This is a genomic window from Pantoea sp. ICBG 985, from assembly GCF_002928365.1.
In the GTDB taxonomy this organism is placed as follows: Bacteria; Pseudomonadota; Gammaproteobacteria; order Enterobacterales; family Enterobacteriaceae; genus Pantoea; species Pantoea dispersa.
In genome coordinates this window covers 281,230-338,900 of the sequence record NZ_POWM01000001.1, presented here as the reverse complement: position 1 = coordinate 338,900, position 57,671 = coordinate 281,230, and the positions used below count along the sequence as shown (strand labels likewise).

Genomic DNA, 57,671 nt, shown 5'->3' with positions numbered 1-57,671 from the left:
GCTTTGGCTTCTGCCTCCGCTTTGGCTTTCGCTTCAGCTGCGGCTTTCGCCTGCTGTGCGGCTTTCTCTTTCGCCGCTTCAGCCGCTGCCGCTTTGGCCTGCTCTTCCGCTTTCTTCTTCGCGTCGGCTGCGGCCTGCTTCGCCTGCTCTTCCGCTTTGGCTTTCGCGTCCGCTGCGGCCTTCGCCTGAGCATCGGCCTGCGCTTTGGCATCGGCTTTGGCTTTCGCTGCGGCCGCTTCTGCGGCTTTCTGCTGCTCCTGCGCCTGCTTCGCTGCTGCTTCAGCCGCCTTCTGCTGCTCAGCCTGCTGCTTCGCCTGCTCTTTGGCTTCCTGCTGCGCCTGCAGACGCTCTTTTTCCAGCTCTTTCAGCCGCTGCTGTTCAGCGGCCTGCTTCTGCTGCAACTCTTCCGCCTGCTGCTGTGCCTGCTTCTGGCGCTGCTGCTCGGCGCGCTGACTGTCACTCTGCTGATTCTGCTGACGGTTATACTGCTCAACCACCGCGCCAGGATCGACCATCACCGCGTCGATATCACTGCCGCCACCGCCGCCGCTGGCTTCGATATGTTCGTTAAACGAGCTCCAAATCAGCAGGGCGATCAGCACGATGTGCAGAATCACCGAAATGATTATCGCGCGTTTTAACTTCTCGTTCTGCTCGGTTGCCTTCGACACTCTCGGTTCCCAAAAACGGTTCGCGTTAAATCGGCTGCGTCATCAAACCGACGGATTTCACGCCAGCCTGATGCAACAGGTTCAGCGCCTTGATGATTTCGTCGTAAGGCACATCTTTCGCCCCACCAATCAGGAAGACCGTCTTCGGATTGGCTTCAATACGGCGCTGCGCTTCGCTCACCACCTGCTCCGGCGGCAGCTGCGTCATACGATCGTGATCCACCACCAGGCTGTACTGCCCTACCCCGGCCACTTCCACGATCACCGGCGGATTATCGTCGCTGGAAACGGTTTTCGAATCGGTTGCGTCCGGCAGGTCCACTTCCACGCTCTGCGTAATAATCGGCGCGGTTGCCATAAAGATGAGCAGCAACACCAGCAGCACGTCCAGCAGCGGAACAATGTTGATTTCCGACTTAAGATCGCGACGCCCGCGACCACGGGTTCTGGCCATCGTTAACCTCGACTTACTTGCTGTTGTCGGTAGAGAAAGCCTGACGATGCAGGATGGCGGTGAACTCTTCCATAAAGTTGTCGTAGCCCTGCTCCAGCTTGTTCACGCGCTGGTTCAGACGGTTATACGCCATAACGGCAGGAATAGCCGCGAACAGACCGATTGCGGTGGCGATCAGCGCTTCGGCGATACCGGGCGCAACCATTTGCAGTGTGGCCTGTTTCACCGCACCCAGTGCGATAAAGGCATGCATGATCCCCCACACCGTACCAAACAGACCGATATACGGGCTGATGGAACCGACGGTGCCAAGGAATGGGATATGATTTTCCAGCGCTTCCAGTTCACGGTTCATCGAGATGCGCATGGCGCGACCGGCCCCTTCGACCACCGCTTCCGGCGCATGGCTGTTGGCGCGGTGCAGGCGGGCAAACTCTTTGAAGCCAGAGTAGAAAATCTGTTCGGACCCGCTCAGCTCGTCACGGCGCGCCTGGCTCTCCTGATAGAGACGCGACAGCTCGATACCGGACCAGAACTTGTCCTCGAACGCCTCGGCCTCACGCCCCGCCGCGTTAAGAATGCGGGTGCGCTGAATGATGATTGCCCAGGAGGCAATAGAAAAGCCGATCAAAATCAACATGATAAGTTTGACCAGAAGGCTTGCCTTCAGGAACAAATCAAGAACGTTCATGTCAGTCACTGCTTGAACTCCGCGACAATAGACTTGGGAAGCGCAATCGGCTTCATTAGATGTGGGTTGATGCAGGCAATCAGGACGTCTGCTTCATTGAGCACTTTGCCTTGAGCATTCACGATACGCTGCGAGAACGTCATGGTTGCGCGCGTCATTGCTGTCACTTCGCTCTGGATCTCCAGAAGGTCGTCGAGACGTGCCGCGGCAATAAAGTCCACCGTCATGCGCCGTACCACAAAAGCCACCTGCTCTTCCAACAGGGCCTGTTGATTGAAATGGTGCTGGCGCAACATCTCGGTACGTGCTCGTTCATAAAAAGCAAGATAGCTGGCGTGGTAAACCACACCACCGGCGTCAGTGTCTTCGTAATAGACCCGAACCGGCCAGCGAAACAGCGTTGTACTCACTCTACATCCCGGTCTCATTTTAAACGTTGCTACTATACGCAAGTGAGATCGGCTTGGGAATGGTCCGCCAGAGCCAGGAGAAAATAATTATCAGACGTTAACAACTGGAAGGATTTTCGGGAGATTTCCTGACCAACCGCTGACAAAAACTCACGTCAGCAGCGGAAAAACAGCCCTCGCGGGCTGAGACAGAACTTAATGGTAGAACCAGTAAATTCCCAGCGCCAGCACGATCAGCGCCGGCAGCGGGGCAAACAGCGCCTGCCAGCGGGCACGCTGTGGCCGGAAACCCGTGCCGTGAATCACGCCGCTGCACACCGCCCAGATTAACAATAATCCGTGCCAGATAGCGAGCTCACTGGAGCGTGCGGCAAAGCGCGCCGGCTGCCAGATGACGCATCCGGCCAGCCACAGCGCCAGAATCAGTGAAAGGGCCCGCAGCGGGCCCTTATCCATCAGACGATACAGCGTCTGTATCAGGCTGCGCATCAGAGCTTGTCGTCCTGCGCACCGCCCTCTTCCACATGCTCGATCGCCAGTGCCGTGACCACGCCAAACGCACAGGCCAGCAAGGTGCCAAGAATCCAGGCAAAATACCACATGCTTAATCTCCTCAATCAGTACAGGGAGTGCGTATTGCGCTCAATGTGTTCTTTGGTGATGCGGCCATACATCTTGTAGTAACACCAGCTGGTGTAAGCCAGTATGATCGGCACAAAGATGATGGCAGCCACGGTCATGATCTGCAGCGTCAGCAGGCTGGAGGTCGCGTCCCACATGGTCAGGCTGGTGCCCGGCACGGTGCTGGATGGCATGATGAACGGGAACAGCGCAATGCCCGCCGTCATAATGACGCACGCCAGCGTCAGCGAAGAGAAGATAAACGCCCATGCGCCCTTCTCCATGCGCGAACACAGGATCGTCAGCAGCGGCAGCAGCGCGCCGAGCAGCGGGAACAACCACAGCACCGGCATCTGTTCAAAATTGACCAGCCAGGCACCAGCTTCACGCACCACGTCTTTACCCAGCGGGTTAGACGCCGCGTGATGATCGATTGCGCTTTTCAGCACATAGCCATCAATGCCGTACTTCACCCACACGCCGGCCAGTACAAAGCCCACCAGCATCACCAGCGCGCTGATTTGCGCCGCGGTGCGGGAACGCAGGTGTAGTTCGCCGCTGGTGCGCATCTGCAGGTAAGTCGCGCCCTGGGCCAAAATCATCGCGACGCTGATCACGCCAGCCAGCAGGCCAAACGGATTAAGCAGCTGGAAGAAATTACCGGTGTAGAACAGGCGCAGGTACTCATCAGCATGGAACGGCACACCCTGCAGCAGGTTACCGAACGCCACGCCAATCACCAGCGGCGGCACAAAGCTGCCAATGAAGATGCCCCAGTCCCAGGCACCGCGCCAGCGCATATCTTCAATCTTCGACCGGTAATCAAAGCCGACCGGACGGAAGAACAGCGAGGCCAGCACCAGAATCATCGCCACGTAGAAACCGGAGAACGCGGCGGCATAAACCATTGGCCAGGCGGCGAACAGCGCCCCGCCGGCAGTGATCAGCCAGACCTGGTTACCGTCCCAGTGCGGCGCGATGCTGTTAATCATGATGCGACGCTCGGTATCGGTGCGACCGAGGATGCGGGTCAGCATTCCCACGCCCATATCGAAGCCGTCGGTGACGGCAAAACCGATCAGCAGAATGCCAATCAGCAGCCACCAGACAAAACGCAACACTTCATAGTCAAACATGGTCGCTCTCCTTATCCGCGCGCCGGTTGAGTCACAGCCTGCACTGTTTCATGGTGATAGCGGCCGGTTTTCAGGCTGCTTGGACCAAGGCGGGCAAATTTGAACATCAGATACATTTCCGCCACCAGGAACACGGTATACAGGCCGCAGATCAGGATCATCGAGAACAGCAGATCGCCGACGGTCAGCGACGAGTTGGCCACGGCGGTTGGCAGCACCTCACCAATCGCCCACGGCTGGCGGCCATATTCAGCGACAAACCAGCCAGCTTCGACGGCAATCCACGGCAGTGGAATACCGTACAGCGCCGCTTTCAGCAGCCAGCGATTCTTACCGATGCGGTTACGAATCACGCTCCAGAACGACAGCGCAATGATGCCCAGCAGTAGCACGCCACACAGCACCATGATGCGGAAGGCAAAATAGAGCGGTGCCACGCGCGGAATGGAATCCTGCGTTGCCTGCTGGATTTGCGCTTCCGTAGCGTTCGCCACGTCCGGGGTATAACGCTTGAGCAGCAGACCGTAGCCGAGATCCTGTTTATGCGTCTCAAACTCACTGCGCACCGCCGGATCTTTACTGCCGGCACGCAGCTCGTTTAGCAGCGCATAGGCTTTCATACCGTTACGGATGCGCACTTCATGCTGCGCCAGCAGATCTTTCAGGCCGGTGACCGGCGTATCGACAGAACGGGTGGCGATCAGGCCGAGCAGATACGGGATCTGGATGGCGTACTTGTTCTCTTGCGTCGCCTGATCCGGCACGCCAAACAGCGTAAAGGCCGCTGGCGCCGGCTGGGTTTCCCATTCGGCTTCGATAGCGGCCAGCTTGGTTTTCTGCACGTCGCCCATTTCATAGCCGGATTCGTCACCCAGCACGATGACCGATAGCACGGCAGCCATACCGAAGCTGGCAGCGATCGCAAAGGAGCGTTTAGCAAACGCGATGTCGCGCCCTTTCAGCAGATACCAGGCGCTGATGCCCAGAATGAACATCGCACCGGTGGTGTAACCCGCGGCCACGGTATGCACAAATTTCACCTGCGCCACCGGGTTCAGCACCAGCTCGGAGAAGCTCACCATCTCCATACGCATGGTTTCGAAATTGAATTCGGAGGCGATCGGGTTCTGCATCCAGCCGTTCGCCACCAGGATCCACAGCGCGGACATATTCGAGCCGAGCGCCACCAGCCAGGTCACCGCCAGGTGCTGCACTTTACCGAGGCGATCCCAGCCGAAGAAGAACAGGCCGACAAAGGTGGATTCAAGGAAGAACGCCATCAGGCCTTCGATGGCCAGCGGCGCACCGAAGATATCGCCGACGTAGTGGGAGTAATAAGACCAGTTGGTACCGAACTGAAATTCCATGGTCAGGCCGGTGGCCACACCCAGCGCAAAGTTGATACCAAACAACTTGCCCCAGAATTTGGTCATATCTTTATAAATCTGTTTTCCCGACAGGACATAGACCGTTTCCATGATCGCCAGTAAAAACGCCATACCGAGCGTTAAGGGCACGAACAGGAAATGGTACATCGCCGTCAGGGCAAACTGTAAACGCGACAGCTCGACAATATCTAACATGATGACTCCTTGCTCCTCGCATGAACTCATCCTGCGAATAACAACCACAAACAGCGGGCAGTGCGATGCAGAATAAGGTCAGGAACGACTGATTATTGATTCCAGTTTTGTTACCGACAGCACAATGCGTACTGCGGCCCGAAGTGAGCGAGTAACAGTGGTGAAAATTCCCCGAAAAACCGATCGCTTCAGCCTGTTTCGAGCAGGAGTAAGATGAGGAGGCGACAGAATTGATATGACAACGCCTGGCACAAACTCCTGAAAAATGATGAAAAAGACTGAATTGATGCAGCGCAATTTATACCGGTTGGGTTGCTTTTAGCCAGCGGTAAAGTTTGCTATATATCGCCTTTTATTGATCTGGATTAAGACAATAATTTTCCAGATATGTAGTGTTAGAGTTGTTGTTAATTAGTTGTCATAAATCGATAGCGCAATTAAGAAAACAATTACCTTTCCCGTAATTATTTAACCTCTGTGCCAGCCAGATGCCTGGACGCTGACGGGAAAAAGCACGCCTCTTTGCCCTTCTTTACTCAACGACAAAGTAAGCATAGCCGCAGAAAATGTTGCCGTTACGTTTTTACTGCAAATGTGTGAGGACGGCTAATGGCCGTGCATGACAGCCATAAAAAAAGCCACCCGCAGGTGGCTTTGTTCTTTCAGCAGCAAAATGTTATTTCGCTGGCAGTACCGCTTTCACCGCGTCGCCGATGTCGGCCAGGCTGCGAACGGTTTTCACACCGGCCGCTTCCAGCGCAGCAAATTTCTCATCGGCGGTGCCTTTACCACCGGCAATGATGGCGCCGGCGTGACCCATACGCTTGCCTTTCGGCGCCGTTACGCCGGCGATATAGCCGACGACAGGCTTGGTCACGTGCTCTTTGATGAATGCCGCGGCCTCTTCTTCAGCGCTGCCGCCGATCTCACCGATCATCACGATCGCTTCGGTCTGCGGATCGTCCTGGAACATTTTCAGGATGTCGATGAAGTTGGAGCCTGGGATCGGGTCACCGCCGATGCCCACACAGGTGGACTGGCCGTAGCCGATGTCGGTGGTCTGCTTAACCGCTTCATAGGTCAGCGTACCGGAACGTGACACGATACCCACGCGGCCTGGCTGGTGAATGTGGCCCGGCATGATACCGATCTTACATTCGCCTGGGGTGATCACACCCGGGCAGTTCGGGCCGATCATGCGCACGCCTGCTTCGTCCAGCTTCACTTTCACCGTCAGCATATCCAGCGTCGGGATACCTTCGGTGATGGTGATGATCAGTTTGATGCCCGCGTCGATCGCTTCCAGGATACCGTCTTTGCAGAACGGTGCCGGCACGTAGATCACGGTAGCGGTGGCGCCCGTGGCTTCTACTGCTTCGCGCACGGTGTTAAACACCGGCAGACCGAGATGGGTGGTGCCGCCTTTACCTGGCGTCACACCGCCAACCAGCTGCGTACCATAGGCCAGCGCCTGCTCAGAGTGGAACGTTCCCTGGCCACCGGTGAAACCCTGGCAAATGACTTTGGTGTTTTTGTCGATCAGAATGGACATTATTTACCCTCCGCAGCAGCGACAACACGCTGTGCTGCGTCTGTCAGGCTGGTTGCTGCAATGATGTTAAGACCGCTGTCCGCCAGTTTCTTCGCGCCCAGCTCGGCGTTGTTACCTTCCAGACGTACCACGACCGGTACGTTGACACCCACTTCAGCCACAGCACCGATGATGCCGTCTGCGATCAGGTCGCAGCGCACGATGCCGCCGAAGATGTTAACGAATACCGCTTTCACAGCATCGTCAGACAGGATGATTTTGAAGGCTTCGGTAACGCGCTCTTTGGTTGCGCCGCCGCCAACATCAAGGAAGTTTGCAGGCTGACCACCGTGGTGTTTCACGATGTCCATGGTGCCCATCGCCAGACCAGCGCCGTTGACCATACAGCCAATGTTGCCTTCCAGCGCGACGTAGTTCAGTTCCCACTGCGTCGCGTGGGCTTCACGTGGGTCTTCCTGGCTTGGGTCGCGCATTTCACGCAGCTCTGGCTGACGGAACAGGGCATTGCCATCGGCACCCAGTTTGCCATCCAGACAGATCAGGTCGCCCTGTTTGGTGATCACCAGCGGGTTGATCTCAACCATCGCCAGGTCGCGCTCCAGGAACATGGTCGCCAGACCCATGAAGATTTTGGTGAACTGGCTGACCTGCTTGCCGGTCAGGCCCAGTTTGAATGCCAGCTCGCGGCCCTGGTATGGCTGCGGGCCGGTCAGCGGATCCAGCGCCATTTTATGGATCAGGTGCGGGGTTTCTTCCGCCACTTTCTCGATTTCCACGCCGCCTTCGGTTGACGCCATGAAGATCACGCGACGGGTAGCACGGTCAACCACCGCACCCAGATACAGCTCCTGATCGATGTCGGTCGCCGCTTCAACCAGGATCTGGTTTACCGGCTGGCCATTGGCGTCAGTCTGGTAGGTCACCAGACGTTTGCCCAGCCAGTTTTCAGCGAAAGCACGAATGTCTTCTTTACTGTTAACCACCTTCACACCGCCCGCTTTACCGCGGCCACCGGCATGAACCTGACATTTCACCACCCACGGACCCGCGCCAATTTTCGAGGCGGCTTCTTCGGCTTCACGTGGCGTGGTGCAGGCGTAGCCAGTCGGTGCTGGCATACCATACCGTGCAAACAGCTGCTTCGCCTGGTATTCGTGTAAGTTCATGATGTTCTATCCATTCAGATCTAAACAGGGTTAATTTGGGCGCGCCTCGTGCCAGCGCGCCCGGCGAAAATCAGACATCCAGCAGCAGACGCGCCGGATCTTCCAGCAGCTCTTTCACCGCGACCAGATAGCCGACAGATTCACGACCATCGATCAGACGGTGATCGTAGGAGAGCGCCAGATACATCATTGGCAGCACCACCACCTGACCATTCACCGCCATTGGGCGATCTTTGATGGCGTGCATCCCCAGGATCGCGCTCTGCGGCGGGTTGATGATCGGCGTAGACATCAGCGAACCGAACACACCACCGTTGGTGATGGTGAAGTTACCGCCGGTCAGTTCTTCCACCGTCAGCTTGCCGTCACGGCCTTTCACCGCCAGCTCTTTAATTTTCTTCTCGATGTCGGCCATGCTCAGCGCATCAACATCTTTCAGCACTGGCGTCACCAGACCACGCGGCGTCGAGACCGCGATGCTGACATCGAAATAGTTGTGGTACACCACATCATCGCCATCGATCGACGCGTTAACTTCCGGGAAGCGTTTCAGCGCTTCGACCACCGCTTTGATGTAGAAGGACATAAAGCCCAGACGCACGCCGTGACGCTTCTCGAAGGCATCGCCGTACTGCTTGCGCAGATCCATGATCGGCTTCATGTTGACTTCGTTGAAGGTGGTCAGCATTGCGGTGCTGTTTTTCGCTTCCAGCAGACGCTCGGCCACGCGCTTGCGCAGACGGGTCATTGGCACGCGCTTCTCGCTGCGGTTGGCAACGGCCTGCGGAGCCGCATCGGCTGCCGGTGCCGCTTTCGCGCCGTCGGCTTTCTTCGCCAGATGTTTTTCCACATCTTCGCGCGTCAGACGGCCGCCAACACCGGTGCCTTTAATCTGGCTGGCGTCGAGGTTGTTTTCCGCAATCAGGCGGCGCACGGCCGGGCTGAGCGCGTCATTGCTCTCTTCTTCCAGAGATGCAGTCTGACGCTGTGCAGGCGTAGACTCCTTGCTTTCCACTTTCGCCGTGGTCTCTTTCCCGCCGCTGTTGCCTTCCTTCAGACGGCCCAGGATCTGGCGCGATGTTACGGTGGCGCCTTCGTCTTCCAGCACCGCTTCCAGCACACCGTCAGCGGCGGCAGGCACTTCCAGTACCACTTTGTCAGTTTCGATCTCGACCAGCACTTCGTCGCGGGTCACAGAGTCGCCGGGTTTTTTATGCCAGGTGGCTACCGTGGCGTCCGCTACGGATTCAGGCAAATCGGGAACGAGAATTTCTACGCTACTCATTTTCTTTCCTTTTAATTAACCAAGGTTCAGCGCGTCATTGACCAGGTCTTGCTGCTGTTGTTGATGTACGGACATATAGCCCACGGCCGGTGAAGCAGAAGCCGGACGGCCTGCGTAACGCAGTGACGCACCAAATGGAACCACTTCACGGAAATGATGCTGACTGCAATACCATGCGCCCTGGTTCAGTGGCTCTTCCTGACACCAGACGAAATCCTGAACATGGGCGTAATTCTTCAGCGCTTCCTGCACCGCTTTGTGCGGGAACGGATAGAGCTGTTCGATACGCACGATGGCGACATCGGTCTGCTCGTTCTTACGACGCTGTTCCAGCAGATCGTAATAAACTTTACCGGAGCACAGCACCACGCGTTTCACCTGCTGCGGATCGAGGTCGTCGATCTCACCAATCGCCGGCTGGAAGCTGCCGTTGGCCAGCTCATCAAGGCTGGATACCGCCAGCGGATGACGCAGCAGCGACTTCGGTGACATCACGATCAGCGGACGGCGCATACCGCGCAGCGCCTGACGACGCAGCATGTGGTACACCTGTGCTGGCGTTGATGGCACGCAGACCTGCATGTTCTGCTCAGCACACAGCTGCAGATAGCGCTCAAGGCGCGCGGAGGAGTGCTCCGGACCCTGCCCTTCATAGCCGTGTGGCAGCAGCATCACCAGACCACACATGCGGCCCCATTTCTGCTCGCCGGAGCTGATGAACTGATCGATCACCACCTGAGCGCCGTTGGCGAAGTCACCGAACTGCGCTTCCCAGATGGTCAGCACGCGCGGCTCGGCGGTGGCGTAACCGTATTCGAACGCCAGAACCGCTTCTTCCGACAGCACCGAATCCCACACCTTGAACTGACCCTGACCGTTATGGATGTGGTGCAGCGGAGTGTAAGTCGAACCGTTCTGCTGGTTGTGAATCACCGCGTGACGGTGGAAGAAGGTGCCGCGGCCGGAGTCTTCACCCGACAGGCGCACCGGAATGCCTTCGTCCACCAGCGTGGCGTAAGCGAGGTTTTCCGCCCCGCCCCAGTCGAACAGCTTGTTGCCTTCCGCCATCTCTTTGCGGTCGTTGTAAATCTTGGCAACGCGCGACTGCACTTCCACCGCTTCCGGAATGCTGCTGATGCGGCGCGCCAGCTCCTGCAGACGTTTCATGTCCACGGTTTCCGGGTAGCTCTCATCCCACTCGTGGTTGAGGTACGGAGACCAGGTGAACGAGTGCAGGCTCATCGGACGCCATTCCGGCACCACGCACTCGCCTTCATCCAGCGCATCGCGGTACAGGTTTACCAGCTCGGTGGCATCTTCCTGCGTGGCCACGCCTTCGCTTTCCAGCTGATCGGCGTAGATTTTGCGCGGCGTCGGATGCTTTTTGATTTTCTGATACATCAGCGGCTGGGTTGCGCTTGGCTCGTCGGCTTCGTTATGGCCGTGACGGCGGTAGCACACCAGGTCGATGAACACATCGCGTTTGAAGGTGTTGCGATAATCCAGCGCCAGGCGGGTAACAAACGCCACCGCCTCCGGATCGTCCGCGTTGACGTGGAAGATCGGTGCCAGCACCATTTTGCCGATGTCGGTGCAGTACGGGGTAGAACGCGCATCTTTTGGATTCGAGGTGGTGAAGCCCACCTGGTTGTTAATCACGATGCGTACGGTGCCACCCACTTCGTAACCGCGAGCCTGCGACATGTTCAGGGTTTCCTGCACCACGCCCTGGCCAATAACCGCGGCATCACCGTGAATGGTGATCGGCAGGACTTTGTTGCTGCCCGGCTCCGCCAGACGATCCAGACGCGCACGCACCGAGCCCATGACTACCGGGCTTACAATTTCCAGATGCGACGGGTTGAACGCCAGCGCCAGGTGCACCAGGCCGCCTTCGGTTTCCACGTCTGACGAGAAGCCCATGTGGTACTTCACGTCACCGGTACCGAGGTGCTCTTTGTGCTTGCCGGAGAACTCGTCGAACAGATCCTGCGGTTTTTTACCCAGCACGTTGATCAGCACGTTGAGACGACCGCGGTGTGCCATGCCCAGCACCACTTCACGCGTGCCGCTCTTGCCGGCGTGGCGAATCATTTCGCGCAGCATCGGTACCAGCGCATCGCCGCCTTCCAGCGAGAAGCGTTTGGCACCCGGGAATTTCGCGCCGAGGTATTTTTCCAGGCCCTCTGCCGCCGTCAGCTCTTTCAGGAAACCTTTTTTCTCGTCCGCGCTGAATGACGCATGGCCCACCACCGATTCCAGACGCTGCTGAATCCAGCGCTTCTCTTCGGTGTTGTTGATGTGCATGTACTCTGCACCAATCGAACCACAGTAGGTCTGCTGCAGTGCGGCATAAAGATCGGCCAGCTTCATGGTCTCTTTGCCAATGGCGAAAGAGCCTACGTTAAAGCTTTCCTGAAAATCGGCGTCGGTCAGATCGTGGAAGGCCGGATCGAGATCCGCCACGCGCTCCTGCTTCCACAGGCCGAGCGGATCGAGGTTAGCGTGCTGATGGCCGCGGAAGCGGAACGCATTAATCAGCTGCAGCACTTTAACCTGTTTGGAATTAGCGGCCGGATCGGTGACTGTGGAGGTGTAGCGGGTGGCGTCTTTCGCCAGGCGGCGGAAGTATTCACGCGTCGTGGAGTGAAACTGCTCAGGTTTCACACCGGTGCCCGGCAGCTGCTGGAACATCGAGCGCCACACTTCATCAACAGAGTCAGGATCGGTCAGGAAATCCTCATAGAGTTGCTCTATGTAGGACTGGTTCGCGCCGGCCAGCCAGGAGGAGTCCAGCCAGGGTTTCATCGCGCTGTTCTGCATTGTGATCCCTTAAGCATTAATCTGCTTTTTTGAGGTTTCATTTGTTGCCGCTTACGCGGCTTGCCGTAGTGAGTTCAGCGATACGAACCTGTGCGCAACCGGCGCCTGGCCCGTAAGGGAACCTTTATAAGCGTGGTCAGTACCGCGCTTATAGAGGCTTCCGTAAACGATCGGGAACCTGGGTTCCCGATCGTGACTTCCGTTTGTTACGCCCCGCGCTGCAGCAGCATCGACTTAATATGGCCGATGGCGCGCGTTGGGTTTAAGCCTTTCGGGCACACGCTCACACAGTTCATGATGCTGTGACAGCGGAAAACACTGAAAGCATCATTCAGATTGTCGAGACGCGCATCGGTTTCGGTGTCGCGGCTGTCAATCAGGAAGCGGTACGCCGCCAGCAGGCCGGCCGGACCGATGAACTTGTCCGGATTCCACCAGAACGACGGGCACGACGTGGAGCAGCAGGCACAGAGAATACACTCGTACAGGCCGTCCAGGTGCTCACGCTGCGCAGGCGTTTGCAGATGCTCGCGCGCTGGCGGATTTTCCCCATTATTCAACAGGAAAGGCTTAATCTTCTCATACTGAGCATAGAATTGTCCCATGTCCACCACGAGGTCGCGGATTACCGGCAGACCGGGCAGCGGACGGATAACAATCTTCTTGCTGCCATTGCCCAGTGCGGAGACCGGCGTGATACACGCCAGGCCATTTTTACCGTTCATGTTGAGGCCATCGGAGCCGCACACGCCTTCACGGCAGGAGCGACGGAAGGCCAGCGTAGGATCCTTCTCTTTCAGACGGATCAGCGCGTCCAGCAGCATCATGTCGCGACCATCTTCCGCTTCGAGGGTGTAATCCTGCATGCGCGGTTTGTCATCGACTTCCGGGTTGTAACGATAGATAGAAAATTCGAGTCTCATGATGATCTCCGCAATTAGTAAGTACGCGCTTTCGGCGGGAAGGCCGCACGCAGTTTCGGTTGCATGTTCACCTCACGGCGCGTCATGCTTTCCGTTTGCGGAACATAGAGGCTGTGGCACAGCCAGTTGGCATCATCACGCTCCGGATAGTCGAAGCGGCTGTGAGCGCCACGGCTTTCGGTGCGGAAGTTAGCCGCTACCGCGGTGGCGTAAGCGGTTTCCATCAGGTTATCAAGCTCCAGGCATTCGATACGCTGGGTATTGAAGTCCGGTGAACGGTCATCGAGACGCGCGTTTTTCAGGCGCTCACGAATCTCTTTCAGCTCGGCCAGGCCTTCACGCATCGCATCCCCTTCGCGGAATACCGAGAAGTTGTTCTGCATGCAGCGCTGCAGCGCCTTGCGGATTTCAACCGGATCTTCACCGGTGGTGTTGTTTTCCCAGCGGTTGAAGCGGGCCATCGCCGCGTCGATTTCATCTTCGGTGGCGTCGCGCAGTTCGCCCTGCTCAGCGATGCACTCCATCAGGTGAACACCGGCCGCGCGGCCAAATACCACCAGGTCGAGCAGCGAGTTGCCGCCAAGACGGTTTGCGCCGTGTACCGATACGCAGGCAATTTCGCCTACCGCGAACAGGCCCGGAATCACTTCATCTTCGCCCTGCTCGTTAACGCGCAGCGCCTGACCGGTCACGCGGGTCGGCACGCCGCCCATCATGTAGTGGCAGGTCGGGATAACCGGAATCGGTTCTTTAATCGGGTCAACGTGAGCAAAGGTGCGCGACAGTTCGAGGATGCCCGGCAGACGGGATTCCAGCACTTCAGCGCCCAGATGGTCGAGTTTCAGTTTGATGTGTGGACCCCATGGGCCGTCGCAGCCGCGACCTTCACGAATTTCCACCATCATTGAACGCGCCACCACATCACGGCCCGCCAGGTCTTTAGCGTTTGGTGCGTAGCGCTCCATGAAACGTTCGCCATGCTTGTTCAGCAGATAGCCACCTTCACCACGGCAGCCTTCGGTCACCAGCACACCCGCCCCGGCGATGCCGGTTGGGTGGAACTGCCACATCTCCATATCCTGCATTGGCACGCCGGCACGCAGCGCCATGCCGACGCCGTCGCCGGTGTTGATGTGGGCGTTGGTGGTGGACTGATAGATACGGCCAGCACCGCCGGTCGCGAGGATAGTGGCTTTGGCTTTAAAGTAGACAGTTTCACCGGTTTCGATGCAGATGGCGGTACAGCCGACGATCGCGCCGTCAGCGTTTTTCACCAGATCCAGTGCATACCACTCGGAGAAGATGGTGGTTTTGTTTTTCAGGTTCTGCTGATACAGCGTATGCAGCAGGGCGTGGCCGGTGCGGTCGGCAGCAGCAGCGGTACGCGCCGCCTGCTCACCACCGAAGTTTTTCGACTGGCCACCAAACGGACGCTGATAAACGCGGCCGTCATCAAGACGGGAGAATGGCAGGCCCATGTGCTCCAGCTCCAGAATCGCTTCCGGACCGGTTTTACACATATATTCGATTGCGTCCTGGTCACCGATGTAATCGGAGCCTTTGACGGTATCGTACATGTGCCATTCCCAGTTATCTTCGTGGGAGTTACCCAGTGCCACGGTAATCCCGCCCTGCGCCGATACGGTGTGGGAACGGGTTGGGAACACTTTGGATAACAGAGCACAGCTCTGGCCCGACTGGGAGATTTGCAGCGCGGCGCGCATACCCGCACCACCTGCGCCGATCACCACGGCATCAAATTCTCTGACTGGCAAACTCATTTACACACCCCACACCACAACAGTTCCATAAATTGCATACGACAACAGCGCGACCACAATCACCAGTTGCAACACCAGACGCGTTGCCAGCGGTTTCACGTAGTCGGTCAAAACCTGCCACATGCCAATCCAGCCGTGGACCAGAATCGAGAACAGCGTCAGCAACGTGAACACTTTGGTAAAGGAGGAAGCGAAAAAGCCGCGCCAGACGTCATACGTCAGCGTGCCGGTCATCACGACAAAACCGAGGATGTAGAGAATGTAGAGCGTAATTAAGATTGCAGCAGCACGCAGTAACAGCCAGTCATGGATACCGTTGCGTCCTAATGCAGAAGCATTGCTTACCATACGAGGACTCCAGCCAGAATTGAGAGCACGACAGTGATAACAAAAACCGCTTGCGCGGTACGGGTTCCCACCTGCAGGGTTTCTGCCGTAAAACCGAAGTCGGCCAGCATGTGACGAATGCCGCTTGCTGCGTGATATGCCAGCGCGGTCAGAATGCCCCACATGATGAATTTGGCGAAGAAGCTATCCATGATGGATGCCGCTTGCTGGAAACCTTCCGGAGAAGAGAGGGAGAGACCCAGTAACCAGAGCAGAATTCCGAGAGCGACAAAGGTAATCACGCCGGAGACGCGGTGGAGAATGGACGATATTGCAGTAACGGGAAACCGGATCGTCGAGAGATCCAAGTTAACAGGTCTTTGTTTTTTCACGGTTTTGCCCACACAGCTCTTTTTTATTTTGCTTCCTCCGGTCCTGAGTTACAGAAGAGCACAGTGCGTGTTCGGACTGCAACCGCCACCAAAATAGCAACATCCAGTGTTAAGTGAAGCGGGTAAAACGCTGGGTGGCTCCTGGTGTCAGGGTATTCCGGAGACCTGGCGGCAGTATAGGAGGATCACATTCTGATTACAATTCCCCTACAATCTCTTTGGTCACATTTAAGCTGAACAGTGATCCGCCTCACGTATTTCACAATTTATACATTTTTAATTATCTGATTTGACAATAGATCAACATTTAAGTTACAAACGAACGCACTAAAACCCTATGATGCATAAAAGTTATGGGGATACACTTTCCCCTAAGCTCAAGTTATGTAACATTGCCTTTACGAGCAACACAAACCGTCAGGTTATTGGTTACCAAGAAGTTATGTCGTGACAGGATCTTTAACATCCACGATGTGCAGCGCGTCATGCCCGGACACCACCGATTGGCTTTACACATTTCGCTCCGTAACCTTGCAGCATGAACGTTACCGCTGAGTGATGCTGTGAAGATTCTGTTTTAGCCTAAGTCGTGCGGGTTGCAACAAGGCAGTAAGCGTGCAAATGATGGGCGTTTACGCAAGTAAATGACCGCACTGCGCGCGCGCAGCCAGTGTAGCGGCGGCCCGAAAATACGGCGGGTAAACGCAACATGATGACTGTTCTGGTGTCTAAGATCCTTACCTACTAAGGCGCTATGGAGACGAAAAATGACAGATAAAAAAGTGACGCTAACCCTACAAGATAACAACTCCGTGGAACTGGATGTGATGCAAGGCACGCTGGGACAGGATGTTGTTGATGTCCGCGCCCTTGGCTCAAAAGGCCTGTTCACCTTCGACCCCGGTTTTACCTCTACGGCGTCCTGCGAATCAAAAATTACCTTTATTGATGGTGATGAAGGGATTTTGTTACATCGCGGTTTCCCTATCGATCAGCTGGCTACCCACTCAAACTATCTGGAAGTGTGCTACATCCTGCTGAACGGCGAAGCCCCAACTCAGGCGCAGTACGACGAGTTCCGCACCACCGTAACCCGTCACACCATGATTCACGAGCAGATCACCCGCCTGTTCCACGGCTTCCGTCGTGATTCACACCCGATGGCGGTGATGTGCGGCGTGACCGGCGCGCTGGCTGCCTTCTATCACGATTCATTAGACGTGAATATTGAACGTCACCGTGAAATCGCCGCCTTCCGCCTGCTGTCAAAAATGCCGACCATGGCCGCGATGTGTTACAAATACTCCATCGGCCAGCCGTTTGTGTATCCGCGTAACGACCTCTCCTATGCCGGTAACTTCCTGCACATGATGTTTGCTACACCGTGTGAAGAGTACAAAGTGAACCCGGTGCTGGAACGCGCCATGGACCGTATTCTGATCCTGCACGCTGACCACGAACAGAACGCATCAACTTCTACCGTGCGTACCGCCGGTTCTTCCGGTGCCAACCCGTTTGCCTGTATCGCCGCCGGTATCGCCTCGCTGTGGGGACCTGCGCACGGTGGTGCCAACGAAGCCACGCTGCGTATGCTGGAAGAGATCAGCACTGTGGATCACATCCCGGAATTCGTGCGTCGCGCCAAAGATAAGAACGATTCGTTCCGTCTGATGGGCTTCGGTCACCGTGTGTATAAGAACTATGACCCGCGCGCGACCGTGATGCGTGAAACCTGTCATGAAGTGCTGAACGAGCTGGGCATGAAGGACGACCTGCTGGAAGTGGCGATGGAGCTGGAGCACATCGCGCTGAACGACCCGTACTTTATCGAGCGCAAACTCTATCCGAACGTCGATTTCTATTCCGGCATCATTCTGAAAGCGATGGGCATTCCGTCATCAATGTTTACCGTGATCTTCGCGATGGCGCGTACCGTTGGCTGGATTGCGCACTGGAAAGAGATGCACGACGAAGGCATGAAGATTGCCCGCCCACGTCAGCTCTACACCGGTTACACCGAGCGCGAATTCAGCTCGGCGCTAAAAAAATAACAATCAGGGCGGGTTACCCCGCCCTTTTCTTTTTTAGTATCCCACAGAAGTTCATGCAGTATCGTGCAGAGCCCTGCCTGGCTGAGCCAGTCAGGGCATTAGCTCTGGTGCAGTTTGCCGCAAGACAATGCGGGGATAGCAGGACATGCTGCTTCTGCTTATGCAACGGGCTATCCGCAGCGCTGAGGCTTTTACGGTGCGCCAGGAGATTCCCGCAGGACGCGGGAATCAGGCCGGGCCGGTCAGGATGACCGATACCGGCCGGTCCGTCAGGCGGGCCGTGAACGCCGAGGGCACCGCGCAGCGGCGCGAGGACTGCCCGGCAGAAGCAGATGCAGCGGGTCCCGCGCCTTGTCTGCTCATTAACATCCGCATCTGCACAAAACTCAATGCTGACAGCCCGGACACCAGTAAAACGGTCGTGAGGACAGTACACCCTTCTCAATGACGGTACCGCAGCGCCGGCACTTTTTGCCCTGGCGGTGAAACACCTCGAAACGAAACGCCGCCTCTTCGTGATACTTCTTCATGCTGCCACGCATCTGATAAGACAAACGCGGCACCGCCAGCATGGCGTGGCTCAACGCATCCAGCTGCTGATCGCTCAAATCCTGTGCACGATGCTGCGCCAGCAAACCGGCGTGCCACAAAATCTCGACGCGCAGATAGTTGCCGAGCCCGGCGAGAAATGCCTGATCCAGCAGCAAACCGCTGAACTGGCGGCGACGAAAACGCGGCGACAGCAGTCGCTCGCGCACCTCTTCCACCGTCAGCGTGGCGTCCAGCACGTCCGGTCCGACGCGTTGTAAAAACGGATGCGCGCCGAGCGTATCTGCGTTCAGCAGCTCAATATCCGAAGCGCTATACAGCAAAATTGCCCGGTCAGCATTACCCAGCCGTACGCGCAGCTGGCGCGAAGTATTGGGCTCAGTCCCGCTCGGCACCACACGCCACACGCCGTACAGCTGATTATGGCTGTACAGCGTCAGCCCGTTGGAGAAGTGTGTCAGCAGTGCCTTGCCGCGCGTTTCAAAGGCGTCGATGGTTTCCCCCATCAGCGCCGGTTCGTAGGTCTTCAGCGCCGGAAAAGCAAACCACACCTCGGTCAGAGGTTTGCCCACCATTGCCGCTGCAAGTTGATCCGCCGCGCGGCGGATCTCCGGTCCCTCTGGCATAACCGCTCCTGATTAATGGGTTGCGCCGCCCACTTCGCGAATGTCTTTCTCAGTGCTGAGAATCACCTGCAGCGACGTTTCCAGCGCCTGAATCACACTGGCGGTCGACATACTTGGTGCGCCAGGATGCTGCGCCGCCTGCTGCGGCATATAAGGAATATGCACGAAACCGCCGCGTGCTGCGCTGCCTGTGGTCTGCAGCCAGTGCAGCAGGTGATACATGACGTTATTGCAGGTAAACGTCCCGGCGGTTTGCGACACCGAAGCCGGAATCCCCACTTCGCGCAGTGCCGCGACCATCGCTTTGATCGGCAGCGTAGAGAAATAGGCCGCCGGTCCCCCGGCGACAATCGGCTGATCGACCGGCTGCTGCTGGTCGTTATCCGGAATGCGCGCATCGTTCACATTAATCGCCACGCGCTCTACGCTGATATCGCTGCGCCCGCCAGCCTGGCCGACACACAGCACGCGGTGCGGCTGCAGCTCTTCCAGCGCAGCGGTCAGCACCTGGCCGCAGCGGGCGAATACCACTGGCAGCTGGCGCACCACAATCCGCGCGCCGCCGAACTCCCGACCATCAAAGCTGCGCACTGCTTCCCACGACGGATTAATGCGCTCACCGCCAAACGGCTCGAACGCCGTCATTAACACCGTTTTCATCGCAACCTCACAGGAACATCAGGAAATAAAGCAGGAAAATATTTACCAGTAACAGTAGCACACCGGTTGGCACCTGAGCCTTGATCACCGCGTTACGGTCCGGCAGCTCCAGTAAACGCGCCGGAACAATATTGAAGTTGGCAGCCATCGGCGTCATCAGTGTGCCGCAGTAGCCGCAGAACATGCCGATCGCTGCCATCACCGCCGGATTACCGCCGTGCTGCAGCACCAGAATCGGAATACCGATGCCGGCGGTGACAATCGGGAACGCCGCAAACGCATTGCCCATCACCATAGTCAGCAGCGCCATGCCCAGCGCATATACCGCCACCGCAATCAGCCGGTTATCCACCGCCAGATAGTGTTCGGTCAGATGTGAAATCGCCGTGCCGACGCCAGCGCTGGTAAACAGCAGGCCGAGCGTGGCGAGAATCTGCGGCAGAATAAACGCCCAGCCAACCGCATCCAGCAAACGCCGCGTCTCCTGCATCGACTGCAGCGGCTTCTCGTGGGTAAACTTCAGCGCAATCAGCCAGCCCAGCACGCAGCCAATCATCATCGAAAACAGCGTGACCAGCGTCGAATGATTGCCCGGGCCAAACACTCTTTCCTGCAGACCGGGAATATGATTGAACGCCAGCACGCCAATAACCGTCACCAGCGGAATTGCCAGCGCCGGCAGAAACAACTTATTGCCGAGACGCTGCGCGCTCTGCTGCTTCTGTTCATCGCTGCGCTGATGATAGCGACCGAGGCGCACGCCGCCGAACCCGGCAATCAGCGCATGATCACCACCGCCGCGCCCACCGCAATATGCAACCAGCGACGTCCCAGCTCCGCATCACCGGCCCACTGCCCCATCAGTTGATAAGCACCGTCACCAATCAGGAAAATCACACCGTACAGCGCCCAGAATAAACCGGTGGTAAAACGGCGCGGGTTGGCGCTATCGCGCCATGACAGCAGCGCGACAATCAGCAGGATCGCCCCGGCCAGCCACATCAGATACTGTTGCTGAAACATCACTCACCTCCTTTTGCGCGCAGCGCCTGCTGGTTGAGCGCGCCCAGCTCACGCGACAGCTGACGGTCGAGCCGCACCAGTCGCGCAGCATGAATCAGGAACGCACACAGCGCCGTCGGAATGCCCCACAGCGCGATGTGCAACGGTTCGGTGCTGATGCCCGCCGACTCCTGCATAAAGTTGTGCATAAAAATGATCGCGCCGAAGGCCACGAAAATGTCTTCACCGAAGAACAGCCCGACGTTATCGGTGGCCGCCGACATGGCGCGCAGCCGCTGACGAATCTCCGGTGATACGCTGCCGTAACGGTTTTCAGTGGCACCTTCGGCCATCGGCGCCAGCAGCGGACGTACCATCTGCGGATGGCCGCCCAGGCTGGTCAGCCCCAGCGCCGCAGTCAGCTCACGCACGAACAGATAGACGATCAGTAAACGGCCGGCGGTGGCGGTTTTGATCCGGGCGATCCACGTCTGCGCACGCTCTTTCAAACCGTGGCGCTCCAGCAATCCGATGACCGCCAGCGGTAACAGCAGGATCAGCGGCAGATTACGGGTATTGAGAAAGCCGGAACCGAGCTTCTCCAGAATATCGCCGAGCGGCATATGCGCCGCCAGCCCGGTAACAAAACCGGCAACAATCACCACCAGCACTGGGTTGAAGCGCAGCACAAAGCCAAGCACAATCGCGGCAATGCCGAGTAACGGCCAGAGATTGACCACGTTATCCATGTTTTCCCCTCGTCAGAAATAAAAAGCCCGGCAACAGGCCGGGCTAACAGTCAATGATCAGGCGCTGGTGACAGCAATCTGATTTGTCGCAAAAGCGGCGCGCAGCGTGCGGGCGAATTCCAGCGCATGGGCGCCATCGCCGTGCAGACAGACCGTCTGCGCATTTACCGCCACCCATTCGCCGCTGACGCTGCGCACCTGACGCTGCTGCACCATGGTGAGCGTCTGCGCCAGCGCCTGCTCAGCCTCTTCGATTAACGCCCCCGGCTGGCTGCGCGGCACCAGCGCGCCACTGGCCAGATAGCCGCGGTCAGCAAACACCTCTTCGCGCGTGCGCAGACCATGATGCGCGGCGGCGGCAATTGAAGCGCTGCCCGCCAGGCCAACCAGAATCAGCGCCGGATCGACGGCTTTGACCGCGCGCGCAATCGCATCCGCCAGCACTGCATCTGACGCCGCCTGGTTATACAGCATGCCGTGCGGCTTCACGTGCACCAGCTTCGCCCCTTCACTTTCAGCGAGGCTTTTCAGGGCACCAATCTGGTAAATCACCTGCGCGTACACGGTTTCTGGCGGCAGCTGCATGGCGGTCCGGCCAAAATTTTCCCGGTCGGGAAAGCTCGGATGCGCACCGATCGCCACGCCATTGGCGCTGGCCCAGCGCACCGACTGCAGCATGGTTTCGGCATCGCCGGCATGGAAACCGCAGGCGATGTTGGCCGAGCTCACTAGCTCCAGCAGGGCCCGATCGCTGGCACTGCCTTCACCGAGGTCGGCGTTAAGATCGATCTTCATGAGCAAGCCCCCAGGCTATCTGATCAAGCGAACGTTGCTGCTGCTGTTTGGCCAGCAGCGCCTCCTCCAGCGTGCAGCGGATGAAGTGGATCGGTTCTCCCAGACGAATCTGCGCCAGCTGATAGAGATCGGCTTCGATGACGCAGGCGATACGCGGATAGCCGCCGGTGGTTTGCGCATCGGCCATCAGCACAATCGGCTGGCCGTTCGGCGGCACCTGCACCACACCCGGCACCAGGCCGTGCGACAGCAGTTCACGCGCGACGCTGCGCTGCAGCGGACTGCCCTGCAGCCGGTAGCCCATGCGGTTACTTTGCGGGCTGAGCTGCCACGGGTTACGCCAGAATGCGTCCTGCGCGTCGTGGGTAAATTCGTTGTACTCCGGCCCCGGCAGCGCGCGGATGCGGTTGCCCCACAGCAGCTGCCGAACGCCAGCCTGATGGCTGAAGCGGCGCGTCGGCTTGCCCAGCGGCAGCTGATCGCCATCCTGCAGTTTACGCCCCTGCCAGCCGCCAAAGGCCGCTTTGAGATCGGTGCTGTGTGAGCCCAGCATGGCGTCGATGGCGAAACCGCCGTTCACCGCGAGATAGCTGCGCATACCGCGCGTGGGCATGGACAGACTCAGCACCTGGCCTTTTTTCACCGGCAGACGCCAGCCGGTCCACACCGGCTGGCCATCCAGTTCGGCGCTGCAGCTGGCACCGGTCAGCGCAAACCAGCCGTCGCGACGAAACTCCGCTTTAAACTGACCGAGCACAATTTCCAGCACCGCGCTGTTTTCCGCATTGCCGACCAGCATATTGGCCGTGCGCATTGAAGGCTCATCCAGTGCGCCGCTCAGGCTGATGCCGTATTGCCGCCAGCCGTGGCGGCCGCGATCCTGCACCGAGGTCATTAATCCGGCACGCAAAATGTTTAACATACGCCCTCCCGTTGTGGCACGAAGCGGACGCTGTCGCCGGGACGCAGCAGCGTCGGCGGCTGTTGCTGTGGATCGAACAGGCTAAGCGGCGTGTGACCAATCAACTGCCAGCCACCGGGCGCGGCCAGCGGATAGATACCGGTCTGGCTGCCGCCAATGCCCACCGAACCGCCAGGCACCACCAGCCGGGGCTCGGCGCGACGCGGCGTGTGCAGCCGCTCATCCAGCCCGCCGAGATAAGGGAAACCAGGCTGAAAGCCAATGAAATAGACCACGTAATCCGCGCTGCTGTGCAGCTCCACCACCTGTTGCGAGGTCAGATCCGCCGCACGGGCGACCTCCGCCAGATCCGGACCGCCCGCGCCGCCATACACCACCGGAATCTCAACCTGACGCGGCTCGGCCAGCAGCACCTCGCTCTCTTCCCACCAGCGCTGCAAACGCTCGATAGCATCCAGCGCTTTCAGCTGCGGATCGCGCAGCAGCAGCGTCAGGTTATTCATGCCCGGAATCACTTCCGCGATCTGCTCATTCTGCTGCAGCCGCTGGCACAATCCCCAGATGCGCTGCTGGCTGACGAGCGAAACCGGCGGTTCCAGCTCCAGTACCACCGCCCGCTCACCCAGCAGATAACAACGTGCTCGTTGCAAAACCCACCTCCCGGTCATTAATAAAACGCGCCGTGACCGCAGTGACGGCGCGCCTGAGGGCATTCGCTTATGCGAAAAGTCAATAAGTTATGCGAAAGTGAAGGAGATGTGTCAACTGATTTGCGCCCGGCACGTGTTTTCCGGGCGCATAAGCGAGGCGGTCAGGCGGGGTTGTCGATATCGATAAAAGTCACATCCAGACCATGCTGGCTGGCGAGCCACTCACCGAGCGCTTTAATGCCGCCGCGTTCAGTGGCGTGATGGCCGGCAGCAAAGAAATGCAGTCCCTGTTCACGGGCGCTGTGGATGGTCTGCTCAGAGACTTCACCGCTGATAAAGGCGTCAACGCCAAAGGCGGCGGCCGCATCGATAAAGCCCTGACCGCCACCGCTGCACCATGCCACCCGGCGAATCAGCGCCGGAGCATTATCACCGCAGTGCAGCGGCTGGCGTCCAAGGCGCGCCGCGATTTTTTCCGCCAGCGCCGGACCGCTTAGCGGCTCAGCCAGCTCGCCCCAGGGCACCAGCGGCTGAATTTCACCTTTGACGTCGATATCAAACAGCGTGGCCAGCTGGGCGTTGTTGCCCAACTGTGGGTGAGCATCGAGCGGCAGGTGCCAGCCGTACAGGTTGATGTCATTGGCCAGCAGCGTGCGCAGACGCTGGCGTTTCATCCCTCTAATCACCGGCGCTTCGCTCTTCCAGAAGTAGCCATGATGCACCAGTATCGCATCGGCCTGGCGTTTTACCGCCTCATCCAGCAGCGCCTGACAGGCCGTCACGCCGGTGATTACACGGCGCACCTGCTCACGCCCCTCAACCTGCAAACCGTTGGGCGCATAGTCGCTGAAGGCACTGGTGTTGAGTTGCTGATTGACGATGTGTTCTAACTCGAAATTGTTCATAACGGCTCCGTGACCGCCTCAGGCTGCGCTGCGCGCGCGCTCGAAGGCGTCTAATGTCTTTTTACGTGCCGCCTTATGTTCCACGATTGGCGCCGGATAATCGAGTTTCTTGTTGTTTTTCTCCGCCCAGACGTGTGGCTGATGGATGGCGCTGTCCGGCACGTCTTGCAGTTCCGGCAGCCACCGGCGGATAAACTCGCCCTGCTTATCAAAGCGCTCGCCCTGGGTCGTCGGGTTGAAGATGCGGAAGTAAGGTGCGGCGTCGGTGCCGGTCGACGCGGCCCACTGCCAGCCACCGTTATTGGCCGCCAGATCGCCGTCAATCAGCTGCTGCATGAAATAGCGTTCACCCTCGCGCCAGTCAATCAGCAGATCTTTCACCAGAAAGCTGGCGGTGATCATGCGTAACCGGTTGTGCATCCAGCCCAGCGTATTGAGCTGGCGCATCGCTGCGTCAACAATCGGATAACCGGTTTTGCCCTGCTGCCAGGCGGTAAGGTGTTGCTCATTCTGTTGCCAGCTGACGTTGCGCGTCCAGTCGACAAACGGCTGATGCTTACACAGCGCCGGAAAGGCCACCATCAGGTGACGATAAAATTCGCGCCAGACCAGTTCATTGAGCCACACCAGCGCGCTGCCGTTGTTCAGCGCCTGCGGATGCTCCTTCAGAATGCGATGCAGGCACTGACGCGGCGACAGCACACCAATCGCCAGATATGGCGACAGGCGGCTGGTGCCGTCAATCGCCGGTATGTCGCGCTGCTGGTCATATTTTTCCACCCGCTGCTGGGCAAACTGGCGCAGCTGCTTCAGCGCCGCCTCTTCTCCGGCAGGAAACCAGGTTTCGTCGAATTCTTCCACAGGATAATCGAATGCCGCTATTTTTTTGCCGGCGGCCACGGGTGCCCCGGCGCGCGCTTTCGGTGCGTGATGGCACTCTGGCAGCCCCTGTTGCAGACGCCGGATAAACGCTTTGCTGAACGGCGTGAACACTTTGAACATGCTGTTGCTGCCGGTCTGTACGCTGCCCGGCGGTAACAGCAGGCTGTCATCGAATCCCTGGCACACCACGCCCTGCTGATCGAGCTGCTTCTCAACCGCAGCATCGCGCTGGCGCTCATTGATTTCATACTGATAGTTGTAAAACAGCGCATCCACCTTGTGCTGCTGGCAGAAGGTCGCCAGATAGTCGACCGACGCGGCGAAGTCATCGCACTGATGATAGTGCAGCTTGATACCGCGTTCTGCCAGCGACTGCTGCAGCAGGGACAGGTTTTGATGGATAAAAGCCGCCTGTTTGGGGGCCATGCTGTGTTGCTGCCACTGGCCGGGCGTGGCGATGAACAGCGCCAGTACCTCGGCCTGACTGTCGCGGCAGGCCGCGGCCAGTGCGCTGTTATCATTCATGCGCAAATCGTTACGCAGCCAGACTAAGTGAGTGCTCATAACGCTCCGCGTTTACTGGCCGTAGCGCAGACGCAGCGCTTCCGGGTAGGGATCGAAATAACGCTGCTGCGCCAGCCACGGGTGCGGGAACTCCGCCATATAATGTTTCAGCATGGTGATGGGGGCCAGCAACGGCTGCACACCGCGACGGTAGCGGTCGATCAGCTGCGCCAGCTCCTGACGCTGCGGTGAACTCAGCTTCGGCCGGAAATAGCCCTGTACATGCATCAGCACATTGGTGTGATTACGACGCGACGCCTGGTGCGACATCAGGTGCATCAGACGGTTACGGTATTCGAAGGCGTACGCATCCAGTGACTCCCACTGTTCCATTGCCGCGACAAACCGTCCCATCTCGCGGTACTCATCCTGCGCATGCGACAGCAGCAGTAATTTGTAGCGACTGTGGAAGGCGATCAGCTTGTGACGCGTCAGCCCGCTGCGCCACATTTCGTTGAACTCATGCAGCGCATAGACGCGCCCCATGAAGTTTTCGCGAATCGCATCATCGTGCAGGCGTCCATCCTCTTCCAGCGGCAGCCACGGCAGCTCTTTTTGCAGGAATGAGGTGAACACGCCGGTGCCGGCTTTGCGATTGTTGTTAGTGTCAGGCTCGTAGACGCGCACGCGCTCCAGTCCGCAGCTCGGCGATTTGGCACACAGGATGTAGCCGCACAGATGGTGCAGCGATTTAACGCGCTCCGCAGACCAGCGGGCCATTTCGTCGGTCAGCTCTTCCCCGCCGTCTTTACTGAAACACAGGTGGATCTGATCGTCGCTCTGTTTGACCAGCCGCAGCGCCGGGCGCGGCGTCGGCAGACCGATGGCCATTTCCGGGCAGACAGGTTCGAAGCGCACAAATGGCGCGAGCTCGTCAGTTGCAAAGGCAAAACGCTTGTGGCCGCCATCGAATCGGACGCTATCCCCGAGCAGGCAGGCACTGATACCTACAGGAATTTTCTCGCTCATACTTGTACAACCTCCAAAATCTTGTAGAGGTTTAAGTGTAGCTGAAATGCCGCGAGATAACAGCGGGACAATGCGTTTGTCGCACCACTTTAAGATAAAAAAACCCGGTGCCTCGAGCGAGGTCACCGGGTTATCACCGCGAAGCCGGGCGTTACCAGTAAATACCGCCTGCCGCTTCCGATTGCGCCAGCCAGACCGGTTTGGTGCTGGTTTTGCACCACATGCGGTGCAGATAACTGTAGAAGCGCGCGCGATCCTGGCGGAACAGCATCACTGGCAGCGCCAGTACGCCAATCAATACCACCAGCACACGGCGCAGCACAATTTTGGCGAGTGGATATGCCTGATACATCAATGCCTCCTCGTGGTAAATTTTGCTTTGAAATGTGATCTGCCTCAGATATTACGCCTGGTTGTGTAATTTTACTACTCATCCGACCACTATTTTGATCTTTTTTCAGCCATTTCCTGGCCGGGATGAAAGGAAGTTACATTTTTGTAAAATTTCGGATCACGGCGAGTTACTGAGATCGTGACGGACGCCGTCGCGGTTTATTGTTAAAGTAACGCGTTAACCTTATTTGCCGCAGGAGTCAGCGTGACGACCATCTTGATTGTCGAAGATGAAAAGGAGATTCGCCGTTTCGTGCGCCTGGCGCTGGAGAGCGAAGGCCTGAAGATTGTGGAAGCGGAGCAGTTGCAGCGCGGCCTGATTGAAGCGGCTACGCGCAAACCGGATTTGGTGATTCTCGATCTCGGTTTACCGGACGGCGATGGCAATGCCTTCATCCGCGAAGTGCGGCAGTGGAGCAGCATGCCGGTAATTGTGCTGTCAGCACGCAGTGACGAGCAAGATAAAATAGAGGCGCTGGATGCCGGCGCTGACGACTATCTCACTAAGCCGTTTGGCATCGGCGAACTGCTGGCGCGCGTGCGCGTGGCGCTGCGTCGCCATCAGCGCAGCCAGCCGGAACCGCTGGTGCAGTTTGGCGAAGTGAGCGTCGATCTTGCCGCGCGACGCGTGCTGCGCAGCGGTGAAGAGGTACATCTGACACCGACCGAATTTCGCCTGCTCAGCCTGCTGCTGAATAACGCCGGCAAAGTGCTGACCCAGCGCCAGTTGCTTAACCAGGTGTGGGGGCCCAACGCCGTGGAACACAGCCATTATCTGCGCATCTATATGGGACATCTGCGGCAAAAGCTGGAAGCCAACCCCACCCAGCCGACGCACCTGCTGACAGAAACCGGCATCGGCTATCGCTTCATGCCATAAAAAAAGGCCGCAAACGCGGCCTTCTTCACGCAGGATGCCCTGTCAGGCGTTTTTCAGCACTTCACTGACAATTTCTACCGCTTCTTTCTCGATCTGCTGGCGATGCTCAGCGCCGAGGAAGCTTTCACAATAGATTTTGTAGGCGTCTTCCGTGCCGGACGGACGTGCCGCGAACCAGCCGTTTTCAGTCATCACTTTCAGACCACCAATCGAGGCGCCGTTGCCCGGTGCCGCGGTCAGACGTGCGGTGATCGGGTCGCCCGCCAGCGTATCGGCGCTGACCATTTCAGGTGACAGCTTCGACAGTGCCGCTTTCTGCGCAGAAGTGGCAGGTGCCTGCAGACGGTTGTAGCTTGGCGCACCAAAACGCGCGGCCAGCTCATCATAGTGCTGCTGCGGGTTCTTACCGGTAACCGCAGTGATTTCCGCCGCCAGCAGACACAGGATGATGCCGTCTTTGTCTGTTGACCAGGCGGAGCCGTCGAAACGCAGGAACGAGGCGCCGGCGCTCTCTTCGCCGCCAAAGCCAAAGCTGCCGTCGAACAGACCATCCACGAACCATTTGAAGCCGACCGGGACTTCCACCAGCTTGCGACCAATGTCGTTCACCACGCGGTCAATCATCGCGCTGGAAACCAGCGTTTTACCAACGGCCACCTCTTTGCCCCACTGCGGACGGTGCTGGAACAGGTAGTTGATCGCTACCGCCAGATAGTGGTTCGGGTTCATCAGACCGGCGGGCGTGACGATGCCGTGACGGTCGTAATCCGGATCGTTACCGAAGGCCAGATCGAACTTATCTTTATACGCCAGCAGACCGGCCATCGCGCACTCGGACGAACAGTCCATGCGCACCACGCCATCTTTATCCAGATGCATGAAGCGGAACGTCTGGTCGATGGCATCATTGACGATGGTCAGATCCAGCTGGTAGTGCTCAGCAATGCGCTGCCAGTAGGCCATGCCGGAACCGCCGAGCGGATCGACACCGATTTTCAGGCCGGCTTTCTGGATCGCCGGGAAGTCAATCACCTGCGCCAGACCTTCAACGTATGGCTGGATCAGATCCTGCTCAACGATGTGGCCACTGGCCCACGCCTGATCCAGCGCCAGACGCTTAACCTCTTTCAGCTCACCTTTGATCAACTGATTCGCGCGATCTTCCACCACTTTGGTGACGTTGGTGTCAGCCGGTCCACCGTTCGGCGGATTGTACTTGATACCACCGTCTTCTGGCGGGTTATGCGACGGGGTAATCACGATACCGTCCGCCTGCGCGCCGCCGCGCTTGTTGTGCTCCAGAATGGCGTTGGAGATCGCCGGCGTCGGCGTATAGCCGTTGTCCTGCTGCACAATCACATCAACGCCGTTGGCGGCCAGCACTTCCAGCACTGACAGGATCGCCGGCTCAGACAGCGCATGGGTGTCTTTACCTACGTAGCACGGGCCGGTGATGCCGTTCTTTTTACGCTCTTCAGCGATCGCCTGCGCAATCGCCAGAATGTGTACTTCGTTGAAGCTATGACGTCCCGCGCTGCCGCGGTGGCCGGAGGTGCCAAATTTCACCGCATGGTCCGGGTTCGCCGCATCCGGCTTCAGGACGTAGTACTGCGAGGTTAATTGTGCAACGTTAATCAAATCGCTCTGCTGGGCAGGTTGCCCGGCACGGGGGTGATTGGCCATTGGCGCTTCTCCCTGACGCTTCGGTTTAAATGGTGCCGCAAACTTTCTCTGCCAGTTCCTGCGGGAACTGCATGGCAAGCATGATGTGTTCCACCATGCTGCATTTACGACCTGTATTGGTATTGGTGATCACCCAGTACGGCGTGCCGGGGACGTGCTTCGGCTTAGTATGGGTGCCATTTTGCAGCAGCGTGTGCTCGTCGCCCGCAAAGTAGACGCGGGTGCGGCCCTGCAGCGAGGCAGTGGCATCAGCAAAGGCTGCCGGATCAAGACGATAAAGCGTTGACAGGATCAGCATGAAGCGATTAACCGCCTTCTTCTGCTCCGCATACTCGTCAGACAGCAGCAGCTCGCGTACGGCGCGCACGCGATCCTGGGGTCGCGCTTCGCTGCGTGCAGCCGGTGCTTCTTTTACCGCCGCATTCGCCGCTGGCGCAGCGGATGCGCTCTGACCGGCAGTGAATTTCAGCATACGGCGCAAAATGTCCGAGGCGCTTTCACCAATGTGCTGCGTGTGGCTGGCAATATAACGGTAGAGTTCTTCGTCAACTTCAATCGTTTTCATCTTTTTCCGTGCGATTCTGGCAAATGGCAGAACCACGCTACTTTGCAAAGGCCTTAACAAAATCCGGTCGTGCAAAATGTGAGCGGGCTCTAACATAAGGATTATAAAGTTAAATCCGCGACAGCCGGTAGCGCTGGCATCGTTTACGGGCAAAAGTCGGAATATGCCCTAATGCCTGACCGCCTGGCGCCGGGACAGGTGAATCCATGATACCCTAAGCCCAGGTCTCAACCGAAAGAACTTTAGCCATGATTTTGAACGCCCGTCTGCAAACTGAACAATCTGCCCTTGATGCCCAGCCCATTCTGTTAATTCATGGCCTGTTTGGTAGCCTGGATAACCTCGGCGTACTGGCGCGCGGCGTGCGCGATGCACGGCCCACGCTGCAGGTGGATGTCCGTAACCACGGCCTGTCACCGCGCAGTGAAGAGATGCACTACGCTGCGCTGGCGCAGGATATGGTTGACACGCTGGATGCGCACCACATCGAACGGGTCGATGTTATCGGCCACTCAATGGGCGGCAAAATTGCCATGGCGCTGAGCGCCGTTGCGCCCGAACGAATTGGCAAAATGGTGCTGATCGATATCGCGCCGGTGGATTACCAGACGCGACGCCACGATGAGATCTTCGCGGCAATCCGCGCGGTCAGTGCAGCTGGCGTCACGCGCCGCAGCGCTGCAGCCGACGTGATGCGTGAATACGTGCGCGAAGAAGGCGTGATTCAGTTCATTCTGAAATCCTTCCACGAAGGCGAATGGCGCTTTAACGTACCAGTGTTATGGGACACTTATCCGGTGCTCTCCGGCTGGCAGGAGGTGCCCGCGTGGCCTCATCCGGCGCTGTTTATTCGCGGCGGTGATTCACCCTATCTGGACAATCAGCACCGTGATGCGCTGCTGCGCCAGTTCCCGCAGGCGCAGGCGCACATTATCAGCGGTGCCGGCCACTGGGTGCATGCCGAAAAACCCGATGCCGTACTGCGCGCGGTGCGCCGCTTTTTTAACCTGTAAAAGCAAAAGCTTGCTACGGGCGGTTTAGGGTTGGCGTCGCGCCGGGCGCTGGAGTATGATGTCGCGCTAAAAATTTGCCGCGGATGCTTTTTTCGCCGCGGTCGGGCCGATAAATGTTTAAATCGCGCAGCGCCTTTCCGCCGTTCGCGCCCACGCAGTTTCACAAACCATGGCAAAAGAACAGACAGATCGTACCACGCTCGATCTCTTCGCAGACGAGCGGCGTCCCGGTCGCCCTAAAACCAGTCCGCTGTCGCGTGATGAGCAGCTGCGCATTAATAAGCGCAACCAGCTGAAGCGCGACCGGGTGCGCGGCCTGCGCCGCGTTGAGCTGAAAATGTCCAGCGAAGCGGTCGACGCGCTTAATACGCTGGCCGAGCAGCAGAACATCAGCCGCAGTGAACTGATTGAACAAATGCTGCTGGCGCAGCTCAAACTGGCGTAACGTGCGCAGACCGCACGCTGGAACACAAACTCAGCGCTTTACACATTCCGCGCTTTTCGCCGGTCTGCTATCATTCGCATAACTGTGTCGTCTTCTGACTTACTTTCACAATCAGGATTTAAGAGGTTACTCACTCCATGGCAATCGTAGGCATTTTCTTCGGCAGCGATACCGGCAACACTGAAAACATTGCAAAAATGATCCAGAAACAACTGGGTAAAGATGTCGCCGAAGTGCATGACATTGCTAAGAGCACCAAAGAAGATCTCGAAGCATTCGATATTCTGCTGCTGGGTATTCCGACCTGGTACTACGGTGAAGCCCAGTGCGACTGGGATGACTTCTTCCCGACGCTGGAAGAGATTGATTTCAACGGTAAGCTGGTAGCGCTGTTTGGCTGCGGCGATCAGGAAGATTATGCCGAGTACTTCTGTGACGCGATGGGCACCATTCGCGACATCATTGAGCCAAACGGCGCAGTGATTGTGGGCCACTGGCCAACCGAAGGTTACCACTTCGAAGCCTCTAAAGGTCTGGCAGACGACAAACACTTCCTCGGCCTCGCCATCGATGAAGATCGTCAGCCTGAACTGACTAACGAGCGCGTCGACAAATGGGTTAAGCAGATCTTTGACGAGCTGCAGCTGCAGGCGATCATCGAAGCCTGATGCTTTCCTGTCCGATGTGGGCGCTGGCTCACATCGGGCAATGGAATTACCTATAAAAATAATAGCTACGGTTTTTTAACTTTTTCCCTCAATTCTGTAGAATACCCGCAACGGTCATCTGCTTATTCCTCGGGCATCAGACTGAGACTGCGCGAAAAGGAACATCGATCTGCACGATCCCGCTGAGGTTCACGACATTTCTCCTTACAGCATCCGGGGAATTGTCCGCCGCAGCCGGTTTTCATTTCGCAGGCTGAGCTCTATAATGAGACGCAAATGAGAATGCGCGTTGACCACACATTCAAGGCCTTTGCGCCGTAAGTGACTAGCAAAGTAACAGGACAATATCCGCATGACTGACAACAACTCCGCATTGAAAAAGGCTGGCCTGAAAGTCACGCTGCCCAGACTGAAGATTCTGGAAGTGCTTCAGGGACCCGGACCCGAGTCCCATCATGTCAGTGCGGAAGATTTGTACAAACGCCTGATCGACATGGGCGAAGAGATTGGTCTGGCGACGGTATACCGTGTTCTGAACCAGTTTGACGACGCCGGCATCGTGACGCGTCATAACTTCGAAGGCGGGAAATCCGTGTTCGAACTGACCCAGCAGCATCATCATGATCACCTGATTTGCCTCGACTGCGGCAAAGTGATCGAGTTTAGCGATGAATCTATCGAAACGCGTCAGCGTGAGATTGCAACACGCCACGGTATCAAACTCAGCAACCACAGCCTGTATCTGTACGGCCACTGTGCGCTGGGAGACTGCCGCGAAGACGAGACGCTCCACGATCAGTAATTGAATATGCTATGCAGTATAAAAAAACCGGTGCCAGGCACCGGTTTTTTTATGGCTGCGTTCAGGCGACCAGCGTTTCCTGCAAATAGCGCCAGCGCGGAACCGGCGTGCTGCAGTCCAGCACCGCCAGCGAAATGCGGGTCTGGTTGTTGCCGTTAAGCATTTGCAGTTCGTGATACTGAATGGTCACTTCCTGCTGCTGCTGGGAAATGATGGCATGCTCACTGGTGGCGATTCGCATCCCTTCCCGCTGCCCGTGCAGTTTGCGAAACAGGGTTTCAGTGTCATTGAGATCGAGCTGTTTGCCTTGCGGCGTCACCATTTTGAAGTCGGGATGAAAGTGCGACAGCAGCAGATCCATACTGTCATCGCTGCCTTCGGCCTGATTAAAAATACGTTCGATAAGCTGATGTAAAACCACCACGCTATGTTTGGCTTCCAGAGCGAGACTTGTCATTTTTCTTCCTTCGCTAACCCGCACAGCAACATTTAAGAGCGCATAGCCTACCTGAAAATAACGATTTCACACGGGTAAATTAGTTAATTTTATTAAAGTCAGATTAGTCGTAATCGCGCGTAATTACTGTTTTTTGTCTGGTTCAGCATAATCGATTCCCGTTTGCAGATAACGGGCAATAAAAAAGGGCGATTGCTCGCCCTTTGCTGATCATATCGTGCTATCAAGCAGTAAAATTATTCGCCGATTTTTGCCCAGGTATCACGCAGACCCACGGTGCGGTTGAACACCAGTTTCGACGGCTGCGAGTACACGCTATCAGCGCAGAAGTAACCTTCGCGCTCAAACTGATACGGTGCCAGCGCGCTGGCGGCACGCAGACCCGGCTCAACGAAGCCCTGTTTGATCTCCAGCGAGTTCGGGTTGATGGTGGTGAGGAAATCCTCGGCCGCGCCCGGGTTTGGCACGCTGAACAGACGATCGTACAGGCGGAATTCGGCAGGCAGCGCGTGAATCGCCGACACCCAATGGATAACGCCTTTCACCTTGCGGCCATCGGCCGGATCTTTGCTCAGGGTGTCGACATCGCAGGTTGCGTAGATGCAGGTGATGTTGCCGGCTTCATCTTTCGCCACGCGCTCGGCACGAATGACATAAGCGTTGCGCAGACGAACTTCTTTACCCAGCACCAGACGTTTGTACTGCTTGTTGGCCTCTTCACGGAAGTCGGCACGATCGATCCACACCTCACGGCTGAACGGTACCTCACGCGTGCCCATCTCCGGTTTGTTCGGGTGGTTTGGCATGCTGATGATTTCTTCATGCCCGGCCGGCAGGTTCTCGATCACCACTTTCAGCGGATCCAGCACCGCCATGGCGCGCGGCGCGTTCTCGTTGAGGTCGTCACGAATGCACGACTCCAGCGACGCCATCTCAACAATGTTGTCCTGCTTGGTCACACCGATACGGCGGCAGAATTCGCGGATTGACGCCGCGCTATAGCCACGACGGCGCAGACCGGATACGGTCAGCATGCGCGGATCGTCCCAGCCTTCAACAATCTTCTCGCTCACCAGCTGCGTCAGCTTACGCTTCGACATCACCGCATATTCCAGATTCAGGCGCGAGAACTCATACTGACGCGGATGCACCGGAATGGTGATGTTATCCAGCACCCAGTCGTAGAGACGACGGTTATCCTGGAACTCCAGCGTACACAGGGAATGGGTGATGCCTTCCAGCGCATCGGAGATGCAGTGGGTAAAGTCGTACATCGGATAGATGCACCACTTGTTGCCAGTCTGGTGGTGTTCGGCAAATTTAATGCGGTACAGCACCGGATCGCGCATCACAATAAAGCTGGATGCCATGTCGATTTTGGCACGCAGGCAGGCTTTGCCCTCTTCGAAGCCGCCATCACGCATCTTCTGGAACAGCGCCAGGTTCTCTTCCACGCTGCGATCGCGATACGGGCTGTTTTTGCCCGGCGCGGTTAGCGTGCCGCGGTATTCACGGATCTGCTCTGGCGACAGCTCATCAACGTAGGCCAGGCCTTTGTTGATCAGCTCAACCGCGTAGTTGAACAGTTGGTCAAAGTAGTCAGAGGAGTAACGAATGTTGCCGCTCCACTCAAAGCCCAGCCATTGCACATCATTCTTGATCGATTCAACGAACTCCATATCCTCTTTGACCGGATTGGTGTCGTCGAAACGCAGGTTGCACTGCCCCTGATAATCTTGTGCGATACCAAAGTTCAGGCAGATCGATTTTGCATGGCCAATATGCAGGTAACCATTGGGCTCAGGCGGGAAACGGGTATGCACACTGTTGTGCTTACCGCTCGCCAAATCTTCGTCGATGATCTGACGAATAAAGTTCGTTGGGCGGGCTTCAGCCTCACTCATCTCAAAATCCTCAAAACAATAGCGGGTGATTTGTACCACGAAGTAACGGAGTATGATCCACAAAGCGCTGAAGGGAAACAACCGTTTGTTGGTCGTTTTAAAACAAAAAAGGCAGGAATTGCTTCCTGCCTTCAGTGACGATCAAAACGTGTTAATTTTTGACTTCGTACAGCGGCGTAACGCCTGCTACCACGGTACCGCCTGCCAGCAGATTCAGACCAGCAAAATCATCGCTGTTGCTGACCACCACCGGGCTGATCATCGAACGCGCATTGGCGTTGAGGAAGTCCAGATCCATTTCGAGGATCGGCTGGCCCGCTGTGACGGTTGCGCCCTCTTCCACCAGACGGGTAAACCCTTTACCTTCCAGCGCGACGGTATCGAGACCCATGTGCACGACAATCTCGACGCCATTTTCGGCTTCAAGGCAGAATGCATGGTTGGTGTTGAAGATTTTAACCACGTTACCCGCCACCGGCGCGACGACAGTTTTATCGCTCGGTTTGATCGCCAGACCATCGCCTACCGCTTTGCTGGCGAAGGCTTCATCCGGCACGTTTTCCAGCGCTACCACTTCGCCACTGACCGGTGCCAGCAGCGTTGCAATCACCTTTTTCTCGCTGTTGCGCACGGCCTGGGGCTGAGCAGCAGCAGGCGCAGCGGTTGTTGCCGTAGCAGGTGCCGCTGCGCCGGCTACCGGACCTTTGCTCAGTACGGTTTTCATGGCGGTCGCAATGCTTTCGGCCTGCGTACCAACAATGATCTGCACGCTCTGCTTGTTAAGGCGGATCACGCCAGAAGCACCGAGGCGTTTAGCCACACTCTCATTCACCTGCGCCGAGTCTTTCACATTCAGACGCAGACGGGTGATGCAGGCGTCGATATTGGTCAGGTTGTCAGAACCGCCTATCGCACCGATATAGCGACGCGCCAGTGATTCGGTTTCGCTCTCACCGTTGCTGCTGTGATCAACGTTGACGTCGTAGCCGTCTGTCTCATCACCGGCAGCCAGCTCGCGACCCGGCGTCAGCAGGTTGAATTTCTGAATGGTGAAGCGGAACACCACGTAGTAGATAACGAAGAACACCAGACCCTGCGGGATCAGCATCCACCAGTGCACCGCCAGCGGGTTACGCGTCGACAACACCATGTCCACCAGACCGGCACTGAAACCGAAACCGGCAATCCAGTGCATGCTGGCAGCGATGAAGACCGAAATACCGGTCAGCACGGCGTGGATGACATACAGCACCGGTGCCACAAACATGAAGGAGAATTCCAGTGGCTCGGTGATGCCGGTGAAGAAGGCTGCAAAAGCCGCTGCCAGCATGATACCACCGACTTTCGCGCGGTTTTCCGGGCGTGAGCAGTGATAGATTGCCAGCGCCGCACCCGGCAGACCGAACATCATGATCGGGAAGAAGCCCGCCTGATAGCGACCGGTGATACCCGGGATGCCGGTACCATTGGCAATAGACTGCGCGCCGCCCAGGAATTTAGGAATATCGTTGATGCCCGCCACGTCGAACCAGAACACCGAGTTCAGCGCGTGGTGCAGGCCAACCGGAATCAGCAGACGGTTAAAGAAGGCGTACACGCCCGCGCCGACCGAGCCCAGTTTCTGGATGTGCTCACCAAAGCTCACCAGACCGCCGAAAATGATCGGCCAGACATACATCAGGATAAAGGCGACCACAATCATCAGGAAGGAGACCAGGATCGGCACCAGACGGCGACCGCTGAAGAACGACAGCGCCTTGGGCAGCTCAACGTGGCTGAAGCGGTTGTACACTTCCGCCGAGAGAATGCCCACCAGAATGCCGACAAACTGGTTATTGATTTTACCGAAAGCGGCAGGAACCTGCTCCACCGGCATTTTCTGAATCATGGCCACCGCGGCGGGTGAACACAGGGTAGTAACCACGAGGAAACCTACAAAGCCGGTTAATGCCGCTGCACCGTCTTTATCTTTTGACATGCCGTAAGCCACACCGATGGCGAACAGCACGGACATGTTGTCGATGATGGCAGAACCCGATTTGATCAGCAGTGCTGCCAGCGCATTGCCTGCGCCCCAGCTGTCCGGATCGATCCAGTAACCTACCCCCATCAGGATTGCCGCTGCCGGCAGGGTCGCTACCGGCACCATAAGCGCGCGGCCGACCTTTTGCAGATATCCTAAAATACTCACCTTATTCTCCCCCTATGAGACTGGCGTTTTGCCGTGATGCGGGTTGATTTTATTATCCCGGCACCCGGTACCTTGATGACACACTTCACCACGAGGCGCAGTGTAAAGATAAATTAATTCGCCTCGCAAATTAAAACCAGTGTAACTGTGACTTTAATCACCAAAATGGACGTTTTTCACTGCGAAATGCTAGCCACCACCACAAACTTATTTTATGATGAAAAATATCAGGTCGCACTTTTCCAACGCCGCGAGCGCGCAAACGGGTTACCCTATAAGCAGCCAGCTGCAGCAGTAAACGCGACCCTAACTTTCCAATCTTAACTGAGGTGAAGACATGAGACTGATCCCTTTGGCCACACCGACCCAGGTGGGTAAATGGGCTGCACGCCATATCGTTAATCGCATCAATGCCTTTAAACCCAGCGCAGACCGTCCCTTTGTGCTGGGACTGCCAACCGGCGGTACGCCGCTGGAAGCCTACAAGCACCTGATCGAGATGCATAAAGCGGGCCAGGTTAGTTTCAAACACGTGATCACCTTCAATATGGATGAGTATGTCGGTCTGCCGAAAGAGCATCCGGAAAGCTATCACAGCTTTATGTACCGTAACTTTTTCGATCACGTTGATATTCAACCAGAAAATATCAATCTTCTGAATGGCAATGCCGAAGATATTGACGCAGAATGTCGCCAATACGAAGAGAAGATCCGCGCACTGGGTAAAATCCACCTGTTTATGGGCGGCGTCGGCAACGATGGCCACATTGCGTTCAACGAGCCGGCTTCTTCGCTCTCTTCCCGCACCCGCATTAAAACCCTGACGCACGACACCCGTGTGGCGAACTCGCGTTTCTTCGACGGCGATGTTGATCAGGTGCCTAAATATGCCCTGACCGTGGGCGTCGGCACGCTGCTGGATGCGGAAGAAGTGATGATTCTGGTGACCGGCCACGTCAAAGCCCAGGCGCTGCAGGCGGCGGTAGAAGGTAACGTCAACCACATGTGGACCATCAGCTGCCTGCAGCTGCACCCGAAAGCGGTGGTGGTGTGTGATGAGCCAGCCACCATGGAACTGAAAGTGAAAACCGTGAAATATTTCCGCGAAATGGAAGCGGAAAATATGAAGGGTGTGTAACAACACGTTGTAGAAAGCCTGCTGTTAAGCGCAGCAGGTTCAGCCGGGAGAAGAGATGATGTACGCATTAGTTAACGGCCGGATTTTTACCGGCCATGAAGTTCTGGACAATCACGCCGTGGTGATTGCCAATGGCCTGATTGAGCGTGTCTGCCCGCGCGATGCGCTGGACGCCGCGATTCCACAACAAGATGTGGCTGGTGCGTTCATCGCTCCCGGATTTATCGACCTGCAGCTCAACGGCTGCGGCGGCGTGCAGTTCAACGATGACATCAATGCCCTGAGCGTGGAAACGCTGGAGATCATGCAGCGTGCCAATGAAAAATCCGGCTGCACCAGCTATTTACCAACGCTGATTACCAGCAGTGATGAACTGATGAAGCGCGCGATTGAAACCATGCGCGCTTACCTGGCGAAGCATCAGAATCAGGCGCTGGGCCTGCATCTGGAAGGTCCGTGGCTGAATAAAGAGAAGAAAGGCACCCACAATCCGCAGCTGATTCGTCTGCCGGATGCGGAGCTGGTGGATTTCCTGTGCGCCAACGCTGACGTCATCACCAAAGTTACGCTGGCACCGGAAAATGCGGGCAGCGCCGTGATTCGCCAGCTGCGTGACGCCGGGATTATTGTGTCGTCTGGTCACTCCAATGCCACCTATGCCGAAGCCAAAGCGGGCATCAGCGCGGGCGTCACCTTTGCCACCCACCTGTATAACGCCATGAGCGCCTTTAGCGGTCGTGAGCCAGGTCTTATCGGTGCGCTGTTTGATTCGCCTGATGTATACTGCGGCATTATTGCAGACGGTTTACATGTCAATTACGCTAACGTGCGCAATGCAAAACGAATCAAAGGCGACAAACTGGTGCTGGTGACCGATGCCACCGCGCCAGCCGGTGCGTCGATTGATCAATTCATTTTTGCAGGTAAAACAATATACTATCGCGACGGCCTGTGCGTAGATGAGAACGGTACCCTGAGCGGATCTGCGCTGACGATGATTGAAGCGGTGCAGAATAGCGTGGAACATTGTGGTATCGCGCTGGACGAAGCGCTGCGCATGGCGACCCTGTATCCGGCAAGGGCAATGGGTGTGGAAAAGCAGTTTGGTACGGTGGAAGCAGGAAAAGTCGCCAACCTCACTGTCTTTACCCGCGATTATCAAATCACTAAGACGTTCGTCAACGGAGACAACGTCCTCAGCGAGTAAGTACTGAATGACCACTGGCGGCCAGACTCAAATAGGAAATGTCGATCTTGTCAAACAACTTAACAGTGCAGCTGTTTACCGGCTGATTGATCAACAGGGGCCGATTTCGCGTATTCAGATTGCCGAACTCAGCCAGCTTGCGCCCGCCAGCGTCACCAAAATTACCCGTCAGCTTATCGAACGCGGCCTCATCAAAGAGGTGGAGCAACAGGCCTCCACCGGTGGGCGCCGCGCCATCTCCATCATCACCGAAACCCGCCATTTTCATACCATCGGCGTGCGCCTGGGGCGCAACGATGCCACGCTGACGCTGTTCGATCTCAGCGGAAAATCGCTGGCGCAGGAAGATTATCCGCTGCCGGAGCGCACCCAGGAGACGCTGGAGAACGCGCTGTTCAACGCCATCAGTGCCTTTATGAGCACGCACCAGCGTAAAATTCATGAGCTGATCGCTATCGCGGTGATCCTGCCGGGGCTGGTCGACCCGATTAACGGCATCATTCGCTACATGCCGCATATCGCCGTCAGCCACTGGCCGCTGGTGGCGAGCCTGAAAAAACGCTTTAACGTCACCAGTTTTGTCGGGCACGATATCCGCAGCCTGGCGCTGGCTGAGCACTATTTCGGTGCAAGTCGCGACTGTGCGGACTCCATTCTGGTGCGTTTACACCGCGGAACCGGTGCCGGCATCATCGCTAACGGCCACATTTTTCTCGGCAGCAATGGCAACGTGGGTGAGATTGGCCATATTCAGGTCGATCCGCTCGGCGAACGCTGCCACTGTGGCAACTTTGGCTGCCTCGAAACCATCGCCGCCAACGGCGCGATTGAGAACCGCGTGCGCCACCTGCTCAATCAGGGTTATCCCAGCAGCCTGACGCTGGATGATTGCCAGATGCCGCAAATCTGCCGCGCCGCCAATCAGGGCGACGCGCTGGCCTGCGAAGTGATCGAGTACGTTGGCCGCTATCTCGGCAAAGCGATCGCTATCGCCATTAACCTGTTTAACCCGCAAAAAGTGGTGCTGGCCGGCGAAATTACCGATGCCGACAAAGTGCTGTTCCCGGCGATTGAGGGCTGCATTAACACCCAGGCGTTAAACGCGTTTCGCAAAAATCTGCCCGTGGTGCGGTCTGAACTGGACCATCGCTCGGCAATTGGCGCTTTCGCGCTGGCAAAACGCGCTATGCTGAATGGCATTCTGCTGCAGCACCTGCTGGAAGAATAATAGAAAGCCTGCCGGCTGGCAGGCCCGACCGGAAGCCACCTATGACCATCAAAAGCGTAATCTGTGACATCGACGGCGTGTTGATGCACGACAATACCGCCGTGAAAGGCGCAAACGAATTCCTGCAGCGCATTCTGGAAAAAGAGATGCCGCTGGTGGTACTGACCAACTATCCATCACAAACTGCGCAGGATCTGGCCAACCGCTTTGCCAACGCCGGCGTCGACATCCCGGATTCGGTGTTTTACACCTCCGCCATGGCCACCGCGGATTTCCTGCGTCGTCAGGAGGGCAAAAAAGCCTACGTGATTGGTGAAGGCGCGCTGATTCATGAATTGTATAAGGCCGGTTTTACCATCACTGACGTCAACCCGGATTTCGTCATCGTCGGCGAGACGCGATCGTTTAACTGGGAAATGATGCATAAAGCCGCCTTCTTTGTGGCTAACGGTGCGCGTTTTATCGCGACCAATCCTGATACCCACGCACGCGGCTTTGTGCCGGCCTGTGGCGCGCTCTGTGCCGGTATCGAAACCATTTCCGGCCGCAAACCGTTTTATGTCGGTAAGCCCAGCCCTTACATCATGCGCGCCGCACTGAATAAAATGCATGCGCATTCAGAAGAGACGGTGATTGTGGGCGATAACCTGCGCACCGATATTCTGGCTGGCTTCCAGGCCGGTCTGGAAACCATTCTGGTGCTGTCCGGCGTCTCTACGCTGAGCGATATCGACGCCATGCCGTTCCGTCCGGACTGGATCTACCCTTCCGTGGCTGATATCGACCTGTTCTGATTCGCGTCATGCTGTCTGCTTATGGCCCTGCTCGCCGTTACGGTGTGCAGGGCTTTTTTATGTGTCTGGCATAGCGCTGTGATTCAGCCGCTGACGCGGCCTCATCGGTTGCGCACAAAACCATCACTTCTGACAATTCATTAGACACCATCTAATTTAATAGTTAAATTTTTGAATAAAATTCAACATTACTTCACACCAACAATCTTTTTATCAGTATTTGGTGATTTCGCTTGCGTTACCACTATCAATTAGCGCATTTTCTTATACATCACGCAGCGCAGTCTGCCGGACAAACAAGTCAATAACATCGCCACAGGGTGAGATCAGGAGTCAGTTATGTGTTCGATTTTTGGTGTGCTGGATCTGAAGACCGATCCTGTTGAACTGCGCAAGAAAGCGCTGGAATGTTCCCGTCTGATGCGTCACCGCGGCCCGGACTGGTCAGGCGTCTTCGCTGATGAGAAAGCCATTCTGGTGCACGAGCGCCTGTCCATCGTTGACGTGAACAACGGCGCCCAGCCGCTGTACAACGCGGATCACACCCACGTACTGGCTGTTAACGGCGAAATTTATAACCACCAGGCGCTGCGCGCGGAACTGAGCGATCGCTACGCGTTCCAGACGGGTTCAGACTGCGAAGTCATCCTCGCGCTGTATCAGGAAAAAGGCCTCGACTTCCTCGACGACCTGCAGGGCATGTTCGCCTTCATTCTGTGGGACAGCGTCAAACAGCAGTATCTGATTGGCCGCGATCACATCGGTATTATTCCGCTCTATATGGGCAACGATGAGCACGGCAACCTGTATGTTGCTTCTGAAATGAAAGCGCTGGTGCCGGTGTGCCGCAGCATCAAAGAATTCCCGCCGGGAAGCTACCTCTCCAGCACCGATGGCGAAATCCGTCGTTACTGGCAGCGTGACTGGATGGATTTTGCAGCCGTGGCGCAAAACACCACCGATGCCGCTGGCCTGAAGCACGCGCTGGAAGAGTCAGTGAAGAGTCACCTGATGTCAGACGTACCGTACGGCGTGCTGCTGTCCGGCGGACTCGATTCTTCCATCATCTCTGCGGTGACCAAGCGCTATGCCGCCAAACGTGTGGAAGATCAGGACAAGAGCGATGCGTGGTGGCCGCAGCTGCACTCGTTTGCCGTCGGTCTGGAAGGATCGCCGGATCTGAAAGCGGCGCAGGCGGTGGCCGATCACCTCGGTACCGTGCACCATGAAATTCATTTCACCGTGCAGGAAGGTCTGGATGCGATCCGCGATGTGATTTACCACATCGAAACCTACGATGTGACCACCATTCGTGCGTCGACGCCAATGTATCTGATGTCGCGTAAAATCAAAGCGATGGGCATCAAAATGGTGCTTTCCGGTGAAGGTGCGGATGAAGTGTTTGGTGGTTACCTCTACTTCCATAAAGCACCGAACGCTCAGGAGTTCCACGAAGAAAACGTGCGTAAGCTGCTGGCACTGCACATGTTTGACTGCGCGCGCGCTAACAAAGCGATGTCGGCGTGGGGCGTGGAAGCACGCGTGCCGTTCCTTGATAAGAAATTCCTTGATGTCGCGATGCGTATCAACCCGGAAGACAAAATGTGCGGCAGCAACGGCAAAATGGAAAAACACATTCTGCGTGAGTGTTTCTCCTCTTACCTGCCGGAGAGCGTGGCGTGGCGTCAGAAAGAGCAGTTCTCTGATGGCGTAGGCTACAGCTGGATTGACACGCTGAAAGAAGTGGCGGCGAAGCAGATTAGCGAGCAGCAGCTGGCGACCGCACATTTCCGCTTCCCGCACAACACGCCAACCTCGAAAGAAGCGTATCTGTATCGCGAAATCTTTGAGAAGCTGTTCCCACTGCCAAGCGCAGCAGAGTGCGTTCCGGGCGGTCCATCCGTGGCCTGTTCGTCAGCGAAAGCCATTGAGTGGGATGAAGCGTTTAAATCGATGGACGATCCGTCTGGCCGTGCGGTAGGCGTGCATCAGTCAGCGTACAAATAAGCATTTTCTTTATGCGTATAAGGGGCCCATTGTGGCCCCTTTTTCTTGCATCTGACGCGGATACGATCGAAAATTGCCGAATAAATCATCAGCCTGGTTACAAGCCAGACAAACAGGCGCGTTAAGGCAAAAAACGGCAAAAAATTTGTTGACGCTACAAAGCTCAATACGCATAATGCGCCCCGCAACGCCGATGAAGGTAACGCGAAAAAAGATGGCTACGTAGCTCAGTTGGTTAGAGCACATCACTCATAATGATGGGGTCACAGGTTCGATTCCCGTCGTAGCCACCATCTTTTTGCGGGAGTGGCGAAATTGGTAGACGCACCAGATTTAGGTTCTGGCGCCGCAAGGTGTGCGAGTTCAAGTCTCGCCTCCCGCACCATTTCAGTCTTCGGCAGCCGGATGGGGTATCGCCAAGCGGTAAGGCACCGGTTTTTGATACCGGCATTCCCTGGTTCGAATCCAGGTACCCCAGCCAATCCGATGCACTCTCGTGGATACGAGTCGACGAATGGGATATCGCCAAGCGGTAAGGCACCGGTTTTTGATACCGGCATTCCCTGGTTCGAATCCAGGTATCCCAGCCATCATCGGGCGCAGTAAAGCAGTACAATCTGGCTACGTAGCTCAGTCGGTTAGAGCACATCACTCATAATGATGGGGTCACAGGTTCGATTCCCGTCGTAGCCACCAAACAAATTGGGGTGTCGCCAAGCGGTAAGGCAGTGGATTCTGATTCCACCATTCCGGGGTTCGAATCCCTGCACCCCAGCCATACAAAGACAATTTGACCAAACACCTATTGGGGTGTCGCCAAGCGGTAAGGCACCGGATTCTGATTCCGGCATTCCGGGGTTCGAATCCCTGCACCCCAGCCAAATTGCACAACAGGCCCGCTTTTGCGGGCTTTGTTGTTTTTGTCGTTCCTGAATTTCACGCCTTATACAACAAATGACGCCGCCACAATTGCGGCGCCCGGTGTGTTTACAACCCCAGCGCGTAACGCAGCACCTGACGCTTGAGCACGCCAGCATTCTCTGCCGCAATCAGTCCAAGGTTACGCACCACACGCAGCGGCGGCAGCGCGTTGCTAAAGGCGAAGTAGAACAGATCCATACCACCCTGCATCAGCAAATTATCTTTGTAGCGCTGACGGTGATAACGCTGCAGAACCGGCAGCGATGACCAGCGCTGCGCCTGACTGCGCGCGTCCACCAGCGTATCAATCAACGCATCCACATCGCGGTAGCCGAGATTAACCCCTTGCCCGGCCAGCGGATTGATGGTGTGTGCAGCATCACCGACCAGCGCCAGGCCCGGCAGCACGTAGCGTGTGGCATGGCGGCGCACCAGTGGAAACGACGCCGCGTTCTTTACCTGGAAGCGGCCGACACGCGCCGGGAAGTTGGCCTGTACTTCTTTGGCCAGCTGGCTGAGCGGCAGATTTTGCAGCTGACGGATCCGCGCCGGCGCGTCGTACCACACCAGCGAAGCGTGACGATCGAACAGCGGCAGAAACGCGCGCGGTCCATCCGGCGTAAATTGCTGCCAGGTGGCATCGCCGGCCTCGTGTTCACACTCAACGCTGATTAGCATGCAGGATTGTGCATAGTTCCAGCCGCGCACGCCGATACCCGCCAGCTGTCGCACGCGCGAATTAGCGCCATCGGCCCCCACCACCAGCTGGCTATCCAGCGTGCTCCCGTCATCCAGCTGCAGCTGCCAGCCGCCGCTGTGCGCCTGTAACGCCTGCAGTGAGGCCGGGCACAGCAACGTTACGCCATCCTGCTGCATCTGCTCCCACAGCGCGCGCTGCAGCACGCTGTTTTCCACCATATAGCCCAGCTCGGGAATGCCCAGTGCAGCCGCGTCGAAGGTGACGTGTGCGCTTTGCCACTCCCAGGTTTCCAGCTTGCGGTAGGGCGCGCAGCGCATCGCCTGGACACGCGGCCAGACATTGAGCTGGCGCAGCAGCGCCACCGATGACGCACCAATGGCGGAGATACGTATATCCGGCGCCAGGCTGGCGTCAAACGCGGCCGGCTCGGCACGCTCAATCACCGCCACGCGAAACTGCTGCTGCGCCAGACCACAGGCCAGCGCGGCACCGACCATGCCGCCGCCCACCACCACCACATCAAACTGTGAATCCTGCATTGACTCTTATCCTTCTGATTGCCGTGACGCCTTGCGGCAGCACTCTATGTGGCAAAGTGTACCGGAAATTTACCGCACCAGCAGAAAAGCCCTGCTAACCTTGTGCTTCAGCCGTGCATGTTTAACGCACCTGTCGCGTGAAATATAACCGGGCATCATGCCCAAAATAATTCGTGCGCCGGGAAGGCGGCAAGCAAGGATCATCCCGGGAGCTTACATCAGTAAGTGACCGGGAGAGCCGCGCGCAGCCAACGCACCTGGCGTGTGAAATATAACCGGGCATCATGCCCTAAATAATTCGTGCGCCAGGAAGGCGGCAGGCAAGGATCTCCCCGGGAGCTTACATCAGTAAGTGACCGGGGGAGCTGCGCGCAGCCAACGCACCTGTCGCGTGAAATATAACCGGGCATCATGTCCTAAATAATTCGTGCGCCGGGAAGGCGGCAAGCAAGGATCTCCCCGGGAGCTTACATCAGTAAGTGACCGGGGGAGCCGCGCGCAGCCAACGCACCTGGCGTGCGAAGTATGACGGGCATGCTGGTCACACCCGCGCCAAAGCATTACAATACGCGCCCTGCACTTCTCTGCTCAGAATCAATGGCTAGTTCAATGACCAAAAAACTGCATATCAAAACCTGGGGCTGTCAGATGAACGAATATGATTCATCGAAGATGGCTGACCTACTGAACAGCACGCACGGCTATACCCTGACGGAGGAAGCCGAAGACGCAGACGTTCTGCTGCTGAATACCTGCTCCATCCGTGAGAAGGCGCAGGAAAAAGTGTTTCACTTGCTGGGACGCTGGAAGAAGCTCAAGGCGAAAAATCCTGAGCTGATTATTGGCGTGGGCGGCTGCGTGGCTTCGCAGGAGGGCGATAAAATTCGCCAGCGCGCGCAGTGCGTGGACATCGTTTTTGGCCCGCAGACGCTGCATCGTCTGCCGGAGATGATTAATCAGGTGCGCGGCAGCAAAAGCCCGATTGTTGACGTCTCGTTCCCGGAAATCGAAAAGTTTGATCGCCTGCCGGAGCCACGCGCTGAAGGGCCGACGGCTTTTGTCTCGATCATGGAAGGCTGCAATAAATATTGCACTTTCTGCGTGGTGCCTTATACGCGCGGCGAGGAAGTGAGCCGTCCTTGCGATGACATTCTGCTGGAAGTTGCCCAGCTGGCGGCGCAGGGCGTGCGTGAAGTGAATCTGCTGGGGCAGAATGTTAACGCCTATCGTGGCGCGACCTTTGACGACCAGATTTGTACCTTTGCCGAGCTGCTGCGTCTGGTGGCCGCGATAGACGGAATTGACCGGATTCGTTTCACCACCAGCCATCCTATTGAGTTCACGGACGACATCATCGACGTTTATCGTGATACGCCGGAGCTGGTGAGCTTCCTGCACCTGCCAGTGCAGAGCGGTGCCGATCGTATTCTGACGCTGATGAAGCGAGCGCACACTGCGCTGGAGTACAAAGCGATTATCCGCAAGCTGGTGGCCGCGCGCCCGGATATCCAGATCAGTTCAGATTTCATCATTGGCTTCCCGGGCGAAACCCAGCAGGATTTCGAGCAGACCATGAAGCTGATCGGCGAAGTTAATTTCGACACCAGCTTCAGCTTTATCTATTCGGCGCGTCCGGGTACGCCGGCGGCCGATCTGCCGGACGACGTGCCGGAAGAGGAGAAGAAGCAGCGTTTGTACATTTTGCAGGATCGCATCAATCAGCAGGCGATGGCATGGAGCCGCCGCATGCTTGGTACCGTTCAGCGTATTCTGGTGGAAGGCACCTCACGTAAGAATGTGATGGAGCTGACCGGCCGTACCGAAAACAACCGCGTGGTCAACTTTGAAGGCGACGTGCGCATGATCGGTAAATTTGTTGATGTCGAAATCGTCGATGTTTATACCAATTCGCTGCGTGGCGTCGTGGTTCGCACCGAAGAGGAGATGGGCCTGCGCGTCGCGGAGAGTCCGGCATCGGTGATTGCGCGTACGCGTAAAGAGGATGAGATCGGCGTGGGCCTGTATCAACCTTGAGACCGCGATTACTGAGCGACAGCGCACAACGCGCTGTCGCCTGTTTCATCCCGCAGCCCTTGCTTTCCGCAGCTGCCGCCCAAATATCTCCCCTGAAGCTTGCGCCCGGGCGCGACCCCATAAATAATTCCGTAAAGATGCTGACGCCTGGCGTACGGTATCTGCTATTTCTTTCAACTGGCCCTGAGTGACCCAAAGGATTCATTTGAATATCGAAACTCGTGAAATCGCCCTTGAACCGGCAGACAATCGTCGACTGATGAGCCTGTGCGGTCCGTTTGATGACAACGTTAAACAGCTGGAGCGCCGTCTGGGCATTGAGATCAATCGCCGCGACAACCTGTTTAAGCTGGTTGGCCGCGCGCTGAGTGTCGAGGCGGCCGCCAATATTCTGCGTTCGCTGTACGTTGATACCGCGCCGGTGCGCGGCCAGATCCCGGACATTGAACCGGATCAGATCCATCTGGCGATCAAAGAGAGTCGCGTGCTGGAACAGACGGCCGACAGCGTGCCGGAGTACGGTAAAGCGGTAAACATCAAGACCAAGCGCGGCGTAATTAAACCGCGTACGCCAAACCAGGCGCAGTACATCGCCAATATTCTCGATCACGACATCACCTTCGGCATTGGGCCGGCCGGGACCGGGAAAACCTATCTGGCGGTCGCCGCCGCGGTGGATGCGCTGGAGCGGCAGGAGATTCGTCGTATTCTGCTGACGCGTCCGGCGGTCGAAGCCGGCGAAAAGCTCGGCTTCCTGCCCGGCGATCTCAGTCAGAAAGTCGATCCTTACCTGCGTCCGCTGTATGACGCCCTGTTTGAAATGCTGGGCTTCGAGCGCGTCGAGAAGCTGATGGAGCGCAACGTGATTGAAGTCGCGCCGCTGGCCTACATGCGCGGCCGTACGCTGAACGACGCGTTCGTGATTCTCGATGAGAGCCAGAACACCACCATCGAACAGATGAAAATGTTCCTGACGCGTATCGGCTTCAACTCTAAAGCGGTGATTACCGGTGACGTGACGCAGATTGACCTGCCGCGCAGCACCAAATCCGGTCTGCGCCACGCCATTGAAGTGCTGGCCAACGTGGAAGAGATCAGCTTCAACTTTTTCCACAGCGAAGACGTGGTACGTCATCCGGTGGTCGCACGCATTGTTAATGCTTATGAAGCCTGGGAAGAAGCGGACCAGAAACGCCGTGATAAACTGGCGGAAGAGCGTAAGCGTGAGGCGCAGGCGGCACAAACTGCCAGCCAGCCGACGCCGCAGGAGCCTTCATGAGCACGGTGATTTTAGATTTGCAGCTGGCGTGTGCCGATGAAAACGGCCTGCCCGCAGAAGCGGCGTTTCAGCGCTGGCTGGAGGCGGCGGTCACGCCGTTTCAGCCTGAGAGCGAAGTCACGATACGGCTGGTCGATGAAGCGGAGAGTCATGAGCTTAATCTGACTTATCGCGGCAAAGATAAGCCGACTAATGTGCTGTCGTTTCCGTTCGAAGCACCGCCGGGCATTGAGCTGCCGCTGCTGGGCGACCTGATTATTTGTCGTCAGGTTGTTGAGCAGGAAGCGGCCGAGCAGGGCAAAAGCCCTGAAGCGCACTGGGCACACATGGTGGTTCACGGCACGCTGCATCTGCTGGGTTATGACCATATTGAAGACGAGGAAGCTGAAGAGATGGAAGCGCTCGAGACCGAGATAATGCTTGCTCTTGGCTATCCCGATCCGTACATTTCGGAAAAAGAAGACGCCTGAACCGCCGGTTCAGGACATTGCGCTGCTGGCGAGGATGCCGGCAGTTCCTTTCCCTCATTCGAGAGAACTAAATAAAAACGCCATGAGCGACGACCATTCTCAAAACAACGACGCACCCAGTAGTAAAAAGGGTTTTTTCTCCCTGTTAATCAATCAGCTTTTCCACGGCGAACCCAAAAACCGTGACGAACTGCTGGGGCTGATCCGCGATTCTGAGCAAAAAGAGCTGATCGACCAGGACACCCGCGACATGCTGGAAGGGGTGCTGGATATTGCCGAACAGCGCGTGCGCGACATCATGATCCCGCGCTCGCAGATGATAACCCTGAAGCGCAACCAGAGCCTTGAAGAGTGCCTGGCAGTGATTATTGAATCTGCCCACTCGCGCTTCCCGGTAATCAGCGAAGATAAAGACCATGTTGAAGGCATTCTGATGGCGAAAGATCTGCTGCCGTTTATGAGCAGCAGCGCCGAGCCATTCAGCATGGAAAAAGTGCTGCGCCCGGTCGTGGTGGTGCCTGAGAGCAAGCGCGTCGATCGCATGCTCAAAGAGTTCCGCTCGCAGCGCTATCATATGGCGATCGTCATTGATGAGTTCGGTGGTGTCTCCGGACTGGTGACCATCGAAGATATCCTGGAGCTGATCGTCGGCGAAATTGAAGACGAATATGACGACGAAGAAGATCGCGATATCCGCCAGCTCAATCGCCACACCTATACGGTGCGTGCGCTGACGCCGATTGAGGATTTCAATGAGGTATTTGGTAGCGATTTCAGTGATGACGAAGTCGATACCATTGGCGGTCTGGTGATGCAGGGATTCGGCCATCTGCCGGCGCGCGGTGAAAGCATCGACATTGAGGGTTACCAATTCAAAGTTGCGATGGCTGACAGCCGCCGTATCATCCAGGTGCATGTGAAAATTCCGGAAGACTCTCCGCAACCGCAACTGGAAGACGAATAATTTTATGGCATTAGCCTCTCTCTACTCGCAGCAGCGGGTTCGCCTGCTGCTGGCATTAATTCTGGGTGCCGCGGGCACCCTTTCCTTTTCCCCGTATGATTTCTGGCCCGCCGCCCTGCTCTCTCTGGCCGGTTTGCAGCTGCTGTTGCTGGATCGCCGCAGCGCGCAGGCGGCAGGCATCGGTTTTGCCTGGGGCTTTGGCCTGTTCGGCAGCGGCATCAACTGGGTGTACGTCAGCATTGCGACGTTTGGCGGCATGCCCGGCCCGGTCAATGTGTTCCTCGTGGTGCTGCTCGCCGCCTATCTGGCGCTCTACCCGCTGCTGTTTGCCCTGCTGCTGAACCGCTTCTGGCCGCGGGCCACGCTGTGGCGCATGGCGCTGGCGGCACCGGCGCTGTGGCAGATCACCGAGTTTCTGCGCGGCTGGGTGCTGACCGGCTTTCCATGGCTGCAGTTTGGCTACAGCCAGATCGATGGGCCGCTGAAAGGCCTGGCGCCGCTGGCTGGCGTGGAAACCATCACCTTCCTGCTGATGGTGATTGCCGGCATGCTGGCCTCGGCCTGCTACCACCGCAGCGTGAAAAACCTGATTATCGCCGTCGCGCTGCTGCTGCTGCCGTGGCCACTGCGGATGCTGCAGTGGTATCAGCCGCTGCCGCAGCGCAGCGTCAATGTGGCGATGGTGCAGGGCAATATTCCGCAGTCAATGAAGTGGGATCCGCAGCAGCTGCTGACCACGCTGCGCGTCTATACCGCATACAGCAAGCCGTTTATCGGCAAAGCGCCAATCATCATCTGGCCGGAGTCGGCAATTACCGATCTGGAGAGTAATCAGCAGCCGTTTCTGCATGCGCTGGATGACGAACTGCGCGCGCGTGGCAGCACGCTGATCACCGGCATTGTTGATTCGCGCGTTGAGAGCGACAACCGCTATCACGATTACAACTCGGTAATTGTGCTGGGTGGCGCGCAGCCTTACAGCTATCAGAGCCGCAACCGTTACCAGAAAAACCATCTGGTGCCGTTTGGCGAGTTTGTACCGCTGGAAGGTCTGCTGCGTCCGCTGGCTCCGTTCTTCGACCTGCCGATGTCCTCGTTCAGCCGTGGCGCCTACCTGCAGCCGCAGCTGAAAGTGGCGGGCTACAACCTCACCAGCGCAATTTGCTATGAGATCGTGCTGGGCGAACAGGTGCGCGCCAACTTCCGTCCGGACACCAACTTCCTGCTGACGGTGTCGAACGATGCCTGGTTCGGTCATTCGATTGGTCCGTGGCAGCATTTCCAGATGGCGCGCATGCGTGCGCTGGAGCTGGGTCGCCCGCTGCTGCGCTCAACCAACAACGGTGTTACCGCAGTGGTGAATGCGCAGGGAGACGTGGAGAACATCATCCCGCAGTTCACCCGCGAAGTGCTGAGCGCAACAGTCACGCCTGCCAGCGGGGAAACGCCGTATGCACGCGTCGGTATCTGGCCGGTATGGCTGCTGACGCTGGCGGGCATCGTGCTGGCGATTTTACGCCGCCGCGCCTGATATCCCGCCCTCTCACCAGGCGAAGCGCAGGCTTCGCCTTTTTTCTGCGCAGTTTTCCGCTCCCTTTCTCCTTAGTCACCGCCACTTTCTGCTGCCTTTTTGCTCGCTCTCCGCGTACTGGCACGATCATTGCTAATTATTTCAGTGGTTTTAGCAACATCGGTGATTTGTCAGCGTAATGCCCTGTTTGCGCACCATTATCTGGCACCGAAGCGCACTTAATTGGCGCAGAGGCCGTTTTTTGCCTCTTATTGGTGCGGAGCGGCTCGCAAAAAACGAACTTTTTTGTTTCATTACGTTAACAATTCGCTATGTTAATCACTATCCTGCGCGCAGTTGCGCTAAGGGATAATTATAAAAGCAGCAGGAAATACACACAACATCACAATCTGCGCAGTTTATGTTCTGCGCAACATTCACACGAAGGAGTAGGAACATGCAGATTCGCAAAGTGGCATTATCGCTTCTGCTGTTGGGCACAGCAGCGGGCGCGGCCCAGGCGGAAGATCTCACCGGCACCCTGAAAAAAATCAATGATAGTGGCGTGATTGTCGTGGGGCACCGTGAGTCATCCGTTCCCTTTTCTTACTACGACAACCAGCAGAAAGTGGTGGGCTATTCGCAGGACTACTCCAACGCCATTGTTGCCGCCATCAAAGCGAAACTGAATAAGCCGGATCTGCAGGTCAAAATGCTGCCGATCACCTCGCAAAACCGTATTCCACTGCTGCAAAACGGCACCTACGATTTCGAGTGTGGCTCGACCACCAACAACGTAGAGCGTCAGCAGCAGGCGGCGTTCTCTGACACCATCTTCATCATCGGTACGCGTCTGCTGGTGAAGAAAGGTGGCGACATCAAAGACTTCGCCGATCTGAAAGGCAAAACCGTGGTCGTCACCTCGGGCACCACCTCTGAGATTCTGCTGCGCAAGCTGAATGACGAGAAGAAAATGGATATGCGCATCATCAGCGCGAAAGATCACGGTGACTCGTTCCGCACGCTGGAAACCGGTCGCGCAGTGGCTTTCATGATGGATGACGCGCTGCTGGCCGGTGAACGTGCTAAGGCGAAGAAACCGGATAACTGGGAAATCACTGGCACACCGCAGTCCAAAGAAGCCTACGGCTGCATGCTGCGTAAAGACGATGCGCCATTTAAACAGCTGATGGATGACACCATCGCCAAAGCGCAGACGTCGGGTGAAGCCACCAAATGGTTCGATACCTGGTTCAAACAGCCAATTCCGCCGAAGAACCTGAACCTGAACTTCGAGCTGTCTTCTGACATGCAGGCGCTGTTTAAAGCACCGAACGACAAAGCACTCTGAATTAACAATGAAAACAAGGGCGGCACTGCTGCCCTCTCGATTGCTGAACACGCGGTGCGGACAGACAGACTGTAACAGGCCGTTCCCCTGAAGCAGGACACAAGACACCGCTCAACAATCTTATGGGTAGCCTCGCTACCCTTTTTTTACCGGAGCTCGTTATGGGTATCGATTGGAACTGGGGCATCTTTTTACAGCAGGCTCCGTTCGGCAATACGACTTACCTCGGCTGGCTGTGGTCCGGATTTCAGGTGACCGTCGCGGTCTCCTGCTGCGCCTGGATTATCGCCTTCCTGGTAGGTTCCTTCTTTGGCATTCTGCGTACCGTGCCTAATCGCTGGCTGTCCACGATTGGCACCTGCTACGTGGAGCTGTTTCGTAATATCCCGCTGATCGTGCAGTTCTTCTTCTGGTATCTGGTGGCGCCAGAACTGGTCGGGGAGAAGCTCGGCATGTGGTTTAAGGCTGAACTGGACCCGAACATCCAGTTTTTCCTCTCTTCAACCATCTGTCTCGGTCTGTTCACCGCCGCACGCGTGTGTGAGCAGGTGCGCGCCGCGATTCAGTCGCTGCCGCGCGGCCAGAAAAACGCCGGTCTGGCGATGGGCCTGACGCTGCCGCAGACCTACCGCTACGTGCTGCTGCCTAACGCCTATCGCGTGATTGTGCCGCCGATGACCTCGGAAATGCTTAACCTGGTGAAGAACTCCGCCATCGCCTCTACCATCGGTCTGGTCGACCTGGCGGCGCAGGCGGGCAAGCTGCTGGATTACTCGGCGCATGCCTATGAATCTTTCACCGCTATCACCCTGGCCTACGTTGGTATTAACCTGGTGATCATGCTGATTATGAGTCTGGTAGAACGCAAAATCCGCCTGCCCGGCAACCTGGGAGGCAAATAATGTACGATTTTGACTGGAGTTCGATTCCGCCCAGCCTGCCCTATCTGCTGAACGGCATGATCATTACGCTGAAAATCACGGCGGTGGCGGTGGTGTTTGGCATTATCTGGGGCACTATTCTGGCGGTGATGCGTTTGTCCGCGTTCGCCCCGATCCGCTGGTTCGCCAAACTGTACGTGAACCTGTTCCGCTCGGTACCGCTGGTGATGGTGCTGCTGTGGTTCTATCTGGTGGTTCCCAGCTTCCTGCAGCAGGTGCTTGGGCTGTCGCCAAAAACCGATATCCGCCTGATCTCCGCCATGGTGGCGTTTGCGCTGTTTGAAGCCGCTTACTATTCGGAGATTATCCGCGCCGGTATCCAGAGCATCTCGCGCGGCCAGTCCAACGCGGCGCTGGCGCTGGGTATGACGCAGTGGCAGTCGATGAAGCTGATCATCCTGCCGCAGGCGTTCCGCGCCATGGTGCCGCTGCTGCTGACGCAGGGCATCGTGCTGTTCCAGGACACCTCGCTGGTGTATGTGTTAAGCCTGGCGGACTTCTTCCGCACCGCGTCCACCATCGGTGAACGTGACGGTACCCAGGTAGAAATGGTTCTGTTTGCCGGTCTGGTCTACTTCGTGATCAGCCTGAGCGCTTCGCTGTTGGTGAGTTATCTCAAAAGAAAAAGGACGGTTTAAATGATTAGCCTGAAAAATGTTTCTAAGTGGTATGGGCACTTTCAGGTGCTGACCGACTGCTCCACCGAAGTGAAGAAAGGTGAAGTAGTGGTGGTCTGCGGACCGTCCGGCTCGGGTAAATCGACGCTGATTAAAACGGTGAACGGGCTGGAGCCTGTGCAGCAGGGTAGCATTCAGGTGAACGGTACCGAGGTGAACAACAAAAAAACCAATCTCGCCCAACTGCGCAGTAAAGTGGGCATGGTGTTCCAGCACTTCGAACTGTTCCCGCATCTCAGCATCATTGATAACCTGGTGCTGGCACAGGTGAAAGTGCTGAAGCGCGACAAAACTGCCGCGCGCGATAAGGGCCTTGCCCTGCTGAAGCGCGTGGGTCTGGCGGCGCATGCGGAGAAATTCCCTGGTCAGCTGTCTGGCGGTCAGCAGCAGCGCGTCGCCATCGCCCGTGCGCTGTGCATGGATCCTATCGCCATGCTGTTCGATGAACCGACTTCCGCGCTGGATCCGGAGATGATCAACGAAGTGCTGGACGTCATGGTGGAGTTAGCCAACGAAGGCATGACGATGATGGTGGTGACGCACGAGATGGGCTTTGCGCGCAAAGTAGCGAATCGCGTCATTTTCATGGATGAAGGGAAGATTGTTGAAGACACCAACAAGGATGACTTCTTCAGCAATCCGCAGTCCGACCGTGCCAAAGACTTCCTCGCGAAGATCCTGCACTGATACTCACCATTCTGGCGGTCCACGGACCGCCAGCGTCAGGGCTTATCTTGCCCCTCCTGCCCTTCACCAAAATCGATATATTGCTGCTGTGATGCGCACCATTAAGCTTCATCATCGCGGTAACTAAATGCGCGCATACCGCCGCACCTGTTTTTTACGGCAGAAGGGATCCTGAACTAAGCCGGACGTCACGCGGCAGGGATGCCGCGTGTCGAGGCACGCAGGGATGCGGGTTTTGCCGATCCGGGCGTGTTCAGGTTCCCTTCTGACAGTCCGCACGCCTTCAGCAGCAATACTTTTTTTGCTTCATAGCACGGTGATAATTCAGGGCTCAAACGGCTGACGCTGGAACTGATCGTGGCCGCATTCCGGGCAGCGCGTCAGGCTCTCCGGGGTGTAAATCGCCCGGGTAAAGCCGCACTTTTCACACACCAGATTGCCCAGCCCCACCACTTCGCCGCTCTGATACACGCCGTGATGCCGCAGATCCTGAAACACTTCGCGCCACTCCAGCTGGCTCTTATCGGTGATATCGGCCAGCTCTTTCCACAGGCTTTCACGAATCACCCGCAGAAACACTGAATCGCCGAGCGCTTCGCTGGACTCCTGATAGCTGAGCGCGAACTCGTGCAAATCGCGCCGCACCGCGCGCATGACCTCGTCGACTTCGGCGGTGGTCAGCGTCTGTTTCTGCAGCAGCGCACTACGCGCCTCGGCGACCAGTGCGTCGACATCACGCTCGCCACGCTCCAGCCGCTGGGTTAATGCTGCTACGGTTGCACGATACTCCTGCGCCACATTATTCATTTTGTTCTCCTTTCCGCTGCGGATGCTGAGTTAAGTTTAGCCGCTTTGCCATATTTGCTGCGCTTAGCGCAGAGGAAATCGCAAAAGGGTGAAAGCGCTGGCGCATTCCGCACAAATCACGCCGCCGGAGGGCGTCAATTGTTGTTGAGGGGCGGCCTTATGGGTATGCTATGCGGATCAAAAGTGTTTAAAAAACGATTTCACAAGGACCACAGGCAGCCATGCAAGAGCAATACCGCCCGGAAGAGATAGAATCCCGCGTCCAGCAGCACTGGGA

General features: G+C 56.9%; 54 protein-coding genes, 7 tRNA genes and 1 pseudogene (2 of these 62 only partly in view). 28 read left to right on the top strand and 34 right to left on the bottom strand.

From position 1 onward, the window contains the following. From tolA to sdhC, 16 genes are all read right to left on the bottom strand, one after another. On the bottom strand, positions 1–671 hold the 5' portion of the coding sequence (gene tolA / locus C1Y42_RS01730; RefSeq protein WP_021508529.1) for a cell envelope integrity protein TolA. It extends 589 nt beyond the left edge of the window; the window shows 671 of its 1,260 coding nt (coding positions 1–671); it begins with the start codon at positions 669–671; its stop codon lies beyond the left edge, outside the window. Positions 672–696: 25 nt separating this feature from the next. Then, positions 697–1,125 (bottom strand): colicin uptake protein TolR, encoded by a 429-nt coding sequence (tolR, locus tag C1Y42_RS01725; protein ID WP_021508530.1) that lies wholly within the window; start codon positions 1,123–1,125, stop codon positions 697–699. A 13-nt stretch (positions 1,126–1,138) separates the two neighbouring features. Continuing rightward, a complete protein-coding gene (gene tolQ / locus C1Y42_RS01720) occupies positions 1,139–1,825 on the bottom strand; it encodes a Tol-Pal system protein TolQ (RefSeq protein ID WP_010616001.1) in 687 nt (228 codons plus the stop codon). Continuing rightward, positions 1,822–2,244: a tol-pal system-associated acyl-CoA thioesterase gene (gene ybgC / locus C1Y42_RS01715; RefSeq protein ID WP_370445680.1), complete on the bottom strand. Its 423-nt coding sequence runs from the start codon at positions 2,242–2,244 to the stop codon at positions 1,822–1,824. The genes tolQ and ybgC overlap by 4 nt, the downstream gene beginning before the upstream one ends. 177 nt (positions 2,245–2,421) lie before the next feature. Then, entirely contained in the window at positions 2,422–2,715 is a 294-nt protein-coding gene (ybgE, locus tag C1Y42_RS01710) for a cyd operon protein YbgE (RefSeq protein ID WP_104092699.1), read from the bottom strand. Then, positions 2,715–2,828 carry a cytochrome bd-I oxidase subunit CydX gene (gene cydX, locus C1Y42_RS01705; protein WP_010615998.1) on the bottom strand — a complete coding sequence of 38 codons (114 nt, stop codon included), beginning with the start codon at positions 2,826–2,828 and terminating at the stop codon, positions 2,715–2,717. The genes ybgE and cydX overlap by 1 nt, the downstream gene beginning before the upstream one ends. Positions 2,829–2,843: 15 nt before the next feature. After that, complete coding sequence (gene cydB, locus C1Y42_RS01700; protein ID WP_021508533.1) at positions 2,844–3,983, bottom strand: cytochrome d ubiquinol oxidase subunit II; 1,140 nt, start codon at positions 3,981–3,983, stop codon at positions 2,844–2,846. A gap of 11 nt (positions 3,984–3,994) precedes the next feature. After that, on the bottom strand, positions 3,995–5,566 hold the full coding sequence (cydA, locus tag C1Y42_RS01695; protein ID WP_058757874.1) for a cytochrome ubiquinol oxidase subunit I: 1,572 nt from the start codon (positions 5,564–5,566) through the stop codon (positions 3,995–3,997). A 676-nt stretch (positions 5,567–6,242) separates the two neighbouring features. Next, positions 6,243–7,118 (bottom strand): succinate--CoA ligase subunit alpha, encoded by an 876-nt coding sequence (gene sucD / locus C1Y42_RS01690; RefSeq protein ID WP_021508535.1) that lies wholly within the window; start codon positions 7,116–7,118, stop codon positions 6,243–6,245. Beyond that, entirely contained in the window at positions 7,118–8,284 is a 1,167-nt protein-coding gene (gene sucC / locus C1Y42_RS01685) for an ADP-forming succinate--CoA ligase subunit beta (protein ID WP_006118458.1), read from the bottom strand. The genes sucD and sucC overlap by 1 nt, the downstream gene beginning before the upstream one ends. A 70-nt stretch (positions 8,285–8,354) precedes the next feature. Then, positions 8,355–9,569, bottom strand: coding sequence for a 2-oxoglutarate dehydrogenase complex dihydrolipoyllysine-residue succinyltransferase (gene odhB, locus C1Y42_RS01680; protein ID WP_021508536.1), 1,215 nt, complete (start codon positions 9,567–9,569; stop codon positions 8,355–8,357). A 15-nt stretch (positions 9,570–9,584) separates the two neighbouring features. Next, entirely contained in the window at positions 9,585–12,392 is a 2,808-nt protein-coding gene (gene sucA, locus C1Y42_RS01675; protein WP_021508537.1) for a 2-oxoglutarate dehydrogenase E1 component, read from the bottom strand. Between the two features lie 206 nt (positions 12,393–12,598). Next, positions 12,599–13,315, bottom strand: coding sequence for a succinate dehydrogenase iron-sulfur subunit (locus C1Y42_RS01670; RefSeq protein WP_021508538.1), 717 nt, complete (start codon positions 13,313–13,315; stop codon positions 12,599–12,601). Positions 13,316–13,329: 14 nt separating this feature from the next. After that, positions 13,330–15,096: a succinate dehydrogenase flavoprotein subunit gene (gene sdhA, locus C1Y42_RS01665; protein WP_021508539.1), complete on the bottom strand. Its 1,767-nt coding sequence runs from the start codon at positions 15,094–15,096 to the stop codon at positions 13,330–13,332. Next, positions 15,097–15,444: a succinate dehydrogenase membrane anchor subunit gene (gene sdhD / locus C1Y42_RS01660; RefSeq protein ID WP_021508540.1), complete on the bottom strand. Its 348-nt coding sequence runs from the start codon at positions 15,442–15,444 to the stop codon at positions 15,097–15,099. It abuts the gene before it with no gap. Continuing rightward, positions 15,438–15,827: a succinate dehydrogenase cytochrome b556 subunit gene (sdhC, locus tag C1Y42_RS01655; RefSeq protein WP_021508541.1), complete on the bottom strand. Its 390-nt coding sequence runs from the start codon at positions 15,825–15,827 to the stop codon at positions 15,438–15,440. The genes sdhD and sdhC overlap by 7 nt, the downstream gene beginning before the upstream one ends. A gap of 755 nt (positions 15,828–16,582) precedes the next feature. Here sdhC and C1Y42_RS01650 point away from each other — a divergent pair. After that, positions 16,583–17,866: a citrate synthase gene (locus C1Y42_RS01650; protein ID WP_021508542.1), complete on the top strand. Its 1,284-nt coding sequence runs from the start codon at positions 16,583–16,585 to the stop codon at positions 17,864–17,866. Between the two features lie 386 nt (positions 17,867–18,252). Here the strand turns inward: C1Y42_RS01650 and nei are convergent, their stop codons facing one another. The 11 genes and pseudogenes from nei to C1Y42_RS01595 form a co-directional block, all read right to left on the bottom strand. After that, complete coding sequence (gene nei, locus C1Y42_RS01645) at positions 18,253–19,041, bottom strand: endonuclease VIII (protein WP_058769449.1); 789 nt, start codon at positions 19,039–19,041, stop codon at positions 18,253–18,255. 12 nt (positions 19,042–19,053) lie between these two features. Continuing rightward, a complete protein-coding gene (pcp, locus tag C1Y42_RS01640; protein WP_058775288.1) occupies positions 19,054–19,701 on the bottom strand; it encodes a pyroglutamyl-peptidase I in 648 nt (215 codons plus the stop codon). A 7-nt stretch (positions 19,702–19,708) separates the two neighbouring features. Further along, positions 19,709–20,727 (bottom strand): annotated as a pseudogene (locus C1Y42_RS01635) (DUF979 domain-containing protein). Beyond that, the gene (locus C1Y42_RS01630) at positions 20,724–21,452 is read right to left on the bottom strand and encodes a DUF969 domain-containing protein (RefSeq protein ID WP_021508546.1); all 729 of its coding nucleotides are present in this window, start codon (positions 21,450–21,452) and stop codon (positions 20,724–20,726) included. The pseudogene C1Y42_RS01635 and the gene C1Y42_RS01630 overlap by 4 nt, the downstream one beginning before the upstream one ends. 57 nt (positions 21,453–21,509) lie before the next feature. Next, positions 21,510–22,247, bottom strand: coding sequence for a 5-oxoprolinase subunit PxpA (gene pxpA / locus C1Y42_RS01625; RefSeq protein WP_104092698.1), 738 nt, complete (start codon positions 22,245–22,247; stop codon positions 21,510–21,512). Further along, positions 22,231–23,169: a 5-oxoprolinase subunit PxpC gene (pxpC, locus tag C1Y42_RS01620; RefSeq protein WP_058757884.1), complete on the bottom strand. Its 939-nt coding sequence runs from the start codon at positions 23,167–23,169 to the stop codon at positions 22,231–22,233. The genes pxpA and pxpC overlap by 17 nt, the downstream gene beginning before the upstream one ends. Beyond that, on the bottom strand, positions 23,163–23,819 hold the full coding sequence (gene pxpB, locus C1Y42_RS01615) for a 5-oxoprolinase subunit PxpB (RefSeq protein WP_021508549.1): 657 nt from the start codon (positions 23,817–23,819) through the stop codon (positions 23,163–23,165). Before pxpB ends, pxpC begins: the two co-directional genes overlap by 7 nt. A 161-nt stretch (positions 23,820–23,980) precedes the next feature. Beyond that, positions 23,981–24,724, bottom strand: a complete 744-nt coding sequence (locus C1Y42_RS01610) for a type 2 GTP cyclohydrolase I (RefSeq protein ID WP_104092697.1) — start codon at positions 24,722–24,724, stop codon at positions 23,981–23,983. Positions 24,725–24,742: 18 nt separating this feature from the next. Beyond that, positions 24,743–26,170, bottom strand: coding sequence for a deoxyribodipyrimidine photo-lyase (gene phrB / locus C1Y42_RS01605; protein ID WP_104092696.1), 1,428 nt, complete (start codon positions 26,168–26,170; stop codon positions 24,743–24,745). A gap of 12 nt (positions 26,171–26,182) precedes the next feature. Next, complete coding sequence (locus C1Y42_RS01600) at positions 26,183–27,139, bottom strand: 2-thiouracil desulfurase family protein (RefSeq protein ID WP_058775282.1); 957 nt, start codon at positions 27,137–27,139, stop codon at positions 26,183–26,185. 151 nt (positions 27,140–27,290) lie between these two features. Next, on the bottom strand, positions 27,291–27,491 hold the full coding sequence (locus tag C1Y42_RS01595; RefSeq protein ID WP_031279882.1) for a YbfA family protein: 201 nt from the start codon (positions 27,489–27,491) through the stop codon (positions 27,291–27,293). A gap of 246 nt (positions 27,492–27,737) precedes the next feature. Between C1Y42_RS01595 and kdpE the strand changes: the two genes are divergently transcribed. Beyond that, positions 27,738–28,412, top strand: a complete 675-nt coding sequence (gene kdpE / locus C1Y42_RS01590; RefSeq protein WP_021508554.1) for a two-component system response regulator KdpE — start codon at positions 27,738–27,740, stop codon at positions 28,410–28,412. A gap of 42 nt (positions 28,413–28,454) precedes the next feature. Here kdpE and pgm read toward each other — a convergent pair whose 3' ends face one another. Next, positions 28,455–30,095: a phosphoglucomutase (alpha-D-glucose-1,6-bisphosphate-dependent) gene (gene pgm / locus C1Y42_RS01585; RefSeq protein ID WP_021508555.1), complete on the bottom strand. Its 1,641-nt coding sequence runs from the start codon at positions 30,093–30,095 to the stop codon at positions 28,455–28,457. Positions 30,096–30,120: 25 nt separating this feature from the next. Beyond that, positions 30,121–30,660: a replication initiation negative regulator SeqA gene (seqA, locus tag C1Y42_RS01580; protein WP_010616121.1), complete on the bottom strand. Its 540-nt coding sequence runs from the start codon at positions 30,658–30,660 to the stop codon at positions 30,121–30,123. 248 nt (positions 30,661–30,908) lie between these two features. Here seqA and ybfF point away from each other — a divergent pair, with 248 nt between their 5' ends. The 4 genes from ybfF to fur all read left to right on the top strand — a co-directional run bounded on the left by ybfF (position 30,909) and on the right by fur (position 33,588). Further along, positions 30,909–31,673, top strand: a complete 765-nt coding sequence (ybfF, locus tag C1Y42_RS01575; RefSeq protein WP_104092695.1) for an esterase — start codon at positions 30,909–30,911, stop codon at positions 31,671–31,673. Between the two features lie 169 nt (positions 31,674–31,842). After that, positions 31,843–32,118, top strand: a complete 276-nt coding sequence (gene ybfE, locus C1Y42_RS01570; RefSeq protein WP_010616122.1) for a LexA regulated protein — start codon at positions 31,843–31,845, stop codon at positions 32,116–32,118. Positions 32,119–32,255: 137 nt separating this feature from the next. Then, positions 32,256–32,786 (top strand): flavodoxin FldA, encoded by a 531-nt coding sequence (gene fldA, locus C1Y42_RS01565; RefSeq protein ID WP_021508557.1) that lies wholly within the window; start codon positions 32,256–32,258, stop codon positions 32,784–32,786. Between the two features lie 352 nt (positions 32,787–33,138). After that, positions 33,139–33,588 carry a ferric iron uptake transcriptional regulator gene (gene fur, locus C1Y42_RS01560; protein WP_021508558.1) on the top strand — a complete coding sequence of 150 codons (450 nt, stop codon included), beginning with the start codon at positions 33,139–33,141 and terminating at the stop codon, positions 33,586–33,588. A gap of 61 nt (positions 33,589–33,649) precedes the next feature. Here the strand turns inward: fur and C1Y42_RS01555 are convergent, their stop codons facing one another. From C1Y42_RS01555 to nagE, 3 genes are all read right to left on the bottom strand, one after another. Continuing rightward, positions 33,650–34,045, bottom strand: coding sequence for a hypothetical protein (locus C1Y42_RS01555; protein ID WP_021508559.1), 396 nt, complete (start codon positions 34,043–34,045; stop codon positions 33,650–33,652). Positions 34,046–34,281: 236 nt separating this feature from the next. Next, on the bottom strand, positions 34,282–35,949 hold the full coding sequence (gene glnS / locus C1Y42_RS01550) for a glutamine--tRNA ligase (RefSeq protein WP_058757889.1): 1,668 nt from the start codon (positions 35,947–35,949) through the stop codon (positions 34,282–34,284). 151 nt (positions 35,950–36,100) lie between these two features. Next, the gene (gene nagE / locus C1Y42_RS01545; RefSeq protein WP_104093011.1) at positions 36,101–38,134 is read right to left on the bottom strand and encodes an N-acetylglucosamine-specific PTS transporter subunit IIBC; all 2,034 of its coding nucleotides are present in this window, start codon (positions 38,132–38,134) and stop codon (positions 36,101–36,103) included. Between the two features lie 343 nt (positions 38,135–38,477). Here nagE and nagB point away from each other — a divergent pair, with 343 nt between their 5' ends. From nagB to C1Y42_RS01485, 12 genes are all read left to right on the top strand, one after another. Continuing rightward, the gene (gene nagB / locus C1Y42_RS01540; RefSeq protein ID WP_031279884.1) at positions 38,478–39,278 is read left to right on the top strand and encodes a glucosamine-6-phosphate deaminase; all 801 of its coding nucleotides are present in this window, start codon (positions 38,478–38,480) and stop codon (positions 39,276–39,278) included. Positions 39,279–39,336: 58 nt separating this feature from the next. Continuing rightward, positions 39,337–40,485: an N-acetylglucosamine-6-phosphate deacetylase gene (gene nagA, locus C1Y42_RS01535; protein ID WP_058758042.1), complete on the top strand. Its 1,149-nt coding sequence runs from the start codon at positions 39,337–39,339 to the stop codon at positions 40,483–40,485. Positions 40,486–40,492: 7 nt separating this feature from the next. Next, positions 40,493–41,713 carry an N-acetylglucosamine repressor gene (locus tag C1Y42_RS01530; RefSeq protein WP_058757890.1) on the top strand — a complete coding sequence of 407 codons (1,221 nt, stop codon included), beginning with the start codon at positions 40,493–40,495 and terminating at the stop codon, positions 41,711–41,713. A 41-nt stretch (positions 41,714–41,754) separates the two neighbouring features. Beyond that, entirely contained in the window at positions 41,755–42,507 is a 753-nt protein-coding gene (locus C1Y42_RS01525) for an HAD-IIA family hydrolase (RefSeq protein WP_021508565.1), read from the top strand. A 339-nt stretch (positions 42,508–42,846) separates the two neighbouring features. Continuing rightward, entirely contained in the window at positions 42,847–44,514 is a 1,668-nt protein-coding gene (gene asnB, locus C1Y42_RS01520) for an asparagine synthase B (RefSeq protein WP_104092694.1), read from the top strand. A 216-nt stretch (positions 44,515–44,730) separates the two neighbouring features. Beyond that, positions 44,731–44,807, top strand: a tRNA-Met gene (locus tag C1Y42_RS01515). A gap of 7 nt (positions 44,808–44,814) precedes the next feature. After that, a tRNA-Leu gene (locus C1Y42_RS01510) sits at positions 44,815–44,899 on the top strand. Between the two features lie 21 nt (positions 44,900–44,920). Then, a tRNA-Gln gene (locus C1Y42_RS01505) sits at positions 44,921–44,995 on the top strand. Between the two features lie 34 nt (positions 44,996–45,029). After that, positions 45,030–45,104 (top strand) — tRNA-Gln (locus C1Y42_RS01500). A gap of 29 nt (positions 45,105–45,133) precedes the next feature. Beyond that, positions 45,134–45,210, top strand: a tRNA-Met gene (locus tag C1Y42_RS01495). 7 nt (positions 45,211–45,217) lie between these two features. Beyond that, positions 45,218–45,292, top strand: a tRNA-Gln gene (locus tag C1Y42_RS01490). Between the two features lie 28 nt (positions 45,293–45,320). Then, a tRNA-Gln gene (locus tag C1Y42_RS01485) sits at positions 45,321–45,395 on the top strand. Between the two features lie 106 nt (positions 45,396–45,501). On the opposite strand, the gene ubiF is transcribed toward C1Y42_RS01485, so the two are convergent. Next, entirely contained in the window at positions 45,502–46,674 is a 1,173-nt protein-coding gene (ubiF, locus tag C1Y42_RS01480) for a 3-demethoxyubiquinol 3-hydroxylase (protein WP_104092693.1), read from the bottom strand. A 609-nt stretch (positions 46,675–47,283) separates the two neighbouring features. Between ubiF and miaB the strand changes: the two genes are divergently transcribed. From miaB to C1Y42_RS01435, 9 genes are all read left to right on the top strand, one after another. Continuing rightward, positions 47,284–48,708: a tRNA (N6-isopentenyl adenosine(37)-C2)-methylthiotransferase MiaB gene (miaB, locus tag C1Y42_RS01475; protein ID WP_021508568.1), complete on the top strand. Its 1,425-nt coding sequence runs from the start codon at positions 47,284–47,286 to the stop codon at positions 48,706–48,708. Between the two features lie 205 nt (positions 48,709–48,913). Continuing rightward, on the top strand, positions 48,914–49,987 hold the full coding sequence (locus tag C1Y42_RS01470) for a PhoH family protein (protein ID WP_058757893.1): 1,074 nt from the start codon (positions 48,914–48,916) through the stop codon (positions 49,985–49,987). Next, positions 49,984–50,457: an rRNA maturation RNase YbeY gene (ybeY, locus tag C1Y42_RS01465; protein ID WP_010616134.1), complete on the top strand. Its 474-nt coding sequence runs from the start codon at positions 49,984–49,986 to the stop codon at positions 50,455–50,457. The genes C1Y42_RS01470 and ybeY overlap by 4 nt, the downstream gene beginning before the upstream one ends. An 82-nt stretch (positions 50,458–50,539) precedes the next feature. Beyond that, positions 50,540–51,421: a CNNM family magnesium/cobalt transport protein CorC gene (gene corC, locus C1Y42_RS01460; protein WP_021508571.1), complete on the top strand. Its 882-nt coding sequence runs from the start codon at positions 50,540–50,542 to the stop codon at positions 51,419–51,421. Between the two features lie 4 nt (positions 51,422–51,425). Further along, complete coding sequence (gene lnt / locus C1Y42_RS01455; RefSeq protein ID WP_104092692.1) at positions 51,426–52,952, top strand: apolipoprotein N-acyltransferase; 1,527 nt, start codon at positions 51,426–51,428, stop codon at positions 52,950–52,952. Between the two features lie 436 nt (positions 52,953–53,388). After that, complete coding sequence (locus C1Y42_RS01450; RefSeq protein ID WP_104092691.1) at positions 53,389–54,282, top strand: amino acid ABC transporter substrate-binding protein; 894 nt, start codon at positions 53,389–53,391, stop codon at positions 54,280–54,282. Positions 54,283–54,443: 161 nt separating this feature from the next. Beyond that, on the top strand, positions 54,444–55,184 hold the full coding sequence (locus C1Y42_RS01445; RefSeq protein ID WP_021508574.1) for an amino acid ABC transporter permease: 741 nt from the start codon (positions 54,444–54,446) through the stop codon (positions 55,182–55,184). Continuing rightward, positions 55,184–55,861: a glutamate/aspartate ABC transporter permease GltK gene (gene gltK / locus C1Y42_RS01440; protein WP_021508575.1), complete on the top strand. Its 678-nt coding sequence runs from the start codon at positions 55,184–55,186 to the stop codon at positions 55,859–55,861. Before C1Y42_RS01445 ends, gltK begins: the two co-directional genes overlap by 1 nt. Next, on the top strand, positions 55,862–56,587 hold the full coding sequence (locus C1Y42_RS01435) for an amino acid ABC transporter ATP-binding protein (protein ID WP_058757895.1): 726 nt from the start codon (positions 55,862–55,864) through the stop codon (positions 56,585–56,587). Between the two features lie 324 nt (positions 56,588–56,911). Here C1Y42_RS01435 and C1Y42_RS01430 read toward each other — a convergent pair whose 3' ends face one another. Further along, positions 56,912–57,394 (bottom strand): zinc ribbon-containing protein, encoded by a 483-nt coding sequence (locus C1Y42_RS01430; RefSeq protein WP_021508577.1) that lies wholly within the window; start codon positions 57,392–57,394, stop codon positions 56,912–56,914. A 221-nt stretch (positions 57,395–57,615) separates the two neighbouring features. Here C1Y42_RS01430 and leuS point away from each other — a divergent pair, with 221 nt between their 5' ends. Continuing rightward, positions 57,616–57,671, top strand: partial view of a leucine--tRNA ligase gene (gene leuS, locus C1Y42_RS01425; RefSeq protein ID WP_104092690.1) — the start only. The gene runs 2,527 nt beyond the window's last position; only the first 56 of its 2,583 coding nucleotides appear in the window; its start codon is at positions 57,616–57,618; the stop codon falls past the right edge of the window.

Bases quoted from the DNA above. Each gene is read 5' to 3' on its own strand.
- tolR (WP_021508530.1), bottom strand. From the start codon at position 1,125: ATGGCCAGAACCCGTGGTCGCGGGCGTCGCGATCTTAAGTCGGAAATC.
- ybgC (WP_370445680.1), bottom strand. From the start codon at position 2,244: ATGAGACCGGGATGTAGAGTGAGTACAACGCTGTTTCGCTGGCCGGTT.
- ybgE (WP_104092699.1), bottom strand. From the start codon at position 2,715: ATGCGCAGCCTGATACAGACGCTGTATCGTCTGATGGATAAGGGCCCG.
- cydX (WP_010615998.1), bottom strand. From the start codon at position 2,828: ATGTGGTATTTTGCCTGGATTCTTGGCACCTTGCTGGCCTGTGCGTTT.
- cydB (WP_021508533.1), bottom strand. From the start codon at position 3,983: ATGTTTGACTATGAAGTGTTGCGTTTTGTCTGGTGGCTGCTGATTGGC.
- cydA (WP_058757874.1), bottom strand. From the start codon at position 5,566: ATGTTAGATATTGTCGAGCTGTCGCGTTTACAGTTTGCCCTGACGGCG.
- sucD (WP_021508535.1), bottom strand. From the start codon at position 7,118: ATGTCCATTCTGATCGACAAAAACACCAAAGTCATTTGCCAGGGTTTC.
- sucC (WP_006118458.1), bottom strand. From the start codon at position 8,284: ATGAACTTACACGAATACCAGGCGAAGCAGCTGTTTGCACGGTATGGT.
- odhB (WP_021508536.1), bottom strand. From the start codon at position 9,569: ATGAGTAGCGTAGAAATTCTCGTTCCCGATTTGCCTGAATCCGTAGCG.
- sucA (WP_021508537.1), bottom strand. From the start codon at position 12,392: ATGCAGAACAGCGCGATGAAACCCTGGCTGGACTCCTCCTGGCTGGCC.
- C1Y42_RS01670 (WP_021508538.1), bottom strand. From the start codon at position 13,315: ATGAGACTCGAATTTTCTATCTATCGTTACAACCCGGAAGTCGATGAC.
- sdhA (WP_021508539.1), bottom strand. From the start codon at position 15,096: ATGAGTTTGCCAGTCAGAGAATTTGATGCCGTGGTGATCGGCGCAGGT.
- sdhD (WP_021508540.1), bottom strand. From the start codon at position 15,444: ATGGTAAGCAATGCTTCTGCATTAGGACGCAACGGTATCCATGACTGG.
- C1Y42_RS01650 (WP_021508542.1), top strand. From the start codon at position 16,583: ATGACAGATAAAAAAGTGACGCTAACCCTACAAGATAACAACTCCGTG.
- nei (WP_058769449.1), bottom strand. From the start codon at position 19,041: ATGCCAGAGGGACCGGAGATCCGCCGCGCGGCGGATCAACTTGCAGCG.
- pcp (WP_058775288.1), bottom strand. From the start codon at position 19,701: ATGAAAACGGTGTTAATGACGGCGTTCGAGCCGTTTGGCGGTGAGCGC.
- C1Y42_RS01630 (WP_021508546.1), bottom strand. From the start codon at position 21,452: ATGGATAACGTGGTCAATCTCTGGCCGTTACTCGGCATTGCCGCGATT.
- pxpA (WP_104092698.1), bottom strand. From the start codon at position 22,247: ATGAAGATCGATCTTAACGCCGACCTCGGTGAAGGCAGTGCCAGCGAT.
- pxpC (WP_058757884.1), bottom strand. From the start codon at position 23,169: ATGTTAAACATTTTGCGTGCCGGATTAATGACCTCGGTGCAGGATCGC.
- C1Y42_RS01610 (WP_104092697.1), bottom strand. From the start codon at position 24,724: ATGAACAATTTCGAGTTAGAACACATCGTCAATCAGCAACTCAACACC.
- phrB (WP_104092696.1), bottom strand. From the start codon at position 26,170: ATGAGCACTCACTTAGTCTGGCTGCGTAACGATTTGCGCATGAATGAT.
- C1Y42_RS01600 (WP_058775282.1), bottom strand. From the start codon at position 27,139: ATGAGCGAGAAAATTCCTGTAGGTATCAGTGCCTGCCTGCTCGGGGAT.
- C1Y42_RS01595 (WP_031279882.1), bottom strand. From the start codon at position 27,491: ATGTATCAGGCATATCCACTCGCCAAAATTGTGCTGCGCCGTGTGCTG.
- pgm (WP_021508555.1), bottom strand. From the start codon at position 30,095: ATGGCCAATCACCCCCGTGCCGGGCAACCTGCCCAGCAGAGCGATTTG.
- seqA (WP_010616121.1), bottom strand. From the start codon at position 30,660: ATGAAAACGATTGAAGTTGACGAAGAACTCTACCGTTATATTGCCAGC.
- ybfF (WP_104092695.1), top strand. From the start codon at position 30,909: ATGATTTTGAACGCCCGTCTGCAAACTGAACAATCTGCCCTTGATGCC.
- ybfE (WP_010616122.1), top strand. From the start codon at position 31,843: ATGGCAAAAGAACAGACAGATCGTACCACGCTCGATCTCTTCGCAGAC.
- fldA (WP_021508557.1), top strand. From the start codon at position 32,256: ATGGCAATCGTAGGCATTTTCTTCGGCAGCGATACCGGCAACACTGAA.
- fur (WP_021508558.1), top strand. From the start codon at position 33,139: ATGACTGACAACAACTCCGCATTGAAAAAGGCTGGCCTGAAAGTCACG.
- C1Y42_RS01555 (WP_021508559.1), bottom strand. From the start codon at position 34,045: ATGACAAGTCTCGCTCTGGAAGCCAAACATAGCGTGGTGGTTTTACAT.
- glnS (WP_058757889.1), bottom strand. From the start codon at position 35,949: ATGAGTGAGGCTGAAGCCCGCCCAACGAACTTTATTCGTCAGATCATC.
- nagB (WP_031279884.1), top strand. From the start codon at position 38,478: ATGAGACTGATCCCTTTGGCCACACCGACCCAGGTGGGTAAATGGGCT.
- nagA (WP_058758042.1), top strand. From the start codon at position 39,337: ATGTACGCATTAGTTAACGGCCGGATTTTTACCGGCCATGAAGTTCTG.
- C1Y42_RS01530 (WP_058757890.1), top strand. From the start codon at position 40,493: ATGACCACTGGCGGCCAGACTCAAATAGGAAATGTCGATCTTGTCAAA.
- C1Y42_RS01525 (WP_021508565.1), top strand. From the start codon at position 41,755: ATGACCATCAAAAGCGTAATCTGTGACATCGACGGCGTGTTGATGCAC.
- asnB (WP_104092694.1), top strand. From the start codon at position 42,847: ATGTGTTCGATTTTTGGTGTGCTGGATCTGAAGACCGATCCTGTTGAA.
- ubiF (WP_104092693.1), bottom strand. From the start codon at position 46,674: ATGCAGGATTCACAGTTTGATGTGGTGGTGGTGGGCGGCGGCATGGTC.
- miaB (WP_021508568.1), top strand. From the start codon at position 47,284: ATGACCAAAAAACTGCATATCAAAACCTGGGGCTGTCAGATGAACGAA.
- ybeY (WP_010616134.1), top strand. From the start codon at position 49,984: ATGAGCACGGTGATTTTAGATTTGCAGCTGGCGTGTGCCGATGAAAAC.
- corC (WP_021508571.1), top strand. From the start codon at position 50,540: ATGAGCGACGACCATTCTCAAAACAACGACGCACCCAGTAGTAAAAAG.
- lnt (WP_104092692.1), top strand. From the start codon at position 51,426: ATGGCATTAGCCTCTCTCTACTCGCAGCAGCGGGTTCGCCTGCTGCTG.
- C1Y42_RS01450 (WP_104092691.1), top strand. From the start codon at position 53,389: ATGCAGATTCGCAAAGTGGCATTATCGCTTCTGCTGTTGGGCACAGCA.
- C1Y42_RS01445 (WP_021508574.1), top strand. From the start codon at position 54,444: ATGGGTATCGATTGGAACTGGGGCATCTTTTTACAGCAGGCTCCGTTC.
- gltK (WP_021508575.1), top strand. From the start codon at position 55,184: ATGTACGATTTTGACTGGAGTTCGATTCCGCCCAGCCTGCCCTATCTG.
- C1Y42_RS01435 (WP_058757895.1), top strand. From the start codon at position 55,862: ATGATTAGCCTGAAAAATGTTTCTAAGTGGTATGGGCACTTTCAGGTG.
- C1Y42_RS01430 (WP_021508577.1), bottom strand. From the start codon at position 57,394: ATGAATAATGTGGCGCAGGAGTATCGTGCAACCGTAGCAGCATTAACC.